Annotated in this window: 42 protein-coding genes, 1 tRNA gene and 1 riboswitch; of the genes, 36 read left to right on the top strand and 7 right to left on the bottom strand. The window is 68.1% G+C overall.

What is annotated here, in order from left to right; genetic code table 11:
- Window positions 1-104: 104 nt before the first annotated feature.
- From otsA to otsB, 3 genes are read right to left on the bottom strand one after another with little or no spacing between them, the layout of a single operon-like run.
- Window positions 105-1,487 carry an alpha,alpha-trehalose-phosphate synthase (UDP-forming) gene (otsA, locus tag KK141_RS07465; RefSeq protein ID WP_214569136.1) on the bottom strand — a complete coding sequence of 461 codons (1,383 nt, stop codon included), beginning with the start codon at window positions 1,485-1,487 and terminating at the stop codon, window positions 105-107.
- A complete protein-coding gene (locus KK141_RS07460; RefSeq protein WP_214569135.1) occupies window positions 1,484-3,325 on the bottom strand; it encodes a glycoside hydrolase family 15 protein in 1,842 nt (613 codons plus the stop codon). Before KK141_RS07460 ends, otsA begins: the two co-directional genes overlap by 4 nt.
- Window positions 3,318-4,148, bottom strand: a complete 831-nt coding sequence (gene otsB / locus KK141_RS07455) for a trehalose-phosphatase (RefSeq protein WP_250901611.1) — start codon at window positions 4,146-4,148, stop codon at window positions 3,318-3,320. Before otsB ends, KK141_RS07460 begins: the two co-directional genes overlap by 8 nt.
- Before the next feature lie 220 nt (window positions 4,149-4,368).
- Between otsB and clpB the strand changes: the two genes are divergently transcribed.
- Window positions 4,369-6,951, top strand: coding sequence for an ATP-dependent chaperone ClpB (clpB, locus tag KK141_RS07450; protein ID WP_214569134.1), 2,583 nt, complete (start codon window positions 4,369-4,371; stop codon window positions 6,949-6,951).
- A 152-nt stretch (window positions 6,952-7,103) separates the two neighbouring features.
- Here the strand turns inward: clpB and KK141_RS07445 are convergent, their stop codons facing one another.
- Window positions 7,104-9,116, bottom strand: a complete 2,013-nt coding sequence (locus KK141_RS07445) for a phospholipase C, phosphocholine-specific (RefSeq protein ID WP_214569133.1) — start codon at window positions 9,114-9,116, stop codon at window positions 7,104-7,106.
- Between the two features lie 635 nt (window positions 9,117-9,751).
- A riboswitch (cobalamin riboswitch) is annotated at window positions 9,752-9,969 on the top strand.
- A 115-nt stretch (window positions 9,970-10,084) separates the two neighbouring features.
- Here KK141_RS07445 and btuB point away from each other — a divergent pair.
- Genes btuB through KK141_RS07390 form a run of 11 tightly spaced genes read left to right on the top strand, consistent with a single transcriptional unit; the run spans window position 10,085 to window position 20,645 of the window.
- Window positions 10,085-11,941: a TonB-dependent vitamin B12 receptor gene (gene btuB / locus KK141_RS07440; protein WP_345777534.1), complete on the top strand. Its 1,857-nt coding sequence runs from the start codon at window positions 10,085-10,087 to the stop codon at window positions 11,939-11,941.
- Between the two features lie 26 nt (window positions 11,942-11,967).
- The gene (locus tag KK141_RS07435) at window positions 11,968-12,543 is read left to right on the top strand and encodes a hypothetical protein (protein ID WP_214569131.1); all 576 of its coding nucleotides are present in this window, start codon (window positions 11,968-11,970) and stop codon (window positions 12,541-12,543) included.
- Complete coding sequence (gene cobO / locus KK141_RS07430; RefSeq protein ID WP_214569130.1) at window positions 12,540-13,142, top strand: cob(I)yrinic acid a,c-diamide adenosyltransferase; 603 nt, start codon at window positions 12,540-12,542, stop codon at window positions 13,140-13,142. The genes KK141_RS07435 and cobO overlap by 4 nt, the downstream gene beginning before the upstream one ends.
- Window positions 13,139-14,434: a cobyrinate a,c-diamide synthase gene (locus KK141_RS07425; protein ID WP_345777533.1), complete on the top strand. Its 1,296-nt coding sequence runs from the start codon at window positions 13,139-13,141 to the stop codon at window positions 14,432-14,434. The genes cobO and KK141_RS07425 overlap by 4 nt, the downstream gene beginning before the upstream one ends.
- Entirely contained in the window at window positions 14,431-15,345 is a 915-nt protein-coding gene (gene cbiB, locus KK141_RS07420) for an adenosylcobinamide-phosphate synthase CbiB (protein WP_214569129.1), read from the top strand. Before KK141_RS07425 ends, cbiB begins: the two co-directional genes overlap by 4 nt.
- A complete protein-coding gene (gene cobD / locus KK141_RS07415; protein ID WP_214569128.1) occupies window positions 15,338-16,348 on the top strand; it encodes a threonine-phosphate decarboxylase CobD in 1,011 nt (336 codons plus the stop codon). Before cbiB ends, cobD begins: the two co-directional genes overlap by 8 nt.
- Window positions 16,345-17,820, top strand: coding sequence for a cobyric acid synthase (locus KK141_RS07410; protein ID WP_214569127.1), 1,476 nt, complete (start codon window positions 16,345-16,347; stop codon window positions 17,818-17,820). The genes cobD and KK141_RS07410 overlap by 4 nt, the downstream gene beginning before the upstream one ends.
- Window positions 17,808-18,329: a bifunctional adenosylcobinamide kinase/adenosylcobinamide-phosphate guanylyltransferase gene (gene cobU, locus KK141_RS07405; RefSeq protein ID WP_214569126.1), complete on the top strand. Its 522-nt coding sequence runs from the start codon at window positions 17,808-17,810 to the stop codon at window positions 18,327-18,329. The genes KK141_RS07410 and cobU overlap by 13 nt, the downstream gene beginning before the upstream one ends.
- Window positions 18,330-18,331: 2 nt before the next feature.
- A complete protein-coding gene (cobT, locus tag KK141_RS07400; protein ID WP_214569442.1) occupies window positions 18,332-19,381 on the top strand; it encodes a nicotinate-nucleotide--dimethylbenzimidazole phosphoribosyltransferase in 1,050 nt (349 codons plus the stop codon).
- Entirely contained in the window at window positions 19,378-19,929 is a 552-nt protein-coding gene (locus KK141_RS07395) for a histidine phosphatase family protein (protein ID WP_214569125.1), read from the top strand. The genes cobT and KK141_RS07395 overlap by 4 nt, the downstream gene beginning before the upstream one ends.
- Complete coding sequence (locus tag KK141_RS07390) at window positions 19,929-20,645, top strand: adenosylcobinamide-GDP ribazoletransferase (RefSeq protein WP_214569124.1); 717 nt, start codon at window positions 19,929-19,931, stop codon at window positions 20,643-20,645. Before KK141_RS07395 ends, KK141_RS07390 begins: the two co-directional genes overlap by 1 nt.
- Window positions 20,646-20,817: 172 nt before the next feature.
- On the opposite strand, the gene KK141_RS07385 is transcribed toward KK141_RS07390, so the two are convergent.
- Window positions 20,818-23,241 (bottom strand): TonB-dependent receptor, encoded by a 2,424-nt coding sequence (locus KK141_RS07385; protein ID WP_214569123.1) that lies wholly within the window; start codon window positions 23,239-23,241, stop codon window positions 20,818-20,820.
- Window positions 23,242-23,491: 250 nt separating this feature from the next.
- Here KK141_RS07385 and KK141_RS07380 point away from each other — a divergent pair, with 250 nt between their 5' ends.
- The 20 genes from KK141_RS07380 to KK141_RS07285 all read left to right on the top strand — a co-directional run bounded on the left by KK141_RS07380 (window position 23,492) and on the right by KK141_RS07285 (window position 39,909).
- Window positions 23,492-23,776 carry a zinc ribbon domain-containing protein gene (locus KK141_RS07380; RefSeq protein ID WP_214569122.1) on the top strand — a complete coding sequence of 95 codons (285 nt, stop codon included), beginning with the start codon at window positions 23,492-23,494 and terminating at the stop codon, window positions 23,774-23,776.
- Window positions 23,777-23,887: 111 nt separating this feature from the next.
- A complete protein-coding gene (locus KK141_RS07375) occupies window positions 23,888-24,439 on the top strand; it encodes a DUF3011 domain-containing protein (RefSeq protein WP_214569121.1) in 552 nt (183 codons plus the stop codon).
- 134 nt (window positions 24,440-24,573) lie between these two features.
- A complete protein-coding gene (gene aspS / locus KK141_RS07370; protein WP_214569120.1) occupies window positions 24,574-26,343 on the top strand; it encodes an aspartate--tRNA ligase in 1,770 nt (589 codons plus the stop codon).
- Between the two features lie 105 nt (window positions 26,344-26,448).
- The gene (locus KK141_RS07365; protein WP_214569119.1) at window positions 26,449-27,105 is read left to right on the top strand and encodes an alpha/beta hydrolase; all 657 of its coding nucleotides are present in this window, start codon (window positions 26,449-26,451) and stop codon (window positions 27,103-27,105) included.
- A gap of 124 nt (window positions 27,106-27,229) precedes the next feature.
- The gene (locus KK141_RS07360; protein WP_214569118.1) at window positions 27,230-27,970 is read left to right on the top strand and encodes a YebC/PmpR family DNA-binding transcriptional regulator; all 741 of its coding nucleotides are present in this window, start codon (window positions 27,230-27,232) and stop codon (window positions 27,968-27,970) included.
- A gap of 48 nt (window positions 27,971-28,018) precedes the next feature.
- Window positions 28,019-28,537 carry a crossover junction endodeoxyribonuclease RuvC gene (gene ruvC / locus KK141_RS07355; RefSeq protein ID WP_214569117.1) on the top strand — a complete coding sequence of 173 codons (519 nt, stop codon included), beginning with the start codon at window positions 28,019-28,021 and terminating at the stop codon, window positions 28,535-28,537.
- A complete protein-coding gene (gene ruvA, locus KK141_RS07350) occupies window positions 28,534-29,130 on the top strand; it encodes a Holliday junction branch migration protein RuvA (protein WP_214569116.1) in 597 nt (198 codons plus the stop codon). Before ruvC ends, ruvA begins: the two co-directional genes overlap by 4 nt.
- A 4-nt stretch (window positions 29,131-29,134) precedes the next feature.
- Window positions 29,135-31,036 carry a potassium transporter Kup gene (locus KK141_RS07345; RefSeq protein WP_214569115.1) on the top strand — a complete coding sequence of 634 codons (1,902 nt, stop codon included), beginning with the start codon at window positions 29,135-29,137 and terminating at the stop codon, window positions 31,034-31,036.
- A 160-nt stretch (window positions 31,037-31,196) separates the two neighbouring features.
- On the top strand, window positions 31,197-32,243 hold the full coding sequence (ruvB, locus tag KK141_RS07340; protein ID WP_214569114.1) for a Holliday junction branch migration DNA helicase RuvB: 1,047 nt from the start codon (window positions 31,197-31,199) through the stop codon (window positions 32,241-32,243).
- Window positions 32,236-32,670, top strand: a complete 435-nt coding sequence (gene ybgC / locus KK141_RS07335; protein WP_214569113.1) for a tol-pal system-associated acyl-CoA thioesterase — start codon at window positions 32,236-32,238, stop codon at window positions 32,668-32,670. Before ruvB ends, ybgC begins: the two co-directional genes overlap by 8 nt.
- A gap of 24 nt (window positions 32,671-32,694) precedes the next feature.
- The gene (gene tolQ, locus KK141_RS07330; protein WP_214569112.1) at window positions 32,695-33,384 is read left to right on the top strand and encodes a protein TolQ; all 690 of its coding nucleotides are present in this window, start codon (window positions 32,695-32,697) and stop codon (window positions 33,382-33,384) included.
- Between the two features lie 15 nt (window positions 33,385-33,399).
- Entirely contained in the window at window positions 33,400-33,846 is a 447-nt protein-coding gene (gene tolR / locus KK141_RS07325) for a protein TolR (protein ID WP_214569111.1), read from the top strand.
- Complete coding sequence (locus tag KK141_RS07320) at window positions 33,833-34,771, top strand: cell envelope integrity protein TolA (RefSeq protein WP_214569110.1); 939 nt, start codon at window positions 33,833-33,835, stop codon at window positions 34,769-34,771. The genes tolR and KK141_RS07320 overlap by 14 nt, the downstream gene beginning before the upstream one ends.
- A gap of 8 nt (window positions 34,772-34,779) precedes the next feature.
- On the top strand, window positions 34,780-36,096 hold the full coding sequence (tolB, locus tag KK141_RS07315; RefSeq protein WP_167252379.1) for a Tol-Pal system beta propeller repeat protein TolB: 1,317 nt from the start codon (window positions 34,780-34,782) through the stop codon (window positions 36,094-36,096).
- Between the two features lie 244 nt (window positions 36,097-36,340).
- The gene (gene pal, locus KK141_RS07310; protein ID WP_167252378.1) at window positions 36,341-36,850 is read left to right on the top strand and encodes a peptidoglycan-associated lipoprotein Pal; all 510 of its coding nucleotides are present in this window, start codon (window positions 36,341-36,343) and stop codon (window positions 36,848-36,850) included.
- Between the two features lie 2 nt (window positions 36,851-36,852).
- A complete protein-coding gene (gene ybgF / locus KK141_RS07305) occupies window positions 36,853-37,725 on the top strand; it encodes a tol-pal system protein YbgF (RefSeq protein ID WP_214569109.1) in 873 nt (290 codons plus the stop codon).
- A gap of 58 nt (window positions 37,726-37,783) precedes the next feature.
- A complete protein-coding gene (gene queE, locus KK141_RS07300) occupies window positions 37,784-38,428 on the top strand; it encodes a 7-carboxy-7-deazaguanine synthase QueE (RefSeq protein WP_214569441.1) in 645 nt (214 codons plus the stop codon).
- Between the two features lie 112 nt (window positions 38,429-38,540).
- Window positions 38,541-39,236, top strand: a complete 696-nt coding sequence (gene queC / locus KK141_RS07295) for a 7-cyano-7-deazaguanine synthase QueC (protein WP_214569108.1) — start codon at window positions 38,541-38,543, stop codon at window positions 39,234-39,236.
- A gap of 63 nt (window positions 39,237-39,299) precedes the next feature.
- A tRNA-Lys gene (locus KK141_RS07290) sits at window positions 39,300-39,375 on the top strand.
- A 171-nt stretch (window positions 39,376-39,546) separates the two neighbouring features.
- Window positions 39,547-39,909 (top strand): RcnB family protein, encoded by a 363-nt coding sequence (locus KK141_RS07285; RefSeq protein WP_214569107.1) that lies wholly within the window; start codon window positions 39,547-39,549, stop codon window positions 39,907-39,909.
- Window positions 39,910-39,984: 75 nt separating this feature from the next.
- Here the strand turns inward: KK141_RS07285 and KK141_RS07280 are convergent, their stop codons facing one another.
- Window positions 39,985-40,356, bottom strand: a complete 372-nt coding sequence (locus tag KK141_RS07280) for a transcriptional regulator (RefSeq protein WP_167252375.1) — start codon at window positions 40,354-40,356, stop codon at window positions 39,985-39,987.
- 220 nt (window positions 40,357-40,576) lie between these two features.
- Between KK141_RS07280 and KK141_RS07275 the strand changes: the two genes are divergently transcribed.
- Window positions 40,577-41,056, top strand: a complete 480-nt coding sequence (locus KK141_RS07275; protein WP_214569106.1) for a hypothetical protein — start codon at window positions 40,577-40,579, stop codon at window positions 41,054-41,056.
- A gap of 4 nt (window positions 41,057-41,060) precedes the next feature.
- Here KK141_RS07275 and KK141_RS07270 read toward each other — a convergent pair whose 3' ends face one another.
- Window positions 41,061-41,522, bottom strand: a complete 462-nt coding sequence (locus tag KK141_RS07270) for a nuclear transport factor 2 family protein (RefSeq protein WP_214569105.1) — start codon at window positions 41,520-41,522, stop codon at window positions 41,061-41,063.
- Window positions 41,523-41,978: 456 nt separating this feature from the next.
- Here KK141_RS07270 and KK141_RS07265 point away from each other — a divergent pair, with 456 nt between their 5' ends.
- The 3 genes from KK141_RS07265 (at window position 41,979) to KK141_RS07255 (ending at window position 47,688) form a co-directional block, all read left to right on the top strand.
- Window positions 41,979-43,970 carry an oligopeptide transporter, OPT family gene (locus tag KK141_RS07265; RefSeq protein WP_214569104.1) on the top strand — a complete coding sequence of 664 codons (1,992 nt, stop codon included), beginning with the start codon at window positions 41,979-41,981 and terminating at the stop codon, window positions 43,968-43,970.
- Window positions 43,971-44,347: 377 nt separating this feature from the next.
- Window positions 44,348-46,906, top strand: a complete 2,559-nt coding sequence (gene mprF, locus KK141_RS07260) for a bifunctional lysylphosphatidylglycerol flippase/synthetase MprF (protein ID WP_345777543.1) — start codon at window positions 44,348-44,350, stop codon at window positions 46,904-46,906.
- Window positions 46,903-47,688 (top strand): AcvB/VirJ family lysyl-phosphatidylglycerol hydrolase, encoded by a 786-nt coding sequence (locus KK141_RS07255; RefSeq protein ID WP_214569102.1) that lies wholly within the window; start codon window positions 46,903-46,905, stop codon window positions 47,686-47,688. Before mprF ends, KK141_RS07255 begins: the two co-directional genes overlap by 4 nt.
- Window positions 47,689-47,763: the final 75 nt, after the last annotated feature.

Here is a 47,763-nt window from a genome sequence, read left to right as displayed (position 1 = left end):
CGGGGGTTGGGGGGGGGTCGCCGCCGGCGACCCCCAACGCCGGTACCTCCAAACACGCCGCAACGTTGGGGTTCGCCTGCGGCTCACCCCAACCTACACCTGGGTCATTCGCGCAGCGCTGCGAGAAAACTGCGCCGCCACGCCGTGATGTCCTGCCTCTCCAGCACATCCATCATCGCCCGCCAGCGCATCCGCCTTTCCTCCACCGGCATCGCCAGCGCCATCTCCAGTGCATCGGCCACCTCTTCGGTATCGGCGGGATTCACCAGCAAAGCCTCGGTCAACTCCTGCGCCGCACCCGCAAACCGCGACAACACCAGCACCCCCGGATCCTCCGGGTTCTGGCTCGCCACATACTCCTTCGCCACCAGGTTCATGCCATCGCGCATCGGCGTCACCAGCCCGACCTTGGCATTGCGGTAATACCCGCTCAGCACGCTGTGCGGAAACGACTTGTTGACGTAGCGGATCGGCACCCAGTCCGGCGCCGCGTACATGCCGTTGATATGCCCGGCCTTGCGTTCGAGATCGCGGCGGATCTGCCGGTATTCCGGCACGGTGCTGCGCGACGGCGGGGCGATCTGCAGGAAGCTCACGCGGCGGTGCCAGGCCGGCACGCGTTCGAGCAGGCGCGCATAGGCGTCGAAGCGCTGCGGCAGGCCCTTGGAATAGTCCAGCCGGTCCACGCCGATGATCAGCGCGCGGCCTTCCAGGCTGCTGCGCAGGTCTTCGATCGGGTCCAGCGCGCCGGCTTTCGCCGCCGCCTCGGCCACGTGCCGCGTATCGATGCCGATCGGGAACACGCCCGCGTGGAAGCGCCGGTTGCCCAGCCGCAGGCGGTGGCCGCCGCGCAGGCGGGCGCCGGTTTCGTGCACGAAGTATTCCTCCAGCGCGCGCAGGTCGCGCGCCGTGTGCACGCCTATCAGGTCGTAGGCGGCCAGCGTTTCCAGCAGCTCGCGATGGCGCGGCAGGGCGATGAGCAGGCCCGCCGCCGGCAGCGGCGTATGCAGGAAGAAGCCGATGCGGTTGCGCACGCCGCGCTCGCGCAGCATCGAGGCCAGCGGGATCAGGTGATAGTCGTTGATCCAGATCACGTCGTCCTGCTCGACCAGCGCGGCCAGGCGCTCGGCGAACACGCGGTTGACGCGCAGATAGCCGTCCAGATGGCCGCGGTTGTAGTCGACCAGGTCCGGCCGGTAATGCAGCAGCGGCCATAAGGTGCGGTTGGCGAAGCCGTCGTAGAAATGGTCGTGGTCGTCGCGCGACAGATCGATGGTGGCGTAGTGCACGGGGCCGTCGTACAGGTGATGCACGGTGGCCGCCGTCTCGCCGGCGATCTTGCCGCTCCAGCCGAACCACAGGCCGCCGGCTTCCTGCAGCGCCGCGCGCATGGCCGAGGCGAGGCCGCCGGTGGCAGTCTGCTTGGGCAACGCGACGCGGTTGGAGACGACGATCAGGCGGCCGGTGCGTAACGGCACCACGCTCATAGCTCGTCCTCCCAGCGGCGCGACAAGCGCATCGCGGTCTGCACCAGGCCCACCAGCGAATAGGTCTGCGGAAAATTGCCCCAGTGCTCGCCGGTGCCCGGCGCCAGATCCTCCGACAGCAGGCCCAGCGGATTGAGCTGCGACAGCATGTGCTCGAACATCTGCCGCGCGCGCCGCTTGCGGCCGGTGGCCGCGAGCGCCTCGATATACCAGAAGGTGCAGATATTGAAGCTGGTTTCCGGCGTGCCGAAGTCGTCCGGCGCGATATAGCGGAACAGATAATCGCCGCGGCCGAGTGCCTTGCCGATCGCATCGACGGTGGCGATGAAGCGCGGATCGCGCCCGCGCACGAAGCCGATATCGGCCAGCAACAGCAGGCTGGCGTCCAGGTGTTCGCCGTCGTAGGCGTCGACGAAATGCCCCAGCCGTTCGTTCCAGACGCGCGCGGAAATACGCTCGTGCAGCGCCACCGCCTCGTCGTGCCAGTAGCGCGCGCGATCGGTCAGGCCCAACTCGGTGGCGATATGCGCCAGGCGGTCGCAGGCAGCCCAGCACATCGCCGCCGAATAGGTGTGCACGGCAGCGCGGCCGCGGAATTCCCACAGCCCCGCGTCAGGCTCCTCCGCCATGCGCAGTGCCATGCGACCCATGCTTTCCAGGCGCTCGAAAGTGCGCGCGTCGCCGCGGTTCTCCAGGCGCTGGTCGAAGAACAGCTGCGCCGAAGCCAGCACCACCGAGCCGTACACGTCGTTCTGGCGCTGGCGCCAGGCGTCGTTGCCGATGCGCACCGGCCCCATGCCGCGGTAGCCGGCCAGGCCTTCGGCCTCGCGCTCGGGCAGTTCGCGCTCGAAGGTGATGCCGAACACCGGGCCGACTTCGTGGTCGCCCTCGGCGGAGACGATGTTGAACACGTAGCGGATGTATTCCTCCATGCTGCGCGTGGCGCCCAGCCGGTTGAGCGCGCGCACCACGAAGGCGGCGTCGCGCAGCCAGCAGTAGCGATAGTCCCAATTGCGGCTGGTGCCTGGCGCTTCGGGAATCGAGGTGGTCAGCGCGGCGATGATGGCGCCGGTGGCCTCGTACTGGCACAGCTTCAAGGTGATCGCGGCGCGGATCACCGGCTCCTGCCATTCGTAGGGAATGGACAGATAGCGCACCCAGTCGCGCCAGTAGGCGATGGTGTATTCCAGCGTGCCGTGGATGAAATCCGCGGGGCTGGTGGCGAGCGTTTCGTCGGGGCCGAACACCAGGTTGGCGGGGCGGTCCAGGTGGAAGAACAGGCCGCGCTCGATCAGCGGCACCGCCACGTCGGTGGTCAGGCGCTGCACCACGTCGCTCAGCAGAAACCGCAGGTGATTGCTGCCGGAGGTGGTATCGGGCTGACGCGCGCCGTAGTCGCACAGCGGCCGCAGCAGGATGCGGATGCGCGGATTGCCCTGGATCGGCCGGATGCGCCGGGCCAGCATCACCGGATGGTAGAAGCGTCCGCGGGTGCGGTGGCGCGGCGCGAAATCGGTGATCTCGATGGCATTGCCGTGGCGGTCGTACAGCCGAGTGACCAATACCGCGGTGTTCGGCAGATAGGCCTGCTCGGCCCGCTCCACGTGTTCCAGCTCGACGCTCCAGTCGCCGCCCTCGCAGGTGGGCGAGAGCAGGGCGCAGAAGCTGGCGTCGCTGTCGAAGCGCGGCAGGCAGCACCACACGATGCGGGCCATGCCGTCGATCAGCGCGGCCACGCTGCCGTTGCCGATCACGCCCAGAGCCAGGGTCTGCGGATTGGCTCGGGTGTCGCTGCCGCCAGGTCCGGTGTCGTCGGACCTGGTGCGGGGTTCAGGCATTCCCTCCAAGGGCATGGGCATGGGGTTGGACTCCTTGCTTGAGCACGTTCAAGACACGTTGCAGCCAGGCCTGTGCCGACGACGGGCCTGGCAGGGTGTATTGGGCGAGCGTGGGTTCGCGTTCGCCGACGCGGACGCTGATCCCGTTCTCCAGATTGGTGGCGGCGAAGCCGTGTTCGTCGGTGAGGTCGTCGCCGAGATACACCGGCAGGCGGCCGGCGAACGGCGGGCGTTCCAGCAGTTCGGTCACGGCCTTGCCCTTGTCCATGCCGGCGGGCTTGAGTTCCAGCACCAGATTGCCGGCCTGTAGCTCGTAGCCGGGCAGGCCCGGCAGCAGCGCCTGCACGGCTTCGCGCAGCGCTTCGTACGCGGCCGGCGCGGCGCGGCAATGCAGGGCCACGGCCAGGTTCTTGTTCTCCACCAGCACGCCGGGATGCTCGCGCGCGATCGATTCGGCCGCATGCAGCACCAGGGTGCGCCGGCTGGCGCTGACGCGCGTCTCGCGCCGCTCGCCGTCGGCATGGCGCAGCTGCAGGCCGTGCAGGCCGGCCATCGCCCACGGCGGCGAACCGAACAGCGCATCGAGGCTGACCAGGCTGCGCCCGCTCACCAGCGCGAGCGCGCCTTCGAGATGGGCGTAGAGTTCGGCCAATAGCGCGTACAGCTCGGGCTCGAGGCGCACGTCGTCGGGGCGTTCGGCAAACTCGAGCAGGGTGCCGTCGACGTCGAGGAACAGGGCCCAGCGGTCGTCGGTGCCGGGCAAGGGCGGTGCCGGAAGCGGCGTCGCCGCGGGCATGCGGGGGAAGGCGGGGGAAAAAGACATCAGGACGAGCCTAGCAGGGCGAATGTGAAGATCAGCTTTGGATGTGTCTGCGTGAACCAACGTAGGTTGGGGGGAGCGCAGCGAACCCCAACGGTGCCGCCGCGTTGGGGTTCGCTGCGCTCCCCCCAACCTACTTGAATCGTTGAGGTCGGACCGCATCTCATCCGGCAGTGAGCGGCCTCGGGGGCTGCCGAATCTTTCTCTTTGCGGGGTTCTATCTATGCGGATGGACAAACTGACATCGCGCTTCCAACAAGCGCTGGCCGACGCGCAATCCATGGCGGTGGGCCGCGACAACAACATGCTCGAACCGGTGCACGTGATGGCCGCGCTGCTCGACCAGCAGGGCGGCACCACCGCGCCGCTGCTGACCCAGGCCCAGGTCAACGTGCCCACCTTGCGCCAGCGCGTGGCCGAGGCGGTGGACCGCCTGCCGCGCGTCAAAGGCGACGAAGGCAATGTGCATATCGGCAACGACCTCACGCGCCTGCTCAACCTCACCGACAAGCTCGCGCAGCAGCGCGGCGACCAGTTCATCGCCAGCGAGTTGTTCGTGCTCGCGGCGCTGGAAGACAAAGGCGATCTCGGCGCGGCATTGAAGGCCGCGGGCGCCCACAAAGCCAACCTGGAACAGGCGATCGACAAGATTCGCGGAGGCGAAAAGGTGCAGAGCGAGAATGCCGAGGACCAGCGCCAGGCGCTGGAGAAATACTGCGTCGACCTGACCGCGCGCGCCGAGAGCGGCAAGCTCGATCCGGTGATCGGCCGCGACGAGGAAATCCGCCGCACCATCCAGGTGCTGCAGCGGCGCACCAAGAACAACCCCGTGCTGATCGGCGAACCCGGCGTGGGCAAGACCGCCATCGTCGAAGGCCTGGCCCAGCGCATCGTCAACGGCGAAGTGCCCGAAGGCCTGCGCGACCGCCGCGTGCTGGCGCTGGACATGGGCGCGCTGATCGCCGGCGCCAAGTTCCGCGGCGAGTTCGAGGAGCGCCTGAAGGGCGTGCTCAACGACCTGTCCAAGCAGGAAGGCCGGGTGATCCTGTTCATCGACGAGCTGCACACCATGGTCGGCGCCGGCAAGGCCGACGGCGCCATGGACGCCGGCAACATGCTCAAGCCCGCGCTGGCGCGCGGCGAGCTGCACTGCATCGGCGCCACCACCTTGGACGAGTACCGCAAGTACATCGAGAAGGACGCCGCGCTGGAGCGCCGCTTCCAGAAGGTGTTCGTGGGCGAGCCCAGCGTGGAAGACACCATCGCGATTTTGCGCGGCTTGAAGGAGCGTTATTCGGTGCACCACGGCGTGGAGATCACCGACCCGGCCATCGTCGCCGCGGCCACGCTGTCCAACCGCTACATCACCGACCGCCAGCTGCCGGACAAGGCGATCGACCTGATGGACGAGGCGGCCAGCCGCATCCGCATGGAGATCGATTCCAAGCCGGAGGAACTGGACCGCCTGGAACGCCGCCTGATCCAGCTGAAGATCCAGCGCGAAATGCTGCGCAAGGAAACCGACGAGGCGTCCAAGAAGCGCCTGGCCGACCTGGAAAGCGATATCGAAAAACTCGAGCGCGAGTTCTCCGACCTCGACGAAGTGTGGAAGTCGGAGAAGGCGCTGCTGCAGGGCGCGACCAAGATCAAGGAACAGATCGAGCAGGCCCGCGTGCAGCTGGAAGCCGCGCAGCGCCGGCAGGACTACGCCAAGATGAGCGAGCTGCAGTACGGCCGCCTGCCGGAACTGGAAAAGCAGCTCGCCGCCGCGCAGGCCGCCGAGAAGCACGAGTTCAAGCTGGTGCAGGACCGCGTCACCGACGAGGAGATCGCCGAGGTGGTGTCGCGCTGGACCGGCATCCCGGTCAGCAAGATGCTGGAAGGCGAGCGCGAGAAACTGCTGCATATGGAAGAAGCGCTGCACAAGCGCGTGGTCGGCCAGGACGAAGCGGTGCGCGCGGTGTCCGACGCGATCCGCCGCGCCCGCGCCGGCCTGTCTGATCCGAACCGCCCGTATGGCTCCTTCCTGTTCCTGGGCCCCACCGGCGTGGGCAAGACCGAGCTGTGCAAGGCGCTGGCCGAGTTCCTGTTCGACACGCAGGACGCGATGGTGCGCATCGATATGAGCGAATTCATGGAGAAGCACTCGGTAAGCCGCCTGATCGGCGCGCCCCCCGGCTATATCGGCTACGAGGAAGGCGGCTATCTCACCGAGGCGGTGCGCCGCCGTCCGTACAGCGTGATCCTGCTGGACGAGGTGGAGAAGGCGCATCCGGATGTGTTCAACATCCTGCTGCAGGTGCTGGACGATGGCCGCCTCACCGACGGCCAGGGCCGCACGGTGGATTTCCGCAATACCGTGATCGTGATGACCTCCAACCTGGGCTCGCAGCTGATCCAGGAGCAGGCCGGCGATTCCGAAGCCGACTACCTGCAGATGAAGGCTTCGGTGCTCGGCGTGGTGCAGGCGCACTTCCGTCCGGAGTTCATCAACCGCCTGGACGAGCTGGTGGTGTTCCGCCCGCTGGAGAAGAAGCAGATCCGCAAGATCGCCCTGATCCAGCTGATCCACCTGGAGAAGCGCCTGGCCGAACGCCAGCTGCGCCTGGAGATCGGCGAGAAGGCGCTGGACCTGCTGGGCAATGTGGGCTTCGATCCGGTGTACGGCGCGCGGCCGCTGAAGCGCGCGATCCAGCAGCAGCTGGAGAATCCGCTGGCGCGGGAGATCCTGGAGGGAAGGTTTGCTTCGGGGGATACGATTGCGGTGGATGCGGAAGGCGGGCAGTTGGTGTTTCGGAAGCAGTAAAAGAAAGGCGCCGAAGAGGCGCCTTTCTTTGTCCGGTCCGCATGGCGTAGGTGGGGGTGAGCCGCAGGCGAACCCCAACGTTCACCAGCTTGATGCGCATCGCACCGTTGGGGTTCGCCTGCGGCTCACCCCAACCTACGCCGTCTTGTTTGTCAGCGCGGCTCGCTCTGGCTTGGCAAGCCATTCTCCATATGCCCCGCCAACCGCCGCCAATAACCCGCCAGCTCAGCAACCGTCACACTCAAGTCGTACCAGTTGGCATAGCCACCCAGTGCCCAACTGTCATTCACCGTGGCCCCGGCGGCGACCGAATAAATCCGCACATCGCCCTCCACATAAGCATTGCTGACCGTCACGGTGCATGCCGCGCCGCCGTTATTGGTCACGGCCAGCCGCAGGCGATTGCCTGCAGTGTCGTAGCTCGCTGCCACTTCCGGCGCCGCACCCATCCCGGTGGCCACGCTGCCGCGATACTGCCGCAGAAAACCATTCGGCCCATGCGCCTCCAGGTCGTACACGCCCTGGGTGTAACGCGCCGCGCTCCAGTAATCCGACAGCTGCTTGCCCGCTTCCACCGTGTAGCGCCACGGCCCATCGCTGCGGTTGGCCGCATACAACTGGAACACCGCGCCGGCTGCACCGTCGTTATGGAAGTCGATCCAGTAGCGCCCCGCCGCGGCATCCACTCGGCCATCCGCGCGCAAGGTGTAAGGGAGTGCGCGTGCCGGACGCGTGCCGGCTTCCTGTGCGGGCATCGCCTGCGTGGAAGGAATGCCCGGCGCCGGCAGGTTCTTGCACTGTTGGTCCGCGGCGGCGGTATAGCCGGTAGTGGAGGGCAGGCTGGGCCAGCCGTTGTTGCTGCCGCTGAAATCGAAGGCGCTGAGCAGGTCGCCGCACACGGCGCGGCGCCAGGCACTGATATTCGGTTCCATCACGCCGAAGCGCTGCTCCAGGAAACGCAGCACCGAGGTGTGGTCGAACACCTGCGAACACACCCAGCCGCCGCGCGTCCACGGCGACACCACGATCAGCGGCACGCGGAAGCCCAGGCCGATCGGCTGGCCGTTGCTGATCTCGCCCGTCACGCTCACCGTCGACAAGCCGTCGTTGGACGAAGCCGGAGGCGTCGGCGGCGGCACGTGGTCGAAGAAGCCGCCGTTCTCGTCGTAGTTGAGGATGAAGGCGGTCTTGGTCCACACCGCCGGATTGGCGGCGAGCGCGGCGAGCAGGCGCGCGCTCAGGTCCTCGCCGTAGGCCGGCTTGAAGCTCGCGTGTTCGGACAGGTAATCGGCGGCCACGATCCACGACACCTGCGGCAGCGTGTCGTTGGCGACGTCCTGCGCGAATGCGGCGACCATGTCCGCCTGCGTGGCCATGCCCTTGTCGTGCAGCGGCGTGCCGGCCTTGGCCTGCTTGAAGTTCTTGAACCAGGCCAGCGCGTTGTCGTCGAAGTTGTTGCTCTCCTGGTAGACCTTCCAGCTCACGCCGGCCTTTTCCAGGCGCTCGGCATAGGTGGTCCAGGTAAAGCCCGCGCTCGGCTCGGTGTTGTCCAGCACCGCCGCCTGGCCGATGGACAGGCCGTTGCTGCCGGTCATCGCATGCAGGCGGTTGGGGTTGGTCTGGGTGAGGGTGGCGGCGAAGTAGTGGTCGCAGATGGTGAAGGCGTCGGCCAGCGCGTAATAGAACGGCAGGTCGGCGCGCTCGAAATGGCCCATGCCCAGGCCGGCCGCGCGCGCGGTGTTCCACGCGTCGAACTTGCCCTTGTTGAAGATCGCCGTGTCCACGGGGTAGTTCATCGCCGGCGCATTGGCGCAGATCGCGCTGGTGGTCGCGGTGTTCATGCGGAACGGCAGCAGATAGCCGTCCGTATGGCCGGTGTAGGGCTGCTGCCACACGTTGCGCGCACCGCCGGGCAGCGGCGCCGGCACGCGGTCGCCGAAGCCGCGCACGCCGCGCAGGCCGCCGTAGTAATGATCGAAGGAGCGGTTCTCCTGCATGAAGATCACCACGTGCTTAACGTCGGTGAGGTCGCCGGTGCCGGTCATGGCGGGGGCGGCCAGGGCCTGGCGCAGGGTCTCGGGGAGCAGGGAGGCCGCGGCCAGGCCGCCGGCGGAGGCGGCGGTCATCTGCAGGAAGCGGCGTCGCTTGGTGTCGATCTGGCTCATGGGGGGCTCGGTCGGCGCCTGTTTGCAGGCGCTGCATAGGTAATCGCAGTGGTGTTGCAGTGGCTTGCCAGGTGTGCGTCAGTGGGGAGACACGGGGTGGACTGGGGGGAAGGGGGTCTAGCGCCTCCCCTTGCTCGTCATCCCGGCGTAGGCCGGGATCCAGTGGCGATATCGCTCGGTCATTGCGTTGACGCTGGGGTGTCTCGCCGTTGGCGAGTGTTTCGTGCCGCTGCCGCGGCCCGAGTTACTTTTTCTCTGCGTGCCCAGAGAAAAAGTAACCAAAAAGAGAGGGCACCCTGCTTGGCGCCCTCAGCAGCGCAGCTGCTGAGGGTCCGTGAGGGCTGGCCGGGCTTTTTGACAGGGCATCCTTGCCCTGATCAAAAAGGCGAGGACTCCTGTCCTCGCCCCCTTCGGGGCCTGATCGTCCAGCCCTCACCGCCGGCGCCAAGGGGACCCGGTGGATCAAAAGCAACGGCGCACAAGCGGAACGCCGCGGCTGCGCCGCGAGCTCTTCGCTGGGTTTTCGCCTCGCCCTGCATCCCCCTCTCCCCTCCGGGGAGAGGGTTGGGGTGAGGGGTCGGGGCTCGCCGCGACGCCTCCTGCTCGACATGACGAGCGCCCGCTTGTCGTGCTGCTAAGATGCCCGGGCCTGAGGTGACCGCTGGCTTGGCTGGTGGTTGAAACGGGAATCCGGTGCGCCGTATTGACGGCTATTCCGGAGCTGCCCCCGCAACGGTAGGCGAGACACGATCGGCAAGAGCCACTGTGCTGCGAAGCATGGGAAGGCGCCGGTCGGGGAGGCACCAGCCTTCGCTCGCGAGCCCGGAGACCGGCCTCGAGGTGAACCGGACATGCGGTGGGCGTGCTCCTGGCGAGCGCGCCCTCGTCGTGCGTCCGTCCGGAGCTCCTTCCGCCTGTCCTGCAACCGAAGCGATTCCGCGCGGGCAGGCGCGGTCCAGGAGCCACCAGTGTCATTGCATGTTCCGTCCTTGCGCCGGTCCGCGTTTGCGGCCGCGTTTTCCCTTGTCTGTTGTTCCACCGCCGCGCTGGCCGACGAGCCCTCGCAGGACCTCAAGGGCGTGGTGGTCACCGCCACCCGCACCGAGCAGAGCGAATCGGCCACGCTGGCCGCCGTCACCGTGATCGACCGTGCCGAGATCGAGCGCCTGCAGCCGCAGTCCGTGGCGGACCTGCTGCAGGGCACGCCGGGCCTGTCGATGGCCAATAACGGCGGCCCGGGCAAATCCACGTCGCTGTTCCTGCGCGGCACCGAGGCCGACCACGTGCTGGTGCTGGTGGATGGGGTGAAGATCGGCTCGGCCACGCTGGGCCAGCCGTCGATCCAGAACATCCCGGTGGAGCAGATCGAGCGCATCGAAATCGTGCGCGGTCCGTTCTCCAGCCTCTATGGTTCCGAAGCACTGGGCGGTGTGATCCAGATCTTTACCCGCCGCCCCAGCGGCGCCTTCGAGCCGAACCTGGAGCTGGGCTACGGCAGCAACGACAGCTTCCGCGGCGCGGCCGGCCTGGCCGGCAAGGTGGGCGAGGGCTGGTATGCGGTGCAGGCCACGCACGAGGACACCGACGGCATCAACGCCTGCCGCGGCAAGCCGTCGCCGCGCGGCGCGGGCTGCTTCGTCAATGAGCCTGACCGCGATGGCTTCCGCGACAGCTCCGTCTCGCTCAAGGGCGGCTACCGCTTCAACCAAGCCTGGGATGCCGACGCGCAGTGGCTGCGCAGCTGGGGCTACAACGCCTACGACGGCTCCACCAGCAACCAGTCCGACGTGGTGCAGCAGGACTACGGCGCACGCGCGCACTGGCGGCCGAGCCGCGATTTCACGCTCATCGCGAGCGCGGGACAGAGCGCGGACCTGAGCGACAACTACCTCAACGGCCGCTACACCAGCACCTTCAATACGCACCGCGATCTCGGCTCGCTGCAGGGCGATCTGAATCTCGGCGGCGGCCTGTGGAGCCTGGGCTACGACTGGCAGCGCGACCGCGTCGACAGCAACACCAGCTATGCGCGCGACCAGCGCCTCAACCGCGGCCTGTTCGCGCAGTGGCAGCAGACGTTCGGTACGCAGTCGCTGCAGGCCAGCTTGCGCCACGACGACAACCAGCAGTTCGGCGGCAAGACCACCGGCAGCCTGCTGTGGGGCTGGGACTTCACGCCGGGCATGCGCCTCACCGCCAGCGCCGGTTCCGCCTACAAGGCGCCGACCTTCAACGAGCTGTACTACCCCGGCTACGGCAACACCGCGTTGCGGCCGGAAAGCTCGCGCAGCTACGAGCTGGGCCTGCGCGGCACGCCGCGCTGGGGCCTGTGGTCGCTCAATGCCTTCGAAACCCGTATCCGCGACCTGATCGCCTACGACGCCTCGCGCGGTGTGCCGGGCAATGTCGATCGCGCGCGCATCCGCGGCGCCGAGGCGGTGGCTTCCACCACGCTGGCCGGCTGGACCTTGCGCGGCACCGCCACCTGGCTGGATCCGCGCAACCGCAGCGACACTTATCGCGACAAGCTGCTGCCGCGGCGTGCCCCGCGCAGCGCGCGCGTGGATGCGGACCGCAGCTTCGGCGACTTCAGCATCGGCGCCAGCGTGTACGCGGCAGGCAAGCGCTACGACGACCTGGCGAACGGCTACCGCCTGGGCGGCTATGCGCTCACCGACCTGCGCCTGGCCTATGCGCTGGACCGCGACTGGAAAGTGCAGCTGAGTGTGCGCAACGCCTTCGACAAGCACTACGAGACCGCGGCCTATTACAACCAACCCGGCCGCACCGCGATGCTGAGCGTGAGCTACCGGCCCGCACAGTGAATCCCTTCCGCCCCGAGGACCGCACCATGTCCACCGCCATGCCACGCTTTTCTGTACCGCTCGCCATCGTGCTCGCCGCGGTGATGATCGCCACGCGCTTCCATCACTTCGGCACCGCGCTGCATCTGCCCGATGCTTCGATGGCGCTGTTCTTTCTTGGCGGCCTGTGGCTGCGGCGGCATCTGGCCTTCGCCGCGTTCATGGCGCTGGCGGTGGCGCTGGACTGGGTGTCGGTGTCGTATGCCGGCGTCAGCGATTTCTGCGTGACGCCGGCCTACTCGTTCCTGCTGCCCGCGTATGCGGTGCTGTGGTACGCGGGGCGGCTGTGGTCAGCGCGGATGGCGCCGGCGCCGTTAGCGCTGGCCGGTGCGTTCGGCGTGGCGCTGGTGGCGGCTTCGATCTCGTTCGCCATTTCCAACGGCGCGTTCTACTGGCTCGGCGGGCGCTATGCGAATCCGCACCTGGGCGAGTACGTTGCCCGCTTGTGGCAGTGGGGCCCGCTGTTCGTGCGCACCACGCTGACCTATGTGATCGTGGCGCTGGCGGCGTATTGGGCGCTGGCGCGCGTGAACTCCACTCGGCAGGCAGGAACCCGGGCATGAGCGACGAAGAACTGCGCCACCGCGAACGCATGCAGCGCAAAAAGGAGCTGGTCGACCGCAAGATCGCCCGCGCCACCATCGACCGCGGCGTGCTGGTGGTGAACACCGGCAACGGCAAGGGCAAGAGCTCGTCGGGCTTCGGCATGCTGGCGCGTTCGCTCGGCCACGGTTTCCATTGCGGCGTGGTGCAGTTCATCAAGGGCAGCTTCTCCACCGGCGAGGAAGCGTTCTTCCGCCGCTTCCCGGACGTGGTCGACTACCACGTGATGGGCGAGGGCTTTACCTGGGAGACCCAGGACAAGGCGCGCGACGTCGCCGCCGCGCAGGCCGCCTGGCAGATCGCCGCGCGCATGCTGGCGGACGAGTGCTATCGGCTGGTGCTGCTGGACGAGCTGAATATCGCGCTGGTCAAGCAGTACGTGACGCTGGAGCAGGTGCTGCCCGCGCTGGCCGCGCGCCCCGCCGGCCAGCACGTGGTGATCACCGGCCGCGGCGCGCCCGATGCGCTGGTGGCCGCGGCCGATACGGTGACCGAGATGCGCGTGGTCAAGCATGCGTTCGAAGCGGGCATCCGCGCGCAGCTGGGAGTCGAGCTGTGAGCGCCGTGCGGCAGGTGCCGGCGCTGCTGGTATCCGCGCCGGCTTCGGGGCAGGGCAAGACCTCGTTCACCGCGGCGCTGGCGCGCGCGCATGCGCGGCGCGGACGGCGCGTGCGGGTGTTCAAGACCGGGCCGGATTTTCTCGATCCGATGGTGCTGGAGCGCGCGAGCGGTGCGCCGGTGTATCAGCTCGATCTTTGGATGTGCGGCGAAGCCGATGTCCGCGCGCGGCTGTATGCGGCGGCGGGCGAGGCCGACCTGATCCTGGTCGAAGGCGTGATGGGTCTGTTCGACGGCGGCACCTCCAGCGCCGACCTGGCGCAGCGCTTCGGCCTGCCGGTGCTGGCGGTGATCGACGGTTCGGCGATGGCGCAGACCTTCGGCGCGGTGGCGACGGGGTTGGCGCGTTATCGCGAAGGTTTGCAGGTGCATGGCGTGGCCGCCAACCGCATCGGTGGCGCCTACCACGCGAAGCTGCTGGCCGAGAGCCTGCCGCCGGAGCTGCACTGGTTCGGCGCCTTGCCGCGCGATCCGGCGCTGGCCTTGCCGGAACGGCATCTCGGCCTGGTCGCCGCGGGCGAACTGGCCGACCTGGATGCGCGCCTGGACGCGCTGGCCGATGCGATGGAGCTGCACGCCGGACTGGACTTGCCGCCGCCGGTGGCGTTCAGCCCGGTCGAAGCAACGCAGGTGCCGCGCCTGCTCGAAGGCCGGCGCATCGCCATCGCACGCGACGACGCGTTCTGTTTTCTCTATCCCGCCAACCTCGACGTGCTGAGGCAGGCCGGCGCGGAACTGTGCTGGTTCTCGCCGCTGGCCGGCGATGCCTTGCCCGGCTGCGATGCGGCCTGGCTGCCCGGCGGCTATCCCGAACTGCATCTGGCGCGGCTGGCCGAGCGCAAGGACCTGCACGCCGCGCTGCGCGCGCACGTCGATGCGGGCAAGCCTTTGCTGGCGGAATGCGGCGGCATGCTCAGCTTGCTCGATGCCCTGGCCACGCGCGAAAGCGATGCGCACACCATGGCGGGGCTGCTGCCCGGCTGGGCGGTGGTGCGCGAGCGGCTGGCGGGGCTGGGCATGCAATCCGTCGAACTGCCGGAAGGCACGCTGCGCGGCCACACCTTCCACTACGCGCATGCGGAGATCACCCAGCCGCCGCTGGTGCATGCAAGCAACCCCGACGGTGGCCCCGCCAAGGAAGCGGTGTACCGGCGTGCGCGGCTCACCGCGAGCTTCGTGCATCTGTACTTTCCCTCCGCAACGGAAGCGGCCCTGCGTCTGTTCCTGCCATGACCGCGCTGGCGCTCACCCTGGCGCTGCTGCTGGACGCGCTGCTCGGCGAACCGCGCCGCGCGCATCCGCTGGTGGCGTTCGGCGGCTGGGCGCGGGCGATCGAGGCGCGGCTGCATCGCGATGCGCGCGGAGCGGGTGTGCTGGCGTGGTGCGTCACGGTGTTGCCATGGGTCGTGGTGACGTGGGCGATAACGCGGATGTTGCCGGCTTGGTGCGACGTCGTGTTCGGCGCGGCGATGCTTTATCTCGCCGTAGGTCTGCGCAGCCTGGGCGAGCACGCCTTGCCGGTGGCGGATGCGCTGGAGCGCGGCGATCTGGCCGCGGCGCGCACGGCGGTCGGGCGCATGGTGAGCCGCGATACCGCGCTGCTGGATGAGCAACAAGTGGCGGCGGCCGCCACGGAATCGGTGTTGGAAAACGGCAGCGATGCGGTGTTCGGCGCGCTGCTCTGGTTTCTGCTGCTGGGCGCGCCGGGCGCGGTGCTGTACCGGCTGGCCAATACGCTGGATGCGATGTGGGGCTACCGCAATGCGCGCTATGAGCGCTACGGCTGGGCCGCGGCGCGGATCGACGATGTGCTGAACTTCGTGCCGGCGCGGCTGACGGCGCTGAGCTATGCGCTGCTCGGCGACTTCCTGCGCGCATGGCATTGCTGGCGCCGGCAGGCGCCGGCGTGGGACAGCCCGAACGCGGGGCCGGTGATGGCGGCCGGCGCGGGTGCGCTGGGTGTGCGCCTTGGCGGCGCCGCGCCTTATGCAGGCGTGTGGGAGGAACGTCCCGCTCTGGGCGAAGGCGCTGCGCCGGATGCCGCGGCGATCCGTCGTGCGCTGCGGCTGGTGCGGCGGAGCGTGCTGCTGTGGCTGGCGGCGATCTGGTGTCTGGTGCCGATCCTCGGAGGCCGTCATGCTTGAACACGGCGGACGCCTGCTGCGCGCAGCGCACGAGTACGGCATTCCCGCGGAGCAGTGGCTCGACCTTTCCACGGGCGTCAGTCCATACGCCTGGCCGGTGCCACCGCTGCCCGCATCCGCGTGGCATCGATTGCCTGAAGACGATGACGGCTTGATCGATGTCGCGCGCACTTACTACGGGCATCCTTCGCTGCTGCCGGTGGCCGGTTCGCAGGCGGCCATCCAGGCCTTGCCGTCGCTGCGCGAGCGCTCGCGCGTCGGCGTGCTCGATCCCGGTTATGCCGAGCACGCGCATGCCTGGCAACGCGCGGGACACAAGGTGGAACGCGCCGCCGCCGATGCGCTGTTCGCCCGTGCGGCGCGCTACGACGTGGTCGTGCTGATCCATCCCAACAACCCCGGCGGCGAACGTTTCGAGCTCGACGCTTTGCTTGCATTGCACGCCACGCTGGCCCGCCGCGGCGGCTGGCTGGTGGTGGACGAGGCGTTTATCGACGCCACGCCCGAACGCAGCCTGTGCGCGGCGCACGCGCTGCCCGGCCTGATCGTGCTGCGCTCGGTGGGCAAGTTCTTTGGCCTGGCGGGCGCGCGCGCCGGCTTCGTCTGCGCGGAACCCGCGCTGCTGGTGGCGCTACGCGAACGCCTGGGGCCATGGACCTTGAGCGGACCGGCGCGCCACGTGCTGAAGCTGGCGCTCGCCGATACCGCGTGGCAGTCAGTGCAGCGCGAGCGTTTGTGCGCAACCAGCACACGCCTGTCGGCGCTGCTCACACGGCATGGCTTGGCTCCGGATGCCGGCTGCGCCTTCTTCCACTGGCGCCGCGACGAACGCGCCACGGCGCTGCAACGCGCGCTGGCACGGCAGGGCGTGCTGGTGCGCCGCTTCGAGCAGCCGCACAGCTTGCGCTTCGGCCTGCCCGGCGACGAGGCGGCGTTCGCGCGGCTCGATACGGCGCTGGCCGGCTGGCGTTCGATCGATCGGAAACAGGAGGTCGCGCCATGAGCGCACGGGTATTGATGATCCAGGGCTGCACCTCCGATGCCGGCAAGAGCACCGTGGTCGCCGCGCTATGCCGCTGGCTGCACCGGCGCGGCGTAGCGGTGGCGCCGTTCAAGCCGCAGAACATGGCGCTCAATTCCGCCGTCACCGAGGACGGCGGCGAGATCGGCCGCGCCCAGGCGGTGCAGGCGCAAGCGGCCGGCGTGCCGCCGCACACCGATTTCAATCCGGTGCTGCTGAAGCCGCAGAGCGATATCGGCGCGCAGGTGATCGTGCATGGCCGCGCGGTCGGCAATATGGATGCGCGCGACTACCACCGCTACAAGCAGGTGGCGATGGATGCGGTGCTCGCTTCGCATGCGCGCCTGGCGCAGCGTTACGCGGCGGTGGTGGTCGAAGGCGCGGGCAGTCCGGCCGAGATCAATCTGCGCGACCGCGATATCGCCAATATGGGTTATGCCGAGGCCGTGGACTGCCCGGTGCTGCTGGTGGCGGACATCGACCGCGGCGGCGTGTTCGCGCATCTGGTCGGCACCCTGGCCCTGCTGTCGGCGAGCGAGCGGGCGCGGATGGCCGGTTTCGTGATCAATCGCTTCCGCGGCGATCTGGCGCTGCTGCAGCCGGGCCTGGATTGGCTGGAACGCGAGACCGGCAAGCCGGTGTTCGGTGTGCTTCCATATCTGCATGGCCTGCATCTGGAAGCGGAGGATGCGCTGCCGCGTGACTCAGGGCGGCGCGAAGACGCACTGCTGCGCGTGGCGGTGCCGGCCTTGCCGCGCATCAGCAACCATACCGATTTCGACGCGCTGCGCGCGCATCCGCAGCTGGATGTGCGCCTGGTGGGGCCGGGCGAGGCATGGCCGCCGTGCGATCTGATCGTGCTGCCGGGTTCGAAGGCGACGCGCGCCGATCTGGAGTGGCTGCGCGCACAGGGCTGGGCCGAGGCGATCGCGCGGCATCTGCGCTATGGCGGCAAGCTGATCGGTATCTGCGGCGGTTTCCAGATGCTGGGGCAGGCGGTGCACGATCCGCACGGCATTGAAGGCGAAGCGGGTTCCAGCGCGGGTCTGGGCTGGCTGGCGATGGAGACGGTGCTGGAGCCGGAGAAGCAGCTGCGCCGCGTGCAAGGCAAGCTCGCGCTGGACGCCGCCGACGTCGCCGGCTACGAAATCCATTGCGGGCGCAGCACCGGCCCCGCGCTCGATGCGCCGGCCTGCCTGCTGGCCGACGGCCGCGCCGATGGCGCGATCTCCGCGGACGGGCACGTGCTCGGCACCTATCTGCACGGCTTGTTCGACGAACCCGCCGCGCTGCAGGCGCTGCTGCGCTGGGCCGGCCTGCACGCGCCGCTCGCCGTCGACGTGCGCGCCTTGCGCGAAGCGAGCCTGGAGCGGCTCGCCGACGCGGTGGAAACGCATCTGGATACCGCGCGCCTGGCCGCGCTGCTGGGAGTGAACGACGCATGCGCAGCCTGATCCTCGGTGGCGCCCGTTCCGGCAAGAGTGCGCTGGCCGAGCGCATGGCGGCGGAGAGCGGGCTGGAGGTGGTCTATCTCGCCACGGCACAGGCGCTGGATGCGGAGATGGCGGCGCGCATCGCCCACCATCGCGCCAGCCGGCCGCCGCACTGGCACGACGTGGAGGAGCCGCTGGCGCTGGCCGATGCGCTGCGCGCACATGCGCGGGCGGATCGCTGCGTGCTGGTGGACTGCCTCACGCTGTGGCTGAGCAACCTGCTCGGCGATGCCGATGGCGAACGCTTCGCGCGCGAACGGCAGGCCTTGCTCGACGTGCTGCCCGATCTGCCCGGCACCATCCTGCTGGTCAGCAACGAAGTCGGCCTCGGCATCGTGCCGATGGGCGAACTGAGCCGGCGCTTCGTCGACGAAGCCGGCCGCCTGCATCAAGCGCTGGCCGCGGTGTGCGGACGCGTGCTGTTCGTTGCGGCGGGCCTGCCGCTGGCTCTCAAAGGAAATCTCGCATGACCATGGAAACTCTCGATTGGCTGGACCTGCCTTGCCGCGCGCCGGATGCGGTGGCGGCCGTGGCGGCGCTGGAACGGCAGGCACAGCTGACCAAGCCGCCGGGTTCGCTGGGCGCACTGGAAGCCGCGGCGGTGCAGCTGGCGGCCTTGCAGGGAGCGGTGAAGCCGTCGCTGGAAAAGGTGTGGATCAGCGTGTTCGCGGCGGACCACGGCGTGGCTGAGGAAGGCGTGTCGGCCTTTCCGCAGGCGGTGACCGGCGCGATGGTGGCGAACTTCGCACAGGGCGGCGCGGCGATCAGCGTGCTGGCGCGCGAGCTGGGCGCTTCGCTGGAAGTGGTGAACCTGGGCACGGTCAACGACGTGGGCGAGCTGCCCGGCGTGCGGCGCGCGTGGATCGCCGCGCAGACGGCGAACTTTGCTCAGGGCGAGGCGATGTCGCCGGCACAACTTGCGTTGGCCTTGCAGGCGGGTGCGCAGAGCGTGCAGCTTGCCGATGAAGCGGGTGCGCAGCTGTTTATCGGTGGCGAGATGGGCATCGGCAACACCACCGCCGCCACGGCGCTGGCTTGCGCCTTGCTCGACGAGGCGCCCGATGCGCTGGCCGGTGCCGGTACGGGACTCGATGAAGCCGGCGTCGCGCGCAAGGCGGCGGTGGTGCAGCGGGCGCTTGCCTTGCATCGTGAAGCGGCTACGCCGATCGCATGGCTGCGTTGCGTCGGCGGCTTCGAACTGGCCGCGCTGGCAGGTGCCTACATAGCCGCCGCCCAGCGTGGCATGCCTGTGCTGGTGGACGGCTTTATCACCAGCGCCGCGGCCCTGGTAGCGGCGCGCCTGCAGCCGGCCTGCCGTCCCTGGATGCTGTTTTCGCACCGCTCGCAGGAACGCGGCCACGCACGCCTGCTCGAAGCGCTGGAGGCCGGACCGCTGCTCGACCTGCAGCTGCGCCTGGGCGAAGCCAGCGGCGCCGCGGTGGCGGTGCCGCTGCTGCGACTGGCCTGCGCGCTGCATGCGGGCATGGCGACGTTTGCCGAGGCGGGAGTGGCGCAGGCATGAGCATCGACCTGCTGCGCCATGGCGATACCGGGCAGCGCAGCTATCGCGGCCAGCTCGACGATCCGCTGAGCGAGCTGGGCTGGGCGCAGCTGCGTGCATCGGTCGCTGGCCGCGCATGGGCCATGATCGTTTCCTCGTCGCTGCGGCGTTGCGCGGATTTCGCGCGCGAACTGGCGGCGGCGCGCGAGCTGCCGCTGCGCATCGATCCGCGCCTGGCCGAATATCACTTCGGCGCCTGGCAGGGCGTGCCGATCGAGACGCTGGCGGAAACCCAGGGCGAGGCGCTGGCGAAGTTCTGGGCCGACCCGGTGGCGCATCCGCCGCCGCAGGCGGAGACGTTCGCGCAGTTCCATGCGCGGCTTGGCGCGGCGCTGGACGATGTCGCCGCCGAATCGCACGGACGCGACGTGCTGGTGGTGACGCATGGCGGCGCGATCCGCCTGCTGCGTTGCCATGCGGAAGGGCGCGCTTACGGCGAGATGGCGAATATCGAAGTGCCGCATGCTTCGCTGCACCGGTTGCCTTGGCGTGCCGAGGTGGACGCGTAATGCGCGGCCTGCTGGTGGCCATCGGCTTTCTCACGCGCATTCCGGTGCCGCACGCCGTGTTCGGAGATGCGGATGCGCGCGTGCGTTCGCTGCCCTGGTACCCGCTGGTGGGCTTGCTGATCGGCGCTTTGCTTTACGCGCTGGCGTGGGCGATCCATGGCTGGCCGCCGCTGCTGTCGGCCGCGGCGATCCTGGCGGCGTGGGTGGCCTTGACCGGTGCGCTGCATCTGGACGGTCTGGCCGACAGCGCGGACGCCTGGGTGGGCGGCATCGGCGACCGTGCGCGCACGCTGGCGATCATGAAGGATCCGAATTGCGGTCCGATGGGCGTGGTCGCGCTGGTGCTGACCTTGCTGCTGAAGTTCGCCGCCCTGGCAAGCGCGCCGGCGTGGCCGGGCCTGCTGCTCGCGCCGCTGCTGGCGCGCGCCGCGCTGGTGGCGGCGTTCCTGTTCGTACCCTATGTGCGCGCCGGCGGCCTGGGCGAGGGGCTGGCCGGTTCGTCGCGCACGATCAACGTCGTTGTCCTGATGCTCGTGGCCGCGGGATGCGCTTGCGCCGGACTTCGCGGCATCGCCTCGCTGCTCGTCGCCATCGTGCTGTTCGCGTTGTGGCGCCGCGCCTGCCTGCGGCGCGTGGGCGGCATGACCGGCGACACCTGCGGCGCCCTGGCTGAACTGACCGAAGCCGCGGTGCTGCTCGCCGCGGCAACGGCGTAGGTTGGGGTGAGCCGCAGGCGAACCCCAACATGGCCAACCTCAGACGCCTCGCATTGTTGGGGTTACTGGCTGCATCAGCAGCCAGCCCTTCAGGCCATCCGCTACGCGGATGTTCGCTACGGCATCCTGCCTTCGCAGTCGCCTGCGGCTCACCCCAACCTACAAGAGCGGGTTACCAGCGGTAGGCAAGCTTCCCGTACACATACGCACCGTTAAAGCCGAACGGCGAGAACACCGAGTAGGGCAGGGTGCCGCTGTTGTCGTTGGCGGGGATCACCCGGTCCGGATAGGTGTTGAACACGTTGTCCGCGCCGAGGGTGAAGGTCCAGCGGTCGAGGTTGTAGTTGACCGCCAGGTCGAGCAGCCACTTGCTGTCGAACTTCTGGTCCAGCGTGGCGGTGGTGGAGTTGTAGGAGATAAAGCTGCCGTAGCGGGTCAGCGCGCCCCTCAGGCTCCAGCGGTCCACGCTGTACAGGCCGCTGAGAATCAGCTTGCTGCGCGGCGTGGTATCGGCCAGCAGGCCGTACTGGTCGCGGCGGTCGATGCGCTTGAGGTTCAGGCCCAGCGCGTTGAGCGCGGCGGGATTGGCCTTGAGGTCGGTGACCTTGTTCTTGTTGTAGTTGTAGCTGAGCGTGGCCTGCAGGGTGCCGGCGTTGCCGAAGTCGAACAGGTAGCTGCCGACCAGGTCCACGCCGCGCGTGCGCGTGTTCAGCGCGTTGGTGAAGTAGGCGATGCCGCTGTAGTTGAGATCGGCGACGCCGTTGGCCACCAGGTAGTTGTGCACCGTGGCCGAATTGGTGGCCAGGTTGCTGGACAGCACGATGCGGTTGTCGATCTTGATCTGGTACACGTCGATGCTGAGGTTCAGCGGGTCGATCGGATTCCACACCGCGCCCACGGTGAGGTTGCGCGACTTCTCCGGCTTCAGCGGCTCGCCGCCCAGCAGGGTGGCCACCTTGCTGGTGGCCGGCACGATGCCGGTGTTGTAGATGCCCTGAGGCAGGCCCAGCGAATTGCCGGCGCCGAAGAACAGCGAGGAGACGTACGAGTAATTCTGCTGCGCCAGCGACGGTGCGCGGAAGCCGGTGGAGGCGCTGCCGCGCAGGGCGAAGCGGTCGGTGAAGTCGTAGCGCAGCGCCAGTGCGCCCGAGGTGGTGTTGCCGAAGTCGCTGTAGTGCTCGTGGCGTCCGGCCAGCGAGGCGCCGAGCTTGTCGGTGAGGTTGGTTTCCAGGCTCACGTATTCGGCCACGTCGTGGCGCGCATGCGAACCCGCATTGGCCGGCTGGAAGCCGCCGAAGCCCTGCGCGCCGCCGGATGTGCCCGAGGTGCCGGTGTAGTACGAAGCCAGGTCGCCGGCGTCGATCTTGTAGGTCTGGCGCAGGTATTCGGCGCCGAAGGCCAGGGTCACCGGATTGGGCAGCCAGCTGGTGGAGAACTCCTTGGCCAGGTCTACGTCGAAGGCCTGCTGCGAGGCCGACAGGATGCCGTCGTGGAAGCTGGTGGGGCTGCTGCCGAAGTCGTGCAGGAAGGCGCGGTTCACGCTGTTGTTGGTGGCGTACGACACGCGGTTGCCGCCGTAGTTGGCGCTGACGTCCCAGCGCCAGCCGCCGGCGGTCTTGCCGCGCACGCCCAGCACCAGGGACTGGTCGAGCGAGTCGGCGTTCTCCAGCGGCAGGTAGCCGTTCGGATAGAGCGACGGCACCGAGTTGCTGTTGGCCAGGTTGCGGAAGAACGCCGGCGAGGTGCTGTCGCGCTTGCCGATGTGGCCGAAGGTGTAAAGCTCCGCCGATTCGCCGAGCTTGTACTGGCCGTTGAGGAACAGGTTGTGGTCGCCCACTTCCGGGTCGCCGTAGCGCTGCGTGGTGCCTTCCCAGGCGCGGGTGCGGTTGGGGCCGGCGCGGTTGCTGTAGTCCTGATGGCCGTCCTGCAGGGTGAAGCGCAGCCAGCCCTGGTCGTGGTTCAACGGCAGGCCGAAGCTGGCCGAGCCTTTCCACTGCCGGCCGTCGCCGGCCGAGTACTGGCCGCCGCTCAGTTCCACCGCGCCGCCGTCGGCGCCGCCCTTGAGCACGATATTGATCACGCCGGCGATGGCGTCGGAGCCGTACTGCGCGGAAGCGCCGTCGCGCAGCACTTCGATATGGTCGATCGCCGCCATCGGGATGGTGTTGAGATCCACCGCCTGCGAGCCGCGGCCGAGCACGCCGTTGGTCAGCAGGATGGCGCCGGGATGCCAGCGCTTGCCGTTCACCAGCACCAGCACCTGGTCGGGCGACAGGCCGCGCAGCTGCGCGGGGCGCTGCGAATCGGCGGTGTCGGCGGCGGCGGGGCGCGGGAAGGTGAGCGAGGGGATGATGCGCGACAGCGCGGTGGAGAGCTCGGTGGTGCCGGTCTGCTGCAGCACCTTGGCCGAGACCACGTCGATCGGCGTGAGCGAACTGCTTTCGGTGCGGTTGTCGGCGCGTGTGCCGGTGACGATCACCGTGCTGAGGTTCTTGGCCTTGTCGGTACCGGCCGCGGGCGTGGCGTCCTGCGCGGCGGCGCCGGCGGACAGGGCCAGCAGCAGGGCGGACGCGAGCGTGCTGTATCGCTGATGCATCTGAACTCCCCTCTTCGATTTTGTTTGTTGCGATGCGTCAATGCAGGCTAGACCCCGCGTCGGCGCTTCGTCAATAGCCGTCTAGACGTCCATACCTTCCGCATGCCCCGCTTGCACGGGCGGCGGAAAGATGCCGTCGCCTCCCCCTTGAGGCCAGCATGCACGCCCGGGCGGGACATTGAAATCCTGCCATTCGTCTCGATAATGACGGCCTGCCGGCGCCCGCGCCGGCCCGGAATACGGAGCTACCATGCCTATCTATGAATTCGAATGCGGCGGCTGCGGCCATCGTTTCGACCGCCTGCAGAAGATGTCCGACGCCGATCCCAGCGCCTGCCCGCAGTGCGCGGCGGACGGCACCGTCCACCGCCGCCTGAGCGCGCCCCAGTTCCGCCTGACCGGCGGCGGCTGGTACGAGACCGACTTCAAGAAGGACGGCGACAAGAAGCGCAATCTGGCCGGAGACAATGCCGCGGCCACCCCGGCAGCGGCGCCGGCCCCCGCCCCCGCACCGGCTCCCGCCAGCAGCGACTGAACGGCCGCCGCCTTTCTCGAAATTTCCAGCGGTCGGATCGCAAAATATTCAAGTGCGGTTGCCCTGCCTGCGGTAGCTTGGCGCCACCTTCAACACCGGGTGGACATCAAGATGAGCGCGATCGGCAAGGGGATGTGGGCGGCCGTGGTACTGGCCGCGGGAATGGCTTCCATGGCGGCGCCGACCGCGCATGCCCAGTGGGACCAGGGTTCGATCAGCTGTTCCAGCAATGACGGGCGCTTCGTCCGCTGCCGCACGCCGTGGCCGGCCTCGCAGCTGGCCCGGCAACTGTCGGACACCCGCTGCGTCTATGGCCAGACCTGGGGCAACGACCGCGGCAGCGTGTGGGTCGACCGCGGCTGCCGCGCCATCTTCGAGCCGGCGCGCGGCGGTGGCTGGGGCGGCGGCTGGGGTGGCGACCGTCCCGGCTGGGGCGACGACCGCCCGGGCTGGGGCGACGATTCCGCCCAGTTGCGCTGCGACAGCAACGGTGGCCGCCGCCAATACTGCCCGGTGGATTTGGGGCGCGGCGGCCGGGTCCGCCTGGTGCGCCGCCTGTCCGACTCGCCGTGCCGCGAGGGCGACAGCTGGGGCTGGGATCGCCGTGGCGTGTGGGTGGACGACGGCTGCCGCGGCATCTTCCAGATCGATCGCCGCTGGTAAGTCCGCATGATCGAGGGCCGGGCTTCGCGCGAGCGGGGCCCGGCCCTTTCTTTTGGGCGTGCGGCCGGCCCTGCTACCATTCCCGGTCTTTTCCACGTCTCACGCCGCCCCGGGCGGCCCGGAGTTCCAAGCGCATGCGCACGCATTACTGCGGCCTCATCGACGAGGCCCTGGTCGGCCAGACCGTCACCCTGTGCGGCTGGGTCAACACCATCCGCCTGCAGAGCCACGTCGCCTTCGTCGACCTGCGCGACCACGAGGGCATCGCCCAGGTGGTGGTGGACAAGGACAATGCCGATGCGTTCGCGGTGGCCGGGCAGATCGGCTACGAGTACTGCCTGCGCGTGACCGGCACCATCCGCAAGCGCCTGGCGGCCAACGACAAGCTCAAGACCGGCACGGTCGAGCTGCTGGCGGACAAGGTGGAGATCCTCAACGCCGCGAAGGACCTGCCGTTCGCGCTGCACGAGAATCCCAACGAGGACATGCGGATGACCTACCGCTACCTCGACCTGCGCCGCCCGGAAATGCAGCGCATGATGCGCACCCGCATCAAGCTGGTGCAGGCGCTGCGCCGCTATCTGGATGCGCGCGGCTTCCAGGACATCGAGACGCCGATCCTGACCAAGGCCACGCCGGAAGGCGCGCGCGACTACCTGGTGCCCAGCCGCGTGCATGCGGGCCAGTTCTACGCGCTGCCGCAGTCGCCGCAGCTGTTCAAGCAGATCCTGATGATGGCCGGCTTCGACCGCTACTATCAGATCGCCCGCTGCTTCCGCGACGAAGACCTGCGCGCGGACCGCCAGCCGGAATTCACCCAGCTCGACCTGGAATTCGCCTTCGTCGAAGAAAAGGACGTGCAGGACTTCGTGGAGGAACTGATCCGCCACGTGTTCAAGGAAGTGCAGGGCGTGGAACTGGACGCCAGCTTCCCGCGGATGACCTGGGCCGAAGCCATGCGCCGCTTCGGTTCGGACAAGCCGGACCTGCGCATCGCGCTGGAACTGGCCGACGTCGCCGACGCGCTCAAGCACGTGGAATTCAAGGTCTTCGCCGAACCGGCCAACGACCCGGCCGGCCGCGTCGCCGCGCTGCGCCTGCCGGAAGGCGCGGGCCTGAGCCGCAAGGAGATCGACCAGCTCACCGAATACGTGGCCAGGTACGGCGCCAAGGGCCTGGCCTGGCTGAAGGTGGACGACCTGGCCAAGGGCCGCGACGGCATCAATTCGCCGGTGGCGAAGTTCCTCGACGACGCGGCACTCAATGCATTGCTCAAGGCCACCGGCGCGCAAAGCGGCGACATCGTGTTCGTCGGCGCCGGCAAGTGGAAGACCGTCACCGACTTCATGGGCGCGCTGCGCCTGAAGCTCGGCAAGGACCGCGGCCTGGTGGAAAACGCCTGGAAGCCGCTGTGGGTCACCGACTTCCCGATGTTCGAGTACGACGAGGAAGCGCGGCGTTTCGTCGCGCTCCACCATCCTTTCACCGCGCCAAAGGTGGACGACATCGCCGACCTGCGCGCCAATGCGGCGAATGCCGTGAGCCGCGGCTACGACATGGTGCTGAACGGCGCCGAGATCGGCGGCGGCTCCATCCGTATCCATCGCCCGGACATGCAGAGCGCGGTGTTCGAGCTGCTCGGCATCGGTGCGGACGAGGCGGAAGCGAAGTTCGGCTTCCTGCTCAAGGCGCTGAAGTTCGGCGCGCCGCCGCACGGCGGCCTGGCCTTCGGCATCGACCGCATCGCGGCGCTGATGGCCGGCACCGAGTCGATCCGCGACGTGATCGCCTTCCCCAAGACCACCAGCGCGCAGGACCTGATGACCGACGCACCCTCGCTGGTGCCGGACGCGCAGCTCAAGGAGCTGCACGTGAAGGTGGCGGCGGAGCCGGCGAACGGCTGAGCGCTTTCGCGGTCCGATGTCCGTGGTGTGTGATGAGCGGGTCAGCGCCTCAAGGCTGATCCGTTCTATCGTTGCTTGGCTTTTTGTGGACCCGCGCTGTCGCCGATGACCGATCACGTAATCCTGCTGCACGGCCTGTGGATGCGCGGCTTCGCGCTGCTGATGCTGCATCGCCGCCTGATGGAAGCGGATTTTCGCGTGCATCGCTTCGATTACATGAGCGTGGCCGCGACACAGGAACAGACCATCGGCCGCCTGCACGCACGCATGCGCGAGGCGGCGCCGGAAGGCGGTGCGGTGCACCTGGTCGGCCATAGCCTGGGCGGCCTGCTGGCACTGCGCGCCTGCCTGGACGACCGCGGCCTGCCGGAAGGGCGCATCGTCTGCCTCGGTTCCCCGCTCAAGGGCAGTGCGGCGGCGCGTGCGTTCGCCAACCTGGGCGGACGCGGCGGCGGTGTCCTGCTGGGGCATAACCGTGCCCTGCTGGAAGACGGTTTCGACCAGTGGACCGGCGCGCGCGAAGTGGGCGTGATCGCCGGCCGCAGTCCGTTCGGCCTGGGCCACGTGCTGGGCCAGTTCGACGGCGAGCACGACGGCAGCGTGGCGGTGGACGAAACGCGCCTGCCCGGCATCGCCGACCACTGCGTGGTGGAAGCCAACCATACGGGCCTGCTGTTTTCGGTGGAAACCGGACGCCTGATCGCCGGTTTCCTGCGCCAGGGCCATTTCAGCCGCGTCCCGGCGGATCGCGAACAGGCCTGAGAAGCCGCGCCACGGCGCGCTTTGCGCGGCATCGCCGGGGGCGTGGAAGCGGCCGCCTTGCCAGCGCGCCATGCGGAAGGGATAAAATTCGCCACTTTCCGCCCGCATCATCCAGGAATACGTCATGGGTAGAGGCCCGTCCATCGAAGGTCGCAAGAACGCCGAAGACGCCAAGCGCGCCAAGGTGTTCACCAAGCTGATCCGCGAAATCACCATCGCCACGCGCGGCGGCGCGCCCGACCCGGCGGCCAACCCGCGCCTGCGCGCGGCGGTCGACAAGGCGCTGGCGGCGAACATGACCAAGGACACCATCGAGCGCGCGATCAAGCGCGGCTCCGGTGCCGAAGGCGGCGCGGACATGCACGAGGTGCGGTACGAGGGCTACGGCCCCGCCGGTACCGCGCTGATCGTCGACTGCGTCACCGACAACCAGACCCGCACCGTGGCCGACGTGCGCGCCGCGCTCAACAAGAACGGCGGCAACATGGGCACCACCAATTCGGTGGCGTTCCAGTTCACCCGCGTGGGCCAGGTGGTGGTGCACACCGGCGGCGACGCCGCGCTGGAAGCGAAGCTGGAAGAATCGGCGATCGAGAACAACGCCGAAGACATCGCGATCGAGAACGGCGTGGGCTACGTGCTGCTGGCCGCCGATCCGATCGCCGTCGAAGCCATGCGCAAGGCCCTGGCCGGCGCGGGTTTCGAGGTGGACAGCTCCGACGTGGTGATGCGCCCGAACGGCCCGCTGGTCACCCCGTCCGGCGAAGCGCTGGAGCAGTTCGAGAAGCTGCTGGAGCGCTTGAACGGCCTGGACGACGTCGACGAGGTCTATCACAACGCCGTGCTGCCGGCCGAGGATGCGTAAGGTCCGCGACGGACTTTACCCATTCACGCGATCCGTAACGCCGCGGTCATGACACGCATCATCGGCATCGACCCCGGCAGCCAGCGCACCGGCGTGGGCATCATCGACGTGGACGGCGGCGGCAAGCTTTCGCACGTATTCCATGGCGCGCTGGCAGTGGCCGGCGAAGCCAGTTTTCCGCTGCGCCTGAAACGCATCTTTGACGAGCTGTGTGACATCATCGTCGAGCATCGTCCGGAGGAGTGCGGCATCGAACGCGTGTTCATGGCGCGCAACGCCGATTCGGCGCTGAAGCTTGGGCAGGCGAGGGGTGCCGCGATCTGCGCGGTGGTCAGCCGGGGAATCGCGGTGCACGAATATGCGGCGACGGAAGTGAAGCAGTCGGTGGTCGGCAGCGGCCGTGGCGACAAGACCCAGGTGCAACACATGATCGGCGTATTGCTCGGCCTCAAGGGCCCCTTGCAGGCGGATGCCGCGGATGCGCTGGCCATCGCCGTCACGCACGCGCACACCCGCGCCAGCCTCGCCCGTGTCGGCATTCCGCGCACCGCCTGGAGGCGCCGATGATCGGCCGCCTGCGCGGGGTGCTGGTATCCAAGCAGCCGCCGTGGCTGCTGGTGGAAGTCGGCGGCGTCGGCTACGAGCTGGAAGCGCCGATGTCCACCATCTACGACCTGCCGCCCACCGGCAAGGAAGTGACCCTGCTCACCCACTACGCGGTGAAGGAGGACAGCGTCGCGCTGTACGGCTTCCTGCACGAGGCCGAGCGGGCGCTGTTCCGCAATCTGCAGAAGGTCAGCGGGATCGGCGCGAAGATCGCGCTGTCCGTGCTGTCCGGTGTTTCCACCCACGACTTCGCGCGCCTGGTGCAGGCCGGCGACGTGGTGGCGCTGACCAAGATCCCCGGCATCGGCAAGAAGACCGCCGAACGCATGGTGGTGGAGCTGCGCGACCGCGTGGACGGCCTGGCGGTGAGCCTGCCCGGCACCGCCGGCAAGGGCGCGGCGCCGCTGGATCCCGCCGGCGAGGCCACCGTGGCCCTGCAGCAGCTCGGCTACAAACCCGCCGAAGTCACGCGGCTGGTGCAGAAGGTCGCCGCCGACGGCGACAACGCCGAAGCCATCATCCGCAAGGCGCTGCGCGCCGCATTAGGAGCTTGAGTCCGTGAGCCAGGACAACCTTCACGGCGCCGATGCCGAGACCAAGCGGCGCCTCGCTGCGCTCGCGCTGGGCGCGATCGGCGTGGTGTACGGCGACATCGGCACCAGCCCGCTGTACACGCTGCAGACCACGCTCAGCCACGACGGCATGAAGCCCACGCCGGAGAGCATCTTCGGCGTGCTGTCGCTGATCTTCTGGGCGCAGATCATCGTGGTCTCGCTGAAGTACGTGGTCTTCATCATGCGCGCGGACAACAAAGGCGAGGGCGGCATCATGGCCCTGCTCGCGCTGGCCCTGCGCAGCTCGCGCGGCGATGCGCGCATGCGCTGGATCCTGGCCATCCTGGGCATCTTCGGCGCGGCGCTGTTCTACGGCGACGGCGTGATCACCCCGGCCATCTCGGTGCTGTCGGCGGTCGAGGGTATGAAGGTGGCCGTGCCGGACCTGCCGCACTGGGTGGTGCCGGTGACCTCGGTGGTGATCCTGTTCTTCCTGTTCGCGCTGCAGCGGCACGGCACCGAGCGCGTGGGCAAGCTGTTCGGGCCGGTGATGGTGATCTGGTTCATCGTGATCGCCGCGCTGGGCGTGCAGATGATCGCGCTCAATCCGCACGTGCTGCTGGCGCTGAACCCGATGTACGGCGTGAAGTTCTTCATGAGCCACGGCATGCAGGCCTTCATCGCCCTGGGCGGCGTGGTGCTGGCGCTGACCGGCGCCGAGGCGCTGTACGCGGACATGGGCCACTTCGGCAAGAAGCCGATTCGCCTCGCCTGGTTCAGCTTCGTGCTGCCGGCCCTGGTGCTGAACTACTTCGGCCAGGGCGCGCTGCTGCTCAACCATCCGGAAGCCATCGACAACCCGTTCTTCAAGCTGGTGCCCAAGGTCATGCTGTACCCGATGATCGGCCTGGCCACCATCGCCACCGTCATCGCTTCGCAGGCGGTGATCTCCGGCGCGTTCTCGATGACCCGCGAGGCGATGTCGCTGGGCTATTCGATGCGCATGCCGATCGTGCACACCTCGCGCGAGATGTCCGGCCAGATCTTCGTGCCCTGGGTGAACACCTTCCTGCTGGTGATGGTGCTGATCGCGGTGCTGGGTTTCCGCAGCTCGGAGAACTTAAGCGCTGCCTACGGCATCGCGGTGACCGGCACCATGACGGTGACCACCATCCTGGCCCTGGTGGTGGCGCGCTACCAGTGGCACTGGAGCCGGCCGACGGTGATCTTCGCCGGCCTGCTGCTGCTCACCATCGACCTGTCGTTCCTGAGTGCCAACGTGATCAAGATCGAGTACGGCGGCTGGTTCCCGCTGGTGCTCGGCGTGGCGGTGTTCGTGGTGATGACCACCTGGCGCCGCGGCCGCGAGCTGGTGGTGCGCGAGATCAAGCAGTCGGGCCTCGCGCTGGAACCTTTCATCGAGAACGTGGGCGAGCATCCGCCGCTGCGCGTGCCGGGCACGGCGGTATTCCTCACCGCCAACCAGCACGCGGTGCCGCATGCGCTGCTGCACAACCTCAAGCACAACAAGGTGCTGCACGAGCGCAACGTGCTGCTGACGGTGGAGATGCTGGAAACGCCGGTGGCCGAGTACGACGAGCGCGTGCAGCTCACCCCGCTGGGCGGCAATTTCTATGGCCTGGGGCTGCGCTTCGGCTTCGCCGAGGACCCGAACATCCCGCAGGCGCTGCTGCGCTGCTCCAAGGTGGGCCTGCCGTTCGACATGATGGACACCACCTTCTTCCTGTCGCGCGAAACCATCATCGCCGACGAGCGCCGCCCCGGCATGGCGCTGTGGCGCGACAAGCTGTTCGCCTTCATGGCGCGCAACGCGCTGCCGGCCACGGCGTTCTTCCAGATCCCGGGCAACCGGCTGATCGAGCTGGGTGCGCAGGTCGAGATCTGAGCCCCGCCTCGGCGTAGGTTGGGGTGAGCCGCAGGCGAACCCCAACGGACCTCGCCCGATGGCCGTTCTGTTGGGGTTCGCTGCGCTCACCCCAACCTACGTCCGGTAGAATGCCCGGCGAATCGCGCATGCCGCCTGTTCCCGGACCTATTCCAACCCCATGGCCGATCACCGCATCATCACGTCCGCCGCCCAGCTGGACGACGAGGCCCTGGAGGCTTCGATCCGCCCCAAGCGGCTGGCGGAATACCTCGGCCAGCAGGCGGTGCGCGAACAGCTTTCCATCTATATCGAAGCGGCGCGCAAGCGCGGCGGTGCGCTGGACCACGTGCTGATCTTCGGGCCGCCGGGCCTGGGCAAGACCACCTTGTCGCATGTCATCGCCAACGAGCTGGGCGTCAACGTGCGCTCCACCTCCGGCCCGGTGCTGGAGCGCGCCGGCGACCTGGCCGCGCTGCTGACCAACCTGGAACCGCACGACGTGCTGTTCGTCGACGAGATCCATCGCCTGTCCCCCGTGGTGGAGGAAGTGCTGTATCCGGCGATGGAAGACTTCCAGATCGACATCATGATCGGCGAAGGCCCCGCGGCCCGCTCGATCAAGCTGGACCTGCCCCCGTTCACCCTGATCGGCGCCACCACCCGCGCCGGCCTGCTCACCGCGCCGCTGCGCGACCGCTTCGGCATCGTGCAGCGGCTGGAGTTCTATTCGCCGGAGGAGCTGACCGCGATCGTGCGCCGCTCGGCGCGCATCATGGGCATTCCCTGCGAAGTGGAAGGCGCGCAGGAAATCGCGCGCCGCTCGCGCGGCACCCCGCGCATCGCCAACCGCCTGCTGCGCCGCGTGCGCGACTACGCCGAAGTGCGCGCGGGCGGCGAGATCACCTACGCCGCGGCCCAGGCCGCGATGGACATGCTCAAGGTGGACGCCGAGGGCTTCGATGAGCTGGACCGGCGCCTGCTGGCCACCATCGTCGAGAACTTCGACGGCGGCCCGGTCGGGGTGGAATCCCTGGCCGCCGCGCTCAGCGAGGACCGCGGCACCCTGGAAGACGTGGTCGAGCCCTATCTGATCCAGCAGGGCTTCCTGGTGCGCACCGCGCGCGGCCGCATGGCCAGCGCCAAGGCCTGGCGCCACCTGGGCCTGACCCCGCCGCCGCGCCAGCCGCAGGCGGCCGACCTGTTCACGGGCGATACCGATGTCTGACGCCGCGCCGAACTTCGACCCGGACAGCTTCCGCTGGCCGGTCCGCGTCTATTGGGAAGACACCGACGCCGGCGGCCTGGTGTACCACGCCAGCTACCTGCGCTTCCTGGAGCGCGCCCGCACCGAATGGCTGCGCGGGCAGGGCGTGGACCAGTCGGCGGTGCGGGCGGCCACCGGCCTGGCCTTCCTGGTGCGCGACCTGCACATCGAATTCCTCAAGGCCGCCGTGCTGGACGATGAACTGCAAGTAACGGTTGAAGTCAAAGAACGGCGCGCTGCCAGTATCCTGTTCGGTCAGACGATCAGCCGGGCAGATGGCACCACGCTGATCCGCGCGCAGGTGCGCGTGGCATGCGTGGACCTGGAACGCATGCGCCCGGCCCAGATCCCCGCCGGCCTGATCCCCGGCCTACCCCCAATCAAGTAACCCGCGGCGGAGAACGCTCAAGCAATGAACGGTGGATTGAACATTTTCAAGCTCGTCGCGGAAGCGAGCATCCTGGTGCAGGCCGTGATGCTGGTGCTGCTGGTGTTCTCCTTCCTGTCGTGGGTGATCATCATCCGCAAGCACCAGCAGCTGAAGTCCGCGATGGACGAGGCGGAGAGCTTCGAGGAGCGCTTCTGGTCCGGCGCCGACCTGGCCCAGCTGTTCCGCGAAGTGAGCGGGCGCGGCGCCGGCAACAACGGCGGCCTGGAGACGGTGTTCGAGTCGGGCTTCCGCGAATTCGCCCGCCAGCGCCAGCGCCGCACCCACGACCTGCGCATCGTCATCGAAGGCACCGAGCGCGCCATGCGCGTGGCCGGCACCCGCGAGATCGGGCATCTGGAACGCAACCTGGAGTTCCTCGCCAACGTCGGTTCCATCAGCCCCTACGTCGGCCTGTTCGGCACCGTCATCGGCATCATGGGCGCGTTCCAGGGCCTGGGCGAGATGAAGGACGTGACCATCGCCGTGGTCGCCCCGCACATCTCCGAGGCGCTGATCGCCACCGCCATGGGCCTGTTCGCCGCCATTCCGGCGGTGTGGGCCTACAACCGCTACGCCAACAAGGTCGATCGGGTGGCGTCGCGCTACGAGGTGTTCCAGGAGGAGTTCTCCTCCGTCCTGCAGCGCCAGATCCAGACCGACGACGCGGCCTGAGCGGAGGGTTTCCTCATGCGTAGTTCCGCGCGCCACAAGCGCTTCAAGCTCAAGTCCGAGATCAACGTCGTGCCGTACATCGACGTCATGCTCGTGCTGCTGATCATCTTCATGGTGACCGCGCCGATGATGAATCTCGGCGTGGACATCCAGCTGCCGCAGACCCAGGCCAAGTCGCTGCAGGACAAGAAAGACCCGGTGGTGGTCTCGGTCGACGAGAACGGCCAGATCTATCTCAGCTCGCAGGGCTCCAAGCGCGAGCCGGTCAGCGCCGAGGAGTTCAAGGCCAAGATCACTGCGTTCCAGAAGGAAAATCCGGACCTGCAGGTGCTGGTGGCCGGCGACGAGCGGGCCAACTACGGCAAGGTCTATCTGATCCTGCCGGTGCTGCAGGAAGCGGGCGTGTCGAAGATCGGCCTGATGAGCCAGCCCGAGTCGAGCGGGAAGCATGGACGACCGTAAAGGCACGCCCAAGGCGGTCATCCTTTCCGCCATCCTGCACCTGGGCCTGGTGGGCTTTCTGGCCCTCGCCATCGTGCCCTGCTCGTTCTACGAAGAAGTGTTCGAGGCCCTGCACCTGCCGCCGGGCCTCAACCTGCTCGCCTGCCCGAAGCCGATCGCGCTGCCGGGCCAGATCATCGAAGCCACCCTGATCGGCCCCACCGGCGCGCCGCCGCCGAAGGCCACCAAGGCCAAGCCGGTCCCGGACACCACGCCGCCGCCGCCCACGGTGACGCCGCCGACTCCGACGCAGGAGGCCCCGGTGGTGAAGACCCTGCCGCCGCCGCCGGAGCGTCCGGACATCAAGGACCAGGAAAAAGTGGTGGCCGACGCCCTGCAGAAGGCGGAGGACGCCAAGCGCGAACAGGAAGAGCGCCAGCGCCAGCGGCAGTCCGAGCTGGACGCCCAGGCGGCCAAGCAGAAGGAAGAAAAGAAGAAGCTGGACGACCTGTTCGCCCAGATGGACAAGGCCGACCAGGCGCGCGCGAAGCTGGAAAACAAGGCCAAACAGGCCAAGCAGCAGCTGGAAGACATCAAGGACGCCAAGGACAACGGTCAAGCCGATCTGCCCAGGGCCGACGAGCGCCAGACCGGCCAGAACGGCCCCGACAACAGCCTGCTGGCTCAGTACCGCGCGGCGATTCAGAACGCCGTCACTCAGAATTGGCTCCGCCCGGATAACATGCCGAGCGCTCCGTGCGTTGTGCACATCGTGCAATTGCCGGGCGGCGACGTGATGAGCGCCAAAGTCGACTCGTCCTGTCCTTATGACGAGGCCGGCAAGCGCTCTCTCGAGAACGCCGTCCTTCGCGCCAAACCTCTGCCTTACAAGGGGTTCGAGAGCGTATTCAACCGTAATATCGATATGACCTTCAGGCCGCAGTGATCAAGCCCATGCGCAAATTGAGCTCAGCTTTCGCCATCGTCCTGCTGGCCTTGTCCGGTCTCTTCGCCGGCCAGGCCGCAGCCCAGTCGCTCAACGTCGACATCGTCGGTGGCCTCAAGACCGCCACGCCGATCGCGGTGGTGCCGTTCGCCCAGGCCGGCGGCGCGCCGCTGCCCACCGACGTGGCCGACGTGATCCGCAACGATTTCAACCGCTCGGGCAAGTTCCGTTCGCTGGCCAAGAGCGAGATCGTGGAGACGCCGTCCAAGGGTGCGGACATCAAGTTCCCGACCTGGCGCCTGCTCAAGCAGGACTTCCTCACCATCGGCCGCATCAGCGACGCCGGCGGCGGCATGCTGCGCGTCGAGTACGAGCTGTGGGACGTCAACAAGCAGCAGAGCCTGCTGGCCCAGGCCTTCACCGCCCCGGCCGGCGACCTGCGCGGCGTGGCCCACCAGATCGCCGACCAGATCTACGAAAAGATCACCGGCGTGCGCGGCGCGTTCTGGACCCGCATCGCGTACATCACCGCGGTGGGCCTGGGCAACAACACCACGTACTCGCTGATCGTGGCCGATTCGGACGGCTTCAACCCGCAGGTGGTGGCGCGCTCGCGCGAGTCCCTGCTGTCGCCGCACTGGTCGCCGGACGGCAAGAAGATCGCCTACGTCTCCTTCGAAAGCGGCAACTCGGCCATCTACGTGCAGGACATCACCACCGGCCAGCGCCAGCTGGTCTCGGCCCGTCCGCGAGGCATCAACAGCGCCCCGGCCTGGTCGCCGGACGGCACCAAGCTGGCGGTGTCCCTGTCCTATTCGGGCAACCCCGAGATCTACGTGATGGACGTGGCCAGCCGCCAGGAGACCCGCCTGACCAAGAGCCTGGCCATCAATACCGAGCCGGTGTGGTCGCCGGACGGCCAGAGCATCTACTTCACCTCGGACCGCTCGGGCCGCCCGCAGATTTACCAGATGCCGGCCTCCGGCGGCGGCGCCAACCGCATCAGCTTCCAGGGCCAGAACAACCTGAGCGCCGACGTCAGCTACGACGGCAAGCAGGTCGCCATGGTGCAGGGCAACGGGAACGTGTATCGTATTGCGGTCATGGACCGCAGTCTGGGTGGGCAGGTGCGTCCGCTCTCGCCGGGCCCGATCGATGAGTCCCCGAGCTTCGCGCCCAACGCCAGCATGCTGCTGTATGCCGCTACCGAAGGACGGCGCGGCGTGCTTTATGCCGTTTCGGCGGATGGTCAGGTTCGCCAGCGCCTCGTGCTTGCCGATGGCGACGTGCGCGAACCGTCCTGGGGTCCGTACCGGCAGCGTTGAATGAGCGGCCGCGCGCCTTGAGGCGCAGCGGCCCGCAAGATCAGGGGCGGTGGTGGGGCAAAGATCCTGCTGCCGGTCCGGTCGCCCTTCGGGCCCTGGGCCTGGCGGGTGGCCGGCGCAGCGGCCAGCCGCGGCGCCGGTACCAAGGTGTCACAATAACAGCCGGTCCACCGGCGATCACTGTCCTGTAACCGCAATCGCTATTGACTGTCGGAACTCAAACCCGTTTGAAGGAACGTCCACCATGAATAAGACCGTTCGCGTCGCCCTGGTCGCCCTGCTCTGCGTTGGCGCGGCCGCATGCTCGAAGAAGCAGGAAGTCAAGCCGCAGACCCCGGCGGACACCACCCCGGTGGCCACCAGCCAGCAGCCGACCTCGGGCAAGTACACCCCGGAAGATCTCGACCGTGACGCTTGCCTGCGTCAGCGCGTCGTGTACTTCGATTTCGACAAGGACGAGATCAAGCCGGAGTTCCAGCAGATCATGGCGTGCCACGCCAAGTACCTGCAGGACCGCCCGACCGCCCAGATCCGCCTGGAAGGCAACACCGACGAGCGCGGCACCCGCGAGTACAACCTGGGCCTCGGCGAGCGCCGTGGCAACGCTGTCTCCAGCGCCCTGACCGCCGCCGGCGGTTCGGCCAGCCAGCTGAACGTGATCAGCTACGGCAAGGAGAAGCCGGTGTGCCGTGAGCACAACGAGGATTGCTGGGGCAAGAACCGCCGCGTCGAGATCGTCTACACGGCGAAGTAAGCATGAAGCAGCGACTGGCTAACAGCTACACGGCCAGGCGGCTCGGCATGGCGGGCGCGATAGCGTCCGCCATGCTTTTTGCCGTTCCCGCACTGGCGCAGGATTCCCGCCTCAGCCTTGCCGACCGCGTCGCGCGGCTCGAGCAGCAGGCGCAGAACCAGGACCAGGGCGGCGTCGGCATGGTCAACCAGATGCAGGCACTGCAGGCGCAGATGCGGCAGATGCAGGGCCAGATCGAAGAACTGCAGCACCAGCTGCAGGAACTGAAGGATTCCAACAAGGCGCAGTACACGGATCTCGATTCGCGTATCGGCCGCCTCGAAAGCGGTGCCGGCAACCATGCCGCCGCCGGCAGCGACGCGAACGCCGCGCCTGCCTCCGCCGGCAGCACCCATGCCGCGTCCGCCGCGGCTGCTGCTGCAGCTACGGACACCAAGGGCAAGCCCGGCGACACGAAGGCGCCCGCCGCTGCGCCGGCCGACCAGGCCGGTGCGCAGGCCGCCTACGACACCGCCTTCAAGTCGCTGCGCAACGGCGACTTCGTGGCGGCCTCGCGCGGCTTCCGCGGCTTCATCCAGCAGTACCCCGACAGCCCGCTGATGCCCAACGCGTTCTACTGGCTGGGCGAGTCCTACTACGGGACCATGAACTACCCGCTCGCGGCCGAGACCTTCCAGCGCCTGCTCTCGCAGTACGCGCAGAGCGACAAGGCGCCCGACGCGATGCTCAAGCTCGGCTACAGCCAGCTGGAACTGAAGCAGGCCGAGCAGGGCAAGGCCACGCTGAAGTCGGTGACCACCAAGTATCCGGGTTCCAAGGCCGCCAGCCTGGCCCAGGAGCGGCTGCGCCGACTGCAGCAGCAGCCGGCCAACTGAGGTTCCGGCGGTGAGCGAAGGCAACGCGAACGTGGCGTCCACCACGTCGACGCCGGCCATGGCCGAGCGGCTGCGCATCACCGAGATCTTCCACTCGATCCAGGGCGAGGCCGATGCGATCGGCTGGCGCACCGTATTCGTGCGCCTCACCGGCTGCCCGCTGCGCTGCGTGTGGTGCGATACCGAGTATTCGTTCTACGGCGGCGGCTGGCGCGACATCGACGACATCCTCGCCGAGGTGGCCTCGCATGGCGCGAAGCACGTCTGCGTCACCGGCGGCGAGCCGCTGGCGCAGAAGCGCTGCCTGATCCTGCTGCAGCGCCTGTGCGATGCCGGCTACGACGTGTCGCTGGAAACCTCCGGTGCGCTCGACGTGGCCGCGGTCGATCCGCGCGTGCGCAAGGTGATGGACCTGAAGCCTCCGGACTCCGGCGAGAGCGCGCGCAACCTGTGGTCCAACCTGGACCACCTGCTGCCGCACGACCAGGTGAAGTTCGTGCTGGCCAGCCGCGCCGACTACGCATGGGCGTGCGAAGCCGTCGCCACGCACGCCATCGACCGGCGCTGCATGGTGCTGTTCTCGCCGGTGCACGGCAAGGTGAATCCGCGCGAGCTCGCCGAATGGATCATCGAGGACAAGCTGCCGGTGCGCTTCCAGCTGCAGCTGCACAAGCTGCTGTGGAACGACGCGCCGGGGCATTGATCGTCCGCGCGCCTTGAGCGCGCAGACCTGAGCAGTTTCCGCGCGCCGGCCTGTGCTGCCGGTGGCGCTCTCCGGCCGGTGACCGGCCTGACCCAAGCAAGTGGAAGTAGCCATGTCTGAAAGTTCTCCCCGCAAGGCCGTCGTGCTCGTTTCCGGCGGCATGGATTCCGCCGTCACCATCGCCATCGCGCGCGAACAGGGCTACCAGGTGCACGCGCTGAGCGTGGCTTATGGCCAGCGCCACAGTTCCGAACTGGAAGCCTCGGCGCGCGTGTCGCGCCTGCTCGGCGCGGTGGAACACAAGACGGTGCAGGTCGACCTGCGCTCGATCGGCGGCTCGGCGCTCACCGCCGACATCGACGTGCCGCTCGACGCCGACCTGCACGGCGAAGCCGGCGGCATCCCCGTCACCTATGTGCCGGCGCGCAACACCATCATGCTGTCGATTGCGCTGGGCTGGGCCGAGGTGCTGGGTTCCAGCGCCATCTGGTGTGGCGTCAATGTGGTCGATTATTCCGGCTATCCGGATTGCCGCCCGGCCTTTATCGAGGCCTTCGAGCAGCTTGCCAACGTGGCCACCAAGGCCGGCGTCGAAGGCGCGGGCATCCGCGTGCACGCGCCGCTGATGCGCATGAGCAAGGCGGACATCGCGCGCGAAGGCGCACGCCTGGGCGTGGATTTCGCACAAACCGTGAGCTGCTACAACGCCGACGCGCAGGGCCGCGCCTGCGGCCATTGCGATGCCTGCCGCCTGCGCGCGCAGGGCTTCCGCGAGGCCGGCCTGCCCGATCCCACGCGCTACGCCTGAGCCGTTTGCTTGTGCCCCAGGCGCGCTGACCTTAAAATCGCCCGCTTGGCTTTTTGAGTACATGGGCCGTTAGCTCAGCCGGTAGAGCAGCGGACTTTTAATCCGTTGGTCGACAGTTCGAATCTGTCACGGCCCACCAATCGAAGGATCCGCGGCGACGCGGATCCTTATTTTTTGCCCAACAATCAGCCCGGTTCAGCCGCGGTTGCGCGCGGCAGCCCTGGCAATTCAGCTTGCCGGCGCTAGCATCGCTTCCGGCTGCCCACGCAGCCGCAAGCCATCAACGCCCCTTGAGGGGTACGGAGCCGCCATGAAACGCCTGCTGGGTCTGACCACCGCCATCGCACTGCTCGTCACCAGCGCCGCCGCCTGGGCCGCGCCGCAGGACCATGATTGGGATCACGACCGCGATCATGACCGCGGCCACAATCCGAAGGACGAAGGCCGCCACGACAACGGCCAGCACCGCGGCTGGGAGAAGCACGCCTACCGCCGCGGCGAGCGCCTGCCGGACCGCTACTACGAGCGCACCTACTACGTGACCGACTACGAGCGTTACCACTTGCGCCGTCCCGACCGCGGCTACCGCTACGTGCGCGACGACGACGGCCAGATCTTCCTCACCGCCGTCGCCACCGGCCTGATCGTGGACATCATGGTCAACGCGCACTGATCTCCCGCGTGCCGGCCGCCTAAGAAAAAAAGCCCGCTCGATCGAGCGGGCTTTTTTCATGCGTACCGCCAGGCCTTATTCCTTCTTCACCATCTGCTCCAGGATCACCAGCAAGGCCTTGCGCTGATCCCGCGTAAGCCGGCCGATCAGCCCGAACAGGCGCGCCTGTTCGCGATGGTCCACCCGGTACGGCGCCGCGGCGTCCTGCACTTTCATGAAGCCCTTCGGCTCGCCGCGCCCGGTGGCCAGCCATTCGAAACTCACGCCGAAGCGTCCGGCGATCTCGGTCATGCGCTTGGTTTCGGGCCGGGCCATGTCGCTGAGCCATTTGCGTGCCGTCTCGCGCGATACGCCGAACATGTCGGCCAGGCGGGTCGTGCGGCCACGGCCCTTGCTCATGCCGATCAGGTCCATGGCCAGATGCAGACGCTGGGAAAACCCGTTCATTGCCAAAAGAGGCTCCTTCTCGCGGTGCCGCGGACGGCCTGGGCGGCACGTTTCGCGGGGGTCGGAAACAACAGTGGTCGAGCACGGAAGACGAGCGCCATTGTTGATGATCTGACCCGCCGAGTAGGCAATTTCTAATTGTTTAGATTGTCAACTTATGATGGTATTTCCTTGTATTTATTAGATTTATTCGCTAGTAGCAAAGTGCGAGGAAAGCAAGATGGAGAAGGCAATTTTCGGAGTACAGAGCAATTCTGAGGCGGATGCCGTGCGGATTTATCCGGACACCCAGCTCGATCGCCTGCTCAACGACCTGCAGGGCAACAGTCCGCTGGCGTTGGAGGACGAAGGCCTGGCGCGCTTTCTGCCCGAGCGCCTGCATGCGATCCGCGCCAACGCGCTGGCGCAGGCGTCCGCGGCTTGGACCGCCGCGATCGCATTGCGCCAGTTCGTGCGGGAATGGGCCGGTGCCGGCTGGCTGGGCACGCCATCCGGCGGCCAGCTGCGCGCCCACCTCACCCAGCTGCGCCAGGACGCGCAGCGCTGGCGCCAGCTGGCGGACTACGCGGGGCGCTACCTCGCGCACCCGCAGCTGGCCAGCCTGCATGGCCGCCAATGGTTCGAGCAGAGCAGGGCGGGCGGCGAATATCCGGGGCGCATCTCGGTGGCGAGCAGCCGCACCAGCGCCGGTGCGCGCTGAGCGCTCAGCGCACCGCCTCGTGGTAGGCCTCCAGCAGCGCCGGATCCTCGAACGATCCATGGTGATGGAACTGCCGCCACTGTCCGTCCACGCGCCGGTACAGGCGCGTGGTGCGGATGGCCAGTTCCAGCTTGGTATTGCCCCGCTCCAGCACGCCGCGCTCGCGCCCCACCGCGAGGAAGGCGTCGCCGAATTCGTGGAGGGTGTAATCGTGGAACACCACGCGCACATGCGCCTCGCCCAGAAAGATGCGCTCGTACACCGCGCGTATGCGCGACCACCCGCGCTCGATGCCGCCCAGCGGATTGCTCATCGACGCCGCCTCGTCGTGCGACCAGTTGCGCGCCATCGCCTCCAGGTCGCGCTGGTTGAAGGCGCGGTAGAAACCGCTCAGCGCGGCCAGCGGGTGCTCCGGCGCGAAGTGCGTGTCGAGGCCATCGATGGCGTCGGGATGCGGGGCGGGCATGGGGATACCTCGGGTCCGTGGGGAGCCGCGAGTATGCGGCGGCACCCGGCAAGGGAGAATCAAGTTTTCTGGTAGGCAGTCTCCGAAAATGCAGGACGGTCAAAAGATTCTCTAATCCTCAAATTTGGAATCCTTCTCCCTCCGGGAGAAGGTGGCGGCAGCCGGATGAGGGTTCGGCCGGAGCGGTGCACATCATTCTTGCGCTCCGGCCGTACCCTCACCCCAACCCCTCTCTCCCACGGGACTACCTTCGGGTCGCCGGTGGGAGAGGGCTTAAGTTGTCGCACCAAACACGGCTTTTTGCCGCACACGCTCTTTGCTCCAGGGCGAAAATGTGGCAAATCTAGGACGATTCAGGACAGCGATCGGCGAGCGGCCGCCGTCTCATTCCAATGCCGCCGATAAAACCGAACTACTACTCCATGGGGAGAACTCCAGCATGAAAGGAAAGCACTTGTGAGCGCGCTGCCGGCTGTCGCCGACGTGCGCAAGGAATTGACCGTACGCGGCGTGATCCTCGGCGTACTGCTCACCCTGGTGTTCACCGCCGCCAACGTCTTCTTCGGCCTCAAGGCCGGCCTCACCTTCGCCACGTCGATTCCGGCGGCGGTGATCTCGATGGCGATCCTGCGCGCGATGCGCGGATCCACCATCCAGGAAAACAACGTGGTGCAGACCATCGCCTCGGCGGCCGGCACCTTGTCCTCGATCATCTTCGTGCTGCCCGGCATGATCATGATCGGCTGGTGGACCGGCTTTCCGTTCTGGACCTCGTTCGCGGTGTGCGCGCTCGGCGGCATCCTGGGCGTGATGTATTCGATCCCGCTGCGCCGCGCCCTGGTCACCAATTCCGACCTGCCGTATCCGGAAGGCATCGCCTGCGCCGAAGTGCTGAAGGTCGGCAGCGGCGAGCATGAAGCCGGCGGCAGCGTGGAAGAGGGCAGGGCCGGCCTGCTGGCGGTGCTGTGGGGTTCGGTCGTCTCGGCGGTGTTCGCCGTGGTGGTGGCCACCCAGGTGTTCGCCTCGGACGTGATCAGCTACTTCCGCGTCGGCGACAAGGGCTCGGTCAGCGGCTTCGACTTCAATCTTTCCTTCGCGCTGTTCGCGATCGGCCACCTGGTCGGCCTGTCGGTCGGTATCGCCATGCTGGTCGGCGCGCTGATCGGCTGGGGCTGGGGCGTGCCGTTCTATTCGCCGTTCGAGCATGTTGCCGGCGGCGTGGCCGAGCTGGCCCAGGCCACCTGGAGCCACAAGGTGCGCTACGTCGGCGCCGGCGCCATCGGCGTGTCCGCCATCTGGACCCTGGCCAAGCTGGTCAAGCCGGTGATCAGCGGCCTCACCTCGGCCATGGCCGCCTCGCGCGTGCGCAAGGCCGGCAACGCCGCTTCGCTGCCGCGCACCGAGCAGGACATCCCGATCGGCATCGTCGGCCTGATCACCCTGGTCTGCTTCGTGCCGATCGCCTGGCTGCTCGGCTACTTCGCCAACACCAGCGGCCTGGGCGACCACCTCGCCGTGCTGGCGGTGGGCGGCGTGGCCTACGTGGTGCTGATGGGCTTCTTCGTATCCACCGTGTGCGGCTACATGGCCGGCCTGATCGGTTCGTCCAACAGCCCGCTGTCGGGCGTGGGCATCCTGGTGGTGATCGGCGCCGCGCTGCTGCTGGTGGCGGGCGTGAAGCCCTACGTGCCGGCCGAGGCCGGCAAGGCGCTGGTGGCGTTTGCGCTGTTCACCACCGCGGTGATCTTCACCGTGGCCGCGATCGCCAACAACAACCTGCAGGACCTCAAGACCGGCCAGCTGGTCGACGCCACGCCGTGGCGCCAGCAGGTGGCCCTGGTGATCGGCGTGATCGCCGGCGCCGCGGTGATCCCGCCGGTGCTGGACCTGCTCAACAAGGCCTACGGTTTCGCCGGCGTGCCCGGCGCCGGCCCCGCCGCGCTGCCCGCGCCGCAGGCCGGCCTGATCTCGGCGCTGGCGCAGGGCGTGATCACCAACAACATCGACTGGGGCCTGATCACCACCGGCATCGGCATCGGCATCGCGGTGATCGTGGTCGACGCCATCCTGGCGCGCACCACCAAGATGCGCATCCCGCCGCTGGCGGTGGGCCTGGGCATCTACCTGCCCACGGCCAGCACCTTGATGGTGGTGGTCGGCTCGGTGGTGGGCTGGCTGTTCGACCGCCGCGCGGACCGCGGCCCGAAGCCCGAGGCCACCAAGCAGCTGGGCGTGCTGCTCGCCTCCGGCCTGATCGTGGGCGAGAGCATCATCGGCGTGGTGATCGCCGCGATCGTGGCGTTCTCCGGCAAGGGCGCGCCGCTGGCCCTGGTGTCGCCGTCGTTCGCCAATACGGCGGAGATCCTCGGCGGCCTGGCCTTCATCGCGATCGTGGTGGTGCTGTACCGCTGGATCGCCCGCCTGGCGCGCGGCAACGCGAACGCGTAATGCCTTACCCATACCGCCGGTGAACCGGCGGCCGGGAAGACGGCGGCCGGCATGTCCGGCCGTTGTCATTTTCCGCTGCGTTGTTCGTCTTACACTGGCGCGACCGCTCCGCGGCTGCGCACCCGCATGTTGTCCATGCCCGCGCTGCGCGGCGGCCAGGGGAACAACCGGGAAACGACGGACCGCAGACAGGTTCGACACGCTATGCTTGCCGACCGTGGTGGACGAGGCTTCGTGCTCGCGGCCGCCAGGCGCATGGCGCGCGGATCGGTTGCAGGAACGCCCGGCGTGCAGGCGCATGCCTTGAATCATTCGTGGAGGCCTTGGGTCGAGTGGTGGAGCAGAGAGGGGCGGACGCTCCGGAGCCGGCAGAAGCCCTGACGCGCCCTCGCGGGGCGTGGCTGCGCCGGCTCGCCGGTCCGCTGCTTTCGGTCGGCATGCTCTGCCTGGCGCTGTGGGCGCTGCGCTCGCTGGCCAGCCAGGTCAGCTACCGCGAAGTCGCGCGCTACGTGCACGGCCTGGAAAACCACCGCATCGTGCTGGCCATGCTGCTCACCGCGGCCAGCTACGGCGTGATGACCCTGTACGACTGGTTCGGCCTTGCCTCGATCGGCCGCAAGCTGCCGCGCGCCCAGGTCACCCTGATCTCCTTCATCAGCTACGCCTTCAGCAATGCGCTGGGCATGGCCCTGCTGATCTCGGGTTCGATCCGTTACCGCTTCTATATCCAGGCCGGCCTGTCCACCGCCGAGGTGGCCAAGGTGGTGCTGTATTGCACGGCCAGTTTCTGGCTCGGCCTGTTCGCGCTCACCGGCGTGACCCTGCTGCTGGTGCCGGTGCCGCCGACGGTGCCGATGGCCAGCCTGCGCATTCCGGTGGCGATCGTGCTCACCCTTATCCCCGTGCTGTGGCTGGCCGGCAGCCAGGTGCTGCGCCAGCCGCTGCGCCTGTGGCGCTGGCGCGTGAGCTGGCCGTCCACGCCCACGGCGGCGCGGCAGATTCTTACCGGCGCGGTGGACTGGGGCCTGGCCGCGTGGGTGCTGTACCTGCTGATGCCGAACGCGGTGGACACCGGCTTCGGCCACTTCATGGCGATCTTCGTGCTGGCGCAGATCGCCGGCCTGGTCAGCCACGTGCCCGGCGGCCTGGGTGTATTCGAGGCGGTGATGCTGGCCGGCTTCGGCGCCACCGGCAACGAAGGCCTGGAGGCGCCGATCCTCGGCGCGCTGGCCGCGTACCGCCTGATCTACTACTTCCTGCCGCTGTGCGCCGCCACCGTGGTGGTGCTGGCGCGCGAGGCGCGCGGCGTGGCCGGCAAGGTGCCGCTGGCGCCGTGGTTCACCGGCCTGCTGCCGCCGTTCTTCGCCGGCCTCACCCTGGTTTCCGGCGCAGTGCTGCTGTTCTCCGGCGCGACGTCCGCGCTGCCGGGACGCATGGAAATCCTGCGCCACGTGCTGCCGCTGCCGGTTCTGGAGTTCTCGCACTTCCTGGCCAGCATGGTCGGCATGCTGCTGCTGATCCTGGCGCGCGGCCTGCAGCGCCGGCTGGATGCGGCCTATGTGCTGACCCTGGTGCTGCTGCTGCTCGGCGCGGTGCTGTCGCTGCTCAAGGGCATCGACTACGAAGAAGCCACCCTGCTCTCGCTGCTGGCCTTGGGCCTGGCGCCGGCGCACCGCCTGTTCTATCGCCGCGCCTCGCTGTTCAGCGCCACCTTCTCGGTGGGCTGGATCATCGCCATCCTCGCCGTGCTCGGCTGCGCGGGCTGGCTGGTGTCCTTCAGCTACAAGCACGTCGAATACAGCACCAACCTGTGGTGGGAATTCAGCTTCTATCACGGCGGTGCGCCGCGCGCGCTGCGTGCGCTGGTGGGCGCGGCGGCGGTGGGCATGCTGTTCGCGCTGGCCAATCTGATCCGCCCCGCGCGGCCTGACCTGCACCTGCCGGGCGAAGAGGAACTGGCGCGCGCGCTGCCGCTGATCAAGCACTATTCCTCGGCGCAGGCGCACCTGGCGCTGATGAGCGACAAGACCCTGCTGTTCGACGGCGAAAGCAAGGCCTTCATCATGTACGACGTGGAAGGCCGCAGCTGGGTCGCCATGGGCGATCCCGTGGGCGAGGACGAAGACGCGCGCCGCGAACTGGTGTGGACCTTCCGCGAGCAATGCGAACGCGCCGGCGGCTGGCCGCTGTTCTACCAGGTGCGGCCGCAGGACCTCGACCTGTATCTGGAAGTGGGCATGAACCTGCTGAAGATCGGCGAGGAAGCGCGCGTCAAGCTGGACGGCTTCAACCTCGACGGCAAGTCCAAGAAGGTGCTGCGCAACACCATCAACAAGCTCACCCGCGAAGGCATGCGCCTGCAGATCGTGCCGGCGGACGAAGTCGGCGCGCTGATCCCGCGCTTGAAGCCGATCTCCGATGCCTGGATGCGCGACAAGGGCGTGCGCGAAAAAGGCTTCTCGCTCGGCACCTTCGACCCGGCCTATCTGGCGCGCACGCCGATGGCCCTGGTGTGGAAGGGCGAGGAGCTGGTGGCCTTCGCCAACCTGTTCCTTACCGACAGCAAGGAAGAGGCTTCGGTGGATCTGATGCGCCACCTGCCGGACGGCACTTCGGGCGTGATGGATTTCATGTTCATCGAATTGATGCAGTGGGCGCGCGCCGAAGGCTACGTCTGGTTCAACCTCGGCATGGCGCCGTTCTCCGGCCTGCAGAACCGGCGCACCGCGCCGCTGTGGAGCCGCCTGGGCGCGCTGGTGTTCGGCCGCGGCGAACGCTTCTACAACTTCCGCGGCCTGCACAAGTACAAGGACAAATTCGATCCCGAGTGGGAGCCGCGCTATCTCGCGGTTCCCGCGGGCATCGCCTTGCCGCTGGTGCTGGCCAATATCGCCAGCCTGATCTCCGGCGGCCTATCGGGTATGGTGCGCCGATGAAACGAATCACCAAGATCATCGGCGGCCTCGTGCTCGCCGCCGCGGCCGCGGGCGCGCTCGTCTGGCAGCCCTGGCATCACGCGACGATGGCCGAGTCCCTGGTCGAACTGCCGGCCGCGCCGGGCGCCAAGCCGCTGGAAGGGCGTGGCGACGTGGTCGCCATTTTCTATTCCGGCGATGGCGGCTGGCGCGACCTGGACAAGCAGCTCGGCGCCATCCTGGCCCAGCACGGCGTGCCGGTGATGGGCGTGAGCCTGCTCAAGTACTACTGGCGCCAGAGCAATGCCGAGGCCTCGGCCGCCGACCTGGACGCGCTGATCGAACAGTCCACCGCACGGCTGGGCAAAAAGCGCGTGTGGCTGATCGGCTTCTCCTTCGGCGCCGACGTGCTGCCCTCGGTCATCGAAAAGCTGAAACCGGAAAACCGCGCCCGCGTCGCCCAGCTGGTGCTGCTGTCGCCGAGCAAGGACGTCAGCTACGAGATCGAGATGCAGGGCTATATGGTCGAGGGCTGGTTCAAGACGCAGACGCAGAACCTGTTCCAGCTGCTCAATCCGGTGAAGCACTCCGACGCCCGCCCGCCGCTGCTCGCCCTGGACGGCCATCCGCCGGTGATGTGCTACTACGGCAAGGACGACGAGGACGACACCATCTGCGCCACGGCCGGTTTGCCGGCGTGGATCAAGGTGTATCGCAAGACGGGCGATCATCATTTCGATTACGACTATGAGGGCCTGGCGCGGCAGATGATTTCGGATCTGCCGGCGGCGCCTGCCCCATAAGGCGTCGGGGGGGGGTGTGGGGGGGGCGGACGGGACCCCACCAACACAAAGACCCGCGGGTTTTGGGGTGGGGGG

It is taken from the genome of Dyella sp. LX-66 (assembly GCF_018599165.1).
Classification (GTDB): domain Bacteria; phylum Pseudomonadota; class Gammaproteobacteria; order Xanthomonadales; family Rhodanobacteraceae; genus Dyella_D; species Dyella_D marensis.
This window is presented reverse-complemented; position numbering and strand designations above follow the sequence as displayed.

Bases quoted from the DNA above. Each gene is read 5' to 3' on its own strand.
- KK141_RS07380 (WP_214569122.1), top strand. From the start codon at position 23,492: ATGCCTATCTATGAATTCGAATGCGGCGGCTGCGGCCATCGTTTCGAC.
- KK141_RS07365 (WP_214569119.1), top strand. From the start codon at position 26,449: ATGACCGATCACGTAATCCTGCTGCACGGCCTGTGGATGCGCGGCTTC.
- ybgF (WP_214569109.1), top strand. From the start codon at position 36,853: ATGAAGCAGCGACTGGCTAACAGCTACACGGCCAGGCGGCTCGGCATG.
- KK141_RS07445 (WP_214569133.1), bottom strand. From the start codon at position 9,116: ATGAGCCAGATCGACACCAAGCGACGCCGCTTCCTGCAGATGACCGCC.
- cobU (WP_214569126.1), top strand. From the start codon at position 17,808: ATGCGCAGCCTGATCCTCGGTGGCGCCCGTTCCGGCAAGAGTGCGCTG.
- KK141_RS07275 (WP_214569106.1), top strand. From the start codon at position 40,577: ATGGAGAAGGCAATTTTCGGAGTACAGAGCAATTCTGAGGCGGATGCC.
- pal (WP_167252378.1), top strand. From the start codon at position 36,341: ATGAATAAGACCGTTCGCGTCGCCCTGGTCGCCCTGCTCTGCGTTGGC.
- cobO (WP_214569130.1), top strand. From the start codon at position 12,540: ATGAGCGACGAAGAACTGCGCCACCGCGAACGCATGCAGCGCAAAAAG.
- tolR (WP_214569111.1), top strand. From the start codon at position 33,400: ATGCGTAGTTCCGCGCGCCACAAGCGCTTCAAGCTCAAGTCCGAGATC.
- ruvC (WP_214569117.1), top strand. From the start codon at position 28,019: ATGACACGCATCATCGGCATCGACCCCGGCAGCCAGCGCACCGGCGTG.
- tolB (WP_167252379.1), top strand. From the start codon at position 34,780: ATGCGCAAATTGAGCTCAGCTTTCGCCATCGTCCTGCTGGCCTTGTCC.
- KK141_RS07320 (WP_214569110.1), top strand. From the start codon at position 33,833: ATGGACGACCGTAAAGGCACGCCCAAGGCGGTCATCCTTTCCGCCATC.
- ybgC (WP_214569113.1), top strand. From the start codon at position 32,236: ATGTCTGACGCCGCGCCGAACTTCGACCCGGACAGCTTCCGCTGGCCG.
- otsA (WP_214569136.1), bottom strand. From the start codon at position 1,487: ATGAGCGTGGTGCCGTTACGCACCGGCCGCCTGATCGTCGTCTCCAAC.
- cobT (WP_214569442.1), top strand. From the start codon at position 18,332: ATGGAAACTCTCGATTGGCTGGACCTGCCTTGCCGCGCGCCGGATGCG.
- tolQ (WP_214569112.1), top strand. From the start codon at position 32,695: ATGAACGGTGGATTGAACATTTTCAAGCTCGTCGCGGAAGCGAGCATC.
- clpB (WP_214569134.1), top strand. From the start codon at position 4,369: ATGCGGATGGACAAACTGACATCGCGCTTCCAACAAGCGCTGGCCGAC.
- KK141_RS07390 (WP_214569124.1), top strand. From the start codon at position 19,929: ATGCGCGGCCTGCTGGTGGCCATCGGCTTTCTCACGCGCATTCCGGTG.
- KK141_RS07255 (WP_214569102.1), top strand. From the start codon at position 46,903: ATGAAACGAATCACCAAGATCATCGGCGGCCTCGTGCTCGCCGCCGCG.
- KK141_RS07435 (WP_214569131.1), top strand. From the start codon at position 11,968: ATGTCCACCGCCATGCCACGCTTTTCTGTACCGCTCGCCATCGTGCTC.
- KK141_RS07410 (WP_214569127.1), top strand. From the start codon at position 16,345: ATGAGCGCACGGGTATTGATGATCCAGGGCTGCACCTCCGATGCCGGC.
- aspS (WP_214569120.1), top strand. From the start codon at position 24,574: ATGCGCACGCATTACTGCGGCCTCATCGACGAGGCCCTGGTCGGCCAG.
- KK141_RS07280 (WP_167252375.1), bottom strand. From the start codon at position 40,356: ATGAACGGGTTTTCCCAGCGTCTGCATCTGGCCATGGACCTGATCGGC.
- otsB (WP_250901611.1), bottom strand. From the start codon at position 4,148: ATGTCTTTTTCCCCCGCCTTCCCCCGCATGCCCGCGGCGACGCCGCTT.
- KK141_RS07460 (WP_214569135.1), bottom strand. From the start codon at position 3,325: ATGCCTGAACCCCGCACCAGGTCCGACGACACCGGACCTGGCGGCAGC.
- cbiB (WP_214569129.1), top strand. From the start codon at position 14,431: ATGACCGCGCTGGCGCTCACCCTGGCGCTGCTGCTGGACGCGCTGCTC.
- queC (WP_214569108.1), top strand. From the start codon at position 38,541: ATGTCTGAAAGTTCTCCCCGCAAGGCCGTCGTGCTCGTTTCCGGCGGC.
- KK141_RS07395 (WP_214569125.1), top strand. From the start codon at position 19,378: ATGAGCATCGACCTGCTGCGCCATGGCGATACCGGGCAGCGCAGCTAT.
- KK141_RS07285 (WP_214569107.1), top strand. From the start codon at position 39,547: ATGAAACGCCTGCTGGGTCTGACCACCGCCATCGCACTGCTCGTCACC.
- queE (WP_214569441.1), top strand. From the start codon at position 37,784: ATGGCCGAGCGGCTGCGCATCACCGAGATCTTCCACTCGATCCAGGGC.
- ruvA (WP_214569116.1), top strand. From the start codon at position 28,534: ATGATCGGCCGCCTGCGCGGGGTGCTGGTATCCAAGCAGCCGCCGTGG.
- KK141_RS07270 (WP_214569105.1), bottom strand. From the start codon at position 41,522: ATGCCCGCCCCGCATCCCGACGCCATCGATGGCCTCGACACGCACTTC.
- KK141_RS07375 (WP_214569121.1), top strand. From the start codon at position 23,888: ATGAGCGCGATCGGCAAGGGGATGTGGGCGGCCGTGGTACTGGCCGCG.
- cobD (WP_214569128.1), top strand. From the start codon at position 15,338: ATGCTTGAACACGGCGGACGCCTGCTGCGCGCAGCGCACGAGTACGGC.
- KK141_RS07385 (WP_214569123.1), bottom strand. From the start codon at position 23,241: ATGCATCAGCGATACAGCACGCTCGCGTCCGCCCTGCTGCTGGCCCTG.
- KK141_RS07360 (WP_214569118.1), top strand. From the start codon at position 27,230: ATGGGTAGAGGCCCGTCCATCGAAGGTCGCAAGAACGCCGAAGACGCC.
- ruvB (WP_214569114.1), top strand. From the start codon at position 31,197: ATGGCCGATCACCGCATCATCACGTCCGCCGCCCAGCTGGACGACGAG.